Origin of the sequence: Enterocloster sp. 210928-DFI.2.20 (assembly GCF_020554465.1) — a bacterium.
Classification (GTDB): Bacteria; Bacillota; Clostridia; order Lachnospirales; family Lachnospiraceae; genus Enterocloster; species Enterocloster bolteae.
The window spans coordinates 115,344-170,838 of the sequence record NZ_JAJCHK010000011.1 but is presented as its reverse complement, the minus strand read 5'-3'; the positions used below and the strand labels follow the sequence as shown (position 1 = coordinate 170,838).

At 45.4% G+C, this 55,495-nt stretch carries 41 protein-coding genes and 1 pseudogene (1 of these 42 running past the window's edge); 32 read left to right on the top strand and 10 right to left on the bottom strand.

Features of this window, described 5'->3' with window-relative positions; all coding sequences use genetic code 11:
- The coding region (locus LI015_RS12435) for a transposase family protein (RefSeq protein ID WP_227125211.1) at positions 1-196 on the bottom strand (196 nt) is incomplete at its 3' end.
- 298 nt (positions 197-494) lie between these two features.
- On the opposite strand from LI015_RS12435, the gene LI015_RS12430 reads away from it, so the two are divergent.
- From LI015_RS12430 to LI015_RS12390, 9 genes are all read left to right on the top strand, one after another.
- The gene (locus LI015_RS12430; protein ID WP_002566012.1) at positions 495-1,202 is read left to right on the top strand and encodes a TVP38/TMEM64 family protein; all 708 of its coding nucleotides are present in this window, start codon (positions 495-497) and stop codon (positions 1,200-1,202) included.
- A gap of 47 nt (positions 1,203-1,249) precedes the next feature.
- On the top strand, positions 1,250-1,918 hold the full coding sequence (locus tag LI015_RS12425; protein ID WP_002571300.1) for a YdjY domain-containing protein: 669 nt from the start codon (positions 1,250-1,252) through the stop codon (positions 1,916-1,918).
- A 261-nt stretch (positions 1,919-2,179) separates the two neighbouring features.
- Positions 2,180-2,335 carry a hypothetical protein gene (locus LI015_RS12420; RefSeq protein WP_227125209.1) on the top strand — a complete coding sequence of 52 codons (156 nt, stop codon included), beginning with the start codon at positions 2,180-2,182 and terminating at the stop codon, positions 2,333-2,335.
- Between the two features lie 66 nt (positions 2,336-2,401).
- Entirely contained in the window at positions 2,402-3,118 is a 717-nt protein-coding gene (locus LI015_RS12415; protein WP_002566007.1) for a TVP38/TMEM64 family protein, read from the top strand.
- Positions 3,102-4,085 (top strand): (Fe-S)-binding protein, encoded by a 984-nt coding sequence (locus LI015_RS12410; RefSeq protein ID WP_227125207.1) that lies wholly within the window; start codon positions 3,102-3,104, stop codon positions 4,083-4,085. Before LI015_RS12415 ends, LI015_RS12410 begins: the two co-directional genes overlap by 17 nt.
- Positions 4,086-4,380: 295 nt before the next feature.
- Positions 4,381-6,933 carry a response regulator gene (locus tag LI015_RS12405; RefSeq protein ID WP_227125205.1) on the top strand — a complete coding sequence of 851 codons (2,553 nt, stop codon included), beginning with the start codon at positions 4,381-4,383 and terminating at the stop codon, positions 6,931-6,933.
- A 24-nt stretch (positions 6,934-6,957) separates the two neighbouring features.
- Positions 6,958-8,832: an ABC transporter substrate-binding protein gene (locus LI015_RS12400; RefSeq protein ID WP_227125218.1), complete on the top strand. Its 1,875-nt coding sequence runs from the start codon at positions 6,958-6,960 to the stop codon at positions 8,830-8,832.
- A 394-nt stretch (positions 8,833-9,226) separates the two neighbouring features.
- On the top strand, positions 9,227-9,715 hold the full coding sequence (locus LI015_RS12395) for a hypothetical protein (RefSeq protein ID WP_227125203.1): 489 nt from the start codon (positions 9,227-9,229) through the stop codon (positions 9,713-9,715).
- Positions 9,654-10,751, top strand: a complete 1,098-nt coding sequence (locus LI015_RS12390) for a DUF4352 domain-containing protein (RefSeq protein WP_227125201.1) — start codon at positions 9,654-9,656, stop codon at positions 10,749-10,751. The genes LI015_RS12395 and LI015_RS12390 overlap by 62 nt, the downstream gene beginning before the upstream one ends.
- 41 nt (positions 10,752-10,792) lie before the next feature.
- Here LI015_RS12390 and LI015_RS12385 read toward each other — a convergent pair whose 3' ends face one another.
- Positions 10,793-11,110 (bottom strand): helix-turn-helix transcriptional regulator, encoded by a 318-nt coding sequence (locus tag LI015_RS12385; protein ID WP_002571294.1) that lies wholly within the window; start codon positions 11,108-11,110, stop codon positions 10,793-10,795.
- A 526-nt stretch (positions 11,111-11,636) separates the two neighbouring features.
- Here LI015_RS12385 and LI015_RS12380 point away from each other — a divergent pair.
- The 8 genes from LI015_RS12380 (at position 11,637) to LI015_RS12345 (ending at position 29,293) form a co-directional block, all read left to right on the top strand.
- Positions 11,637-13,370 carry a 5'-nucleotidase C-terminal domain-containing protein gene (locus LI015_RS12380; RefSeq protein ID WP_326929633.1) on the top strand — a complete coding sequence of 578 codons (1,734 nt, stop codon included), beginning with the start codon at positions 11,637-11,639 and terminating at the stop codon, positions 13,368-13,370.
- A gap of 17 nt (positions 13,371-13,387) precedes the next feature.
- A complete protein-coding gene (locus LI015_RS12375; protein WP_227125199.1) occupies positions 13,388-15,943 on the top strand; it encodes an ATP-binding protein in 2,556 nt (851 codons plus the stop codon).
- A gap of 53 nt (positions 15,944-15,996) precedes the next feature.
- On the top strand, positions 15,997-18,117 hold the full coding sequence (locus LI015_RS28365) for a hybrid sensor histidine kinase/response regulator (protein WP_227125197.1): 2,121 nt from the start codon (positions 15,997-15,999) through the stop codon (positions 18,115-18,117).
- Complete coding sequence (locus LI015_RS12365; RefSeq protein ID WP_227125194.1) at positions 18,114-19,442, top strand: ABC transporter substrate-binding protein; 1,329 nt, start codon at positions 18,114-18,116, stop codon at positions 19,440-19,442. Before LI015_RS28365 ends, LI015_RS12365 begins: the two co-directional genes overlap by 4 nt.
- A 260-nt stretch (positions 19,443-19,702) precedes the next feature.
- Positions 19,703-21,403, top strand: a complete 1,701-nt coding sequence (locus LI015_RS12360) for a methyl-accepting chemotaxis protein (protein WP_118019100.1) — start codon at positions 19,703-19,705, stop codon at positions 21,401-21,403.
- 63 nt (positions 21,404-21,466) lie between these two features.
- Positions 21,467-25,432, top strand: a complete 3,966-nt coding sequence (locus LI015_RS12355) for an ATP-binding protein (protein WP_227125192.1) — start codon at positions 21,467-21,469, stop codon at positions 25,430-25,432.
- A 13-nt stretch (positions 25,433-25,445) separates the two neighbouring features.
- Positions 25,446-26,783: an ABC transporter substrate-binding protein gene (locus LI015_RS12350; protein WP_227125190.1), complete on the top strand. Its 1,338-nt coding sequence runs from the start codon at positions 25,446-25,448 to the stop codon at positions 26,781-26,783.
- A complete protein-coding gene (locus LI015_RS12345) occupies positions 26,780-29,293 on the top strand; it encodes a hybrid sensor histidine kinase/response regulator (protein ID WP_002565997.1) in 2,514 nt (837 codons plus the stop codon). The genes LI015_RS12350 and LI015_RS12345 overlap by 4 nt, the downstream gene beginning before the upstream one ends.
- 30 nt (positions 29,294-29,323) lie before the next feature.
- Here LI015_RS12345 and LI015_RS12340 read toward each other — a convergent pair whose 3' ends face one another.
- The gene (locus LI015_RS12340; RefSeq protein WP_002565996.1) at positions 29,324-30,769 is read right to left on the bottom strand and encodes a GntR family transcriptional regulator; all 1,446 of its coding nucleotides are present in this window, start codon (positions 30,767-30,769) and stop codon (positions 29,324-29,326) included.
- Positions 30,770-30,998: 229 nt separating this feature from the next.
- On the opposite strand from LI015_RS12340, the pseudogene LI015_RS29010 reads away from it, so the two are divergent.
- Together LI015_RS29010 and LI015_RS29005 are read left to right on the top strand one after the other, a co-directional pair.
- Positions 30,999-31,230: pseudogene (locus LI015_RS29010) on the top strand (IS5/IS1182 family transposase); the annotation flags it as partial.
- A 147-nt stretch (positions 31,231-31,377) separates the two neighbouring features.
- Positions 31,378-31,515, top strand: a complete 138-nt coding sequence (locus LI015_RS29005) for a hypothetical protein (protein WP_415824377.1) — start codon at positions 31,378-31,380, stop codon at positions 31,513-31,515.
- Positions 31,516-31,683: 168 nt separating this feature from the next.
- On the opposite strand, the gene LI015_RS12330 is transcribed toward LI015_RS29005, so the two are convergent.
- The 4 genes from LI015_RS12330 to LI015_RS12315 form a co-directional block, all read right to left on the bottom strand.
- Positions 31,684-33,042 carry a GntP family permease gene (locus LI015_RS12330; protein WP_119205030.1) on the bottom strand — a complete coding sequence of 453 codons (1,359 nt, stop codon included), beginning with the start codon at positions 33,040-33,042 and terminating at the stop codon, positions 31,684-31,686.
- Between the two features lie 81 nt (positions 33,043-33,123).
- Positions 33,124-34,422 (bottom strand): lactate racemase domain-containing protein, encoded by a 1,299-nt coding sequence (locus LI015_RS12325; protein ID WP_227125188.1) that lies wholly within the window; start codon positions 34,420-34,422, stop codon positions 33,124-33,126.
- Between the two features lie 18 nt (positions 34,423-34,440).
- On the bottom strand, positions 34,441-35,934 hold the full coding sequence (locus LI015_RS12320; protein WP_227125186.1) for a UxaA family hydrolase: 1,494 nt from the start codon (positions 35,932-35,934) through the stop codon (positions 34,441-34,443).
- A 129-nt stretch (positions 35,935-36,063) separates the two neighbouring features.
- On the bottom strand, positions 36,064-36,699 hold the full coding sequence (locus tag LI015_RS12315; RefSeq protein ID WP_054354058.1) for a GntR family transcriptional regulator: 636 nt from the start codon (positions 36,697-36,699) through the stop codon (positions 36,064-36,066).
- Between the two features lie 247 nt (positions 36,700-36,946).
- Here LI015_RS12315 and LI015_RS12310 point away from each other — a divergent pair, with 247 nt between their 5' ends.
- The 3 genes from LI015_RS12310 (at position 36,947) to LI015_RS12300 (ending at position 41,678) form a co-directional block, all read left to right on the top strand.
- A complete protein-coding gene (locus tag LI015_RS12310) occupies positions 36,947-37,945 on the top strand; it encodes a 2-dehydro-3-deoxygalactonokinase (RefSeq protein WP_002569568.1) in 999 nt (332 codons plus the stop codon).
- 13 nt (positions 37,946-37,958) lie between these two features.
- Positions 37,959-38,624, top strand: coding sequence for a bifunctional 4-hydroxy-2-oxoglutarate aldolase/2-dehydro-3-deoxy-phosphogluconate aldolase (locus LI015_RS12305; protein WP_002571280.1), 666 nt, complete (start codon positions 37,959-37,961; stop codon positions 38,622-38,624).
- Between the two features lie 327 nt (positions 38,625-38,951).
- On the top strand, positions 38,952-41,678 hold the full coding sequence (locus LI015_RS12300; protein ID WP_227125184.1) for a sensor domain-containing phosphodiesterase: 2,727 nt from the start codon (positions 38,952-38,954) through the stop codon (positions 41,676-41,678).
- Between the two features lie 138 nt (positions 41,679-41,816).
- Here the strand turns inward: LI015_RS12300 and LI015_RS12295 are convergent, their stop codons facing one another.
- A complete protein-coding gene (locus tag LI015_RS12295) occupies positions 41,817-44,375 on the bottom strand; it encodes a response regulator (RefSeq protein ID WP_227125182.1) in 2,559 nt (852 codons plus the stop codon).
- A gap of 176 nt (positions 44,376-44,551) precedes the next feature.
- Between LI015_RS12295 and LI015_RS12290 the strand changes: the two genes are divergently transcribed.
- The 8 genes from LI015_RS12290 (at position 44,552) to LI015_RS12255 (ending at position 52,807) form a co-directional block, all read left to right on the top strand.
- On the top strand, positions 44,552-46,015 hold the full coding sequence (locus tag LI015_RS12290; protein ID WP_227125180.1) for a GntR family transcriptional regulator: 1,464 nt from the start codon (positions 44,552-44,554) through the stop codon (positions 46,013-46,015).
- Positions 46,016-46,323: 308 nt separating this feature from the next.
- Entirely contained in the window at positions 46,324-46,968 is a 645-nt protein-coding gene (gene rpe, locus LI015_RS12285; protein ID WP_118019110.1) for a ribulose-phosphate 3-epimerase, read from the top strand.
- Between the two features lie 64 nt (positions 46,969-47,032).
- Complete coding sequence (locus tag LI015_RS12280; protein WP_002569562.1) at positions 47,033-47,785, top strand: SDR family NAD(P)-dependent oxidoreductase; 753 nt, start codon at positions 47,033-47,035, stop codon at positions 47,783-47,785.
- Positions 47,786-47,827: 42 nt separating this feature from the next.
- A complete protein-coding gene (locus LI015_RS12275) occupies positions 47,828-49,093 on the top strand; it encodes a PTS transporter subunit IIC (protein WP_002569561.1) in 1,266 nt (421 codons plus the stop codon).
- A 15-nt stretch (positions 49,094-49,108) separates the two neighbouring features.
- Positions 49,109-49,549 carry a PTS sugar transporter subunit IIA gene (locus LI015_RS12270; RefSeq protein ID WP_002569560.1) on the top strand — a complete coding sequence of 147 codons (441 nt, stop codon included), beginning with the start codon at positions 49,109-49,111 and terminating at the stop codon, positions 49,547-49,549.
- Positions 49,550-49,594: 45 nt separating this feature from the next.
- Positions 49,595-50,134 carry a 6-phospho-3-hexuloisomerase gene (gene hxlB, locus LI015_RS12265; RefSeq protein ID WP_002569559.1) on the top strand — a complete coding sequence of 180 codons (540 nt, stop codon included), beginning with the start codon at positions 49,595-49,597 and terminating at the stop codon, positions 50,132-50,134.
- Positions 50,135-50,217: 83 nt separating this feature from the next.
- Positions 50,218-50,517: a PTS sugar transporter subunit IIB gene (locus tag LI015_RS12260; protein WP_002569558.1), complete on the top strand. Its 300-nt coding sequence runs from the start codon at positions 50,218-50,220 to the stop codon at positions 50,515-50,517.
- 211 nt (positions 50,518-50,728) lie between these two features.
- Complete coding sequence (locus LI015_RS12255) at positions 50,729-52,807, top strand: BglG family transcription antiterminator (RefSeq protein WP_002569557.1); 2,079 nt, start codon at positions 50,729-50,731, stop codon at positions 52,805-52,807.
- Between the two features lie 23 nt (positions 52,808-52,830).
- Here the strand turns inward: LI015_RS12255 and LI015_RS12250 are convergent, their stop codons facing one another.
- Both LI015_RS12250 and LI015_RS12245 read right to left on the bottom strand, forming a co-directional pair.
- Positions 52,831-53,856 carry a HAMP domain-containing sensor histidine kinase gene (locus LI015_RS12250; RefSeq protein WP_002569556.1) on the bottom strand — a complete coding sequence of 342 codons (1,026 nt, stop codon included), beginning with the start codon at positions 53,854-53,856 and terminating at the stop codon, positions 52,831-52,833.
- A complete protein-coding gene (locus tag LI015_RS12245) occupies positions 53,853-54,524 on the bottom strand; it encodes a response regulator transcription factor (protein WP_227125215.1) in 672 nt (223 codons plus the stop codon). Before LI015_RS12245 ends, LI015_RS12250 begins: the two co-directional genes overlap by 4 nt.
- Positions 54,525-54,766: 242 nt before the next feature.
- Between LI015_RS12245 and LI015_RS12240 the strand changes: the two genes are divergently transcribed.
- Together LI015_RS12240 and LI015_RS12235 are read left to right on the top strand one after the other, a co-directional pair.
- The gene (locus LI015_RS12240) at positions 54,767-55,384 is read left to right on the top strand and encodes a TetR/AcrR family transcriptional regulator (RefSeq protein WP_002569554.1); all 618 of its coding nucleotides are present in this window, start codon (positions 54,767-54,769) and stop codon (positions 55,382-55,384) included.
- A 21-nt stretch (positions 55,385-55,405) separates the two neighbouring features.
- Positions 55,406-55,495, top strand: partial view of an efflux RND transporter periplasmic adaptor subunit gene (locus tag LI015_RS12235; protein ID WP_002569553.1) — the start only. 1,050 nt of this gene lie beyond the right edge of the window; 90 of the gene's 1,140 nt are visible here — the first part of the coding sequence; the start codon lies at positions 55,406-55,408; its stop codon lies off the right edge, out of view.

Below are 55,495 nucleotides of genomic sequence, written 5' to 3'. Positions count from 1 at the left end.
TTCCCAGTAAGGGAATGTCCTGGACTTCTTGTAAACGGTAATCATGAATCCGTTTAGTTTTAGCCCCACAGCAGGGACAAGTCTGTTCTACCGGTTGGGACTGGATGAAAATTTTAATGAAAGAGTCTGCCTGAACCACTTTTTTAATAAAAACACCTTCCAAGTTAAGGAAGGCCTTGGTATAATTAGGGTACATCTATAAGGGGTCACCTCCGTAACATTAAACTTTGGTCGGGATAATGTGTTTAGGAGGCTTCTTATAGATGTATTTTATTACAACGAAAAGAATGTTGGAAGTGTGCTTTTCAGCACACCCCAACATTCAGTATAGAACCTTTTTATGGTTCAATAAGAAAAGAGAAAGTCACCCCCAACGATAAACATGTATAGATTTATTCTATCCTGGCTATTAATGTATAGAAAAGAACCATTGGTCAATGGCATGGCAGATGATTAGAATGGATATGGTAAGTATTTGGGAAAGGGGGTCGAATATGGAAAATAAAAAATCAAAAAAGATAGGGAAATATGTTGTTATATCTCTGATTGTGTTGGGTATACTGGTATGTTTTTTTGTACCATCTGTTAATACCACAATGAATAGCATTCTAAAGATGTTTGCCAGCGGGGATTTTACCGTGGTACGGCAGTTTGTCGAATCGTATGGTGCTTACGCAGCGCTGGTGTCCTTCCTGCTGATGATACTGCAGTCTATAGCAGCGCCGTTACCTGCGTTTCTGCTTACATTTGCGAATGCAAATCTGTTTGGATGGTGGAAAGGAGCCATTTTATCATGGTCCAGCGCCATGGCAGGGGCGGCAGTATGCTTCTATATCGCAAGGCTGTTGGGGCGTGATGCAGTAGAGAAACTTACAAGCAGAACCGGTTTGAAGCAGATTGATGAGTTTTTTGAAAAACATGGACGTCTCAGCATACTCATTGCAAGACTGCTGCCGTTTATTTCCTTTGATATCGTAAGCTATGCGGCTGGCCTGACATCCATGTCATTTGGCAGCTTTTTCATTGCCACTGGTATTGGACAGCTTCCAGCCACTATAATTTATTCATATGTTGGCGGGATGCTGACTGGTGGCGCTAAGATGTTTGTCACTGCGCTTCTTCTGCTGTTTGCGCTGTCAGCGCTCATTGTTTTGTTCAGGCAGTTATATGTGGAAAAGCAAAAGAAAAAGAATTCGAATTAATATGCGGATATTGCAGACAATATCTAATCGACCATGGAGGTTTCGTGATGAAATTGAAGAAATTAGCAGCAATGATGGCAGCGGCAGCAATGGTATTTTCGCTTGCAGCCTGCGGAGGAAAGAGCAATACTGTGGAAAGTAAGTCTGTGGAGAATGCAGCAGAGGAAACCATGACAGTTGATAAAGATAAGAAAGAAATCCTCATGCTCTGTGAAGTAAATGGTACATATTTTACAGAACCGACCAGACATGGTATTGTATATAAGGGTGGTTCCAACGGGGAAAAGGCGGTTTTGCGGGGCCTGGCTGACGAGAAGGAGTTTTATCAGGCATTGCTTGACATCGGAGCCAAAGCCGGTGATAATTTAACCGCAGCAGACATGAAAGCAGGACCGGATAATGGGAAATCTGTGGATGGGGATAAGCTCGATGTCTTCGTAAAATGGGATGGACAGGATGAAATTCCATTCCGGGATATCATTCAATGCACAGAAGACTATACCATGGATCTGCGGTTTGGAGGAAATATTGAGAGCGCCAAAGAAAATAATACAGGCTGTGTGCTTTGTCTGGACAGTTGTGCAACAGGTATTGTGAGTGATGCAGCCTGGCCTACGGGAACTACCCAGAATGATATTGCCAAGTTCTACGGGGATAAGGATGTGCTGCCGGAGGATGGTACCCGGGTAACCGTTATTTTCCGTCTGGCAAAGTAACCGATTGATATGATGAAGCTATTTAAAATTGTTTATAATAGTTTTTTATGGGCTATGACCATGGCTATTCTGTGTTTTAAGAATGAATGGCTGCAGATGCGGGTGAATACAGGTTATATTTTTGGGGGATTGTTAATTCTTTCAACCGTGGCGGCGTGGTTTGTTTTCAGGAAAAGGGAAAACGTGTTTAATAGCCTCTTCACAGCCGGTAATTTGGTTGTTTGTTCAGCGATAGGGCTTGTCTTGTATGGGAGTGAACGGATGAAGGTGGTACCGGCCGCATTGGTGCGGGAGGGAATCCATCAGACAAGGATACCGTTCTCCAAAATCAATCTGATATTATGTATCATTACGGTAGCAGGCATGTTCATTATTGGCCTGAATGATATCTTAAAGTTAAAACAGGCGGACAGATAATAGGAAAACAGTAAGCGTTGTGCTTTGAAAAAGTTCAACGCTTATTTGTGTCAATGGGGGATGGAGATGAAGACAGTATTTCATACATATAAAAAACTAATTCTATTCATTGGAATGATAGCAGCCGTTTTAGCCTGCAACCATATATTTGGCTGGTCGGCCGTGTTGAGTGGAGCAGGAAGTTTGAATCTTCTCAGGCAGATGGCAGAAGAAAACCTGATGAATGCAATTTTCCTGTACATCGTGATTACAGTTGTGGGATGTGTGGCGTTAACTCTGCCAGGGGTCACCTTTGCCGTTCTGGCAGGACTGCTTTTCGGGCCGGTATTGGGAACAATCTGTTGTTCTATTGCTACTATGATAGGTGCCATGGCAGCGTTTCTGGCAGGCCGCTTTTTCCTGAAGGATAGTATTAAACCGGTCGTTATGAAAAACAGATACCTTAAAAAGTGGCTTTTCGATGAAGCAGGTAAGAATGAACTGTTTGTGCTGATGATTACCAGGCTGGTACCTCTGTTCCCCTATAATCTTCAGAATTTTGCATATGGCGTTACGGATATTCCGTTCACCACCTACTCTGTATTCTCATTGATTTTTATGCTGCCGGGTACAGCCATGTATACCATAGGAACATCAGGCTTAGCGGATAAGGAAAACAGGGTGCTTTATATCAGTATTGCGGTTATACTGGCAGTAATCGTCATGGGCATGGGAGTGTACTTCAAGAGAAAGTACGTGGTTCAGCCGGAGCGGGCGGAGGAGGCCAATGGACAGGAAAGTTAGGATAAAGGATGGAGACAAATGCATACACTGCCATCTCTGTCAGAAACGCTGTTCTTTTCTGACAAAGTACAAGGCGGATATCGGTGATACGGTTAAACTGAGGGAGCTTGCGTATCACTGTTTCTTATGTGGAATGTGTTCGCAGGTATGTCCCATAGGGATTGATGGCCGCGGTATTATATTGGACATGCGGCGGACTGAGGTAGAAGAGAACAACGGGAAGTGCCGGGAAAAAGGATATGCAATGCTGTTGGCGGAAAAGAAAAATTATATCTTTCGGAATGAGCGGCATATGTCAGGCAGAAGTGTACTGTTTCCAGGATGCAATTTCCCGTCCTTTTATCCGAAGACTACCAGGAAATTAATCAAAATACTGAAGGATGAGGCAGACATGGGGGTGCTGTTTGACTGTTGCGGCAAACCGGTGTCGGAACTTGGACTGGAAGAACAGGAAGGGAAGATTATCAGGCGGCTCAATGAGAGACTTCGTGCTGCAGATATACAGGAAATCGTTATGCTCTGTCCCAATTGTTATTATTTCCTGAAGGATAAGCTGGAAATACAGGTCCTTAGTATTTATGAAAAATTATCACAACTTGGAATAGGGCAGAAGGTAGAGGGGAAGGGAGGTCTGTTCCTGCCATGTCCGGACAGGAAAGAACAGCAGTGGGTATCATGGCTGGCACCATTCCTTCTGGAGAACCCCCAAATTATAGAGGGGACCCAGTGCTGTGGATTGGGAGGCTGTGCAGGAGGAAAGGAACCGGATCTGGCCAGAGGTATGGCATGCAGTGTGGCAGCGGAAGGATATGAGCATGTCTATACGTATTGTGCATCCTGTGCTGGGAACCTGACGCGTAATGGCGGTCAGGGTGTCTCGCACCTTCTGACAGAAATCCTGGATTGCCATGAACAGCCGGATGTGGCAAAGTCAATGTTAAACAGGATGATGACTAGATTCTGGTAAGGGTCTTGGGAGAGGGAAGGATAGATGACAAAAGAGGAAATCAAAGAACTTATAGGTGCTGCGGACAGATGAACCTTTTTCGGATGGAGCTGTATCAGAGGTATTTCCTATGAAGCAATTTTATGCTTTGATTGGCGGACCATCTTATAATCCTATGACAATGGACGGGACATTGTCAAGGAACTGTATAAAGCTCTCCCTTTGTTGCTATTTATATTCTTATTTGATATACTTAAGTGAATTACTATGTATGTGAACAAAGTAAAATAAGCTAATGAGGAACATTGGGGTAAACATGAGAAAAATAAGAGCGAGTGAACCCAGAGTGTGGAAAATAAGCAGGAATATATTGGGCGTGGTCCTTGCGATGATGGTTGCAGGACTGCTCTTTCTCTATGCAAGGATGGCGCAGCAGACCATGTATGCGGAAAGTTCTCAGTATTTGAATGAGGTATCTCTGCAGATGGCGGCGGCGATTGAGAAGCACTGCAGCAGCCAGTGGACGATGTTAGATATGTTTTATCGGTATTTGATGGATATGTCGGGAGGAGATCTTGAAAAGTTCCAGGATTATGCTGTGCGGGAACAGCCTGATTGGGGATTTGAGACCCTCTGTCTGATTGATGAAAATTCCCAGTACTATGACAGGACACACACATATTCACTTTTAACTTATAAAGACGTGACGGGCCGTCTTCTGACAGAACACAACAAAGCGATTGTTGATAATGTGATTTATGAAGATGAAAACCGGTTGATTTTTTTTATGCCAATCGAGGAGCTTAAAATCAATGGCAAGGAGATGAAAGCGATCGGTGTAAGCTATGACACAGATAAGCTGTTCCGTGTCCTGCAGATTGAGGCATTTCAGGGGCAGAGTAATCTGTATGTGATACACGAAGATGGGACGGAGGTGTTTTCTGCTGTCAATAGTGAAGGGGTAAAGGGATATAATCTGCTGAACAGCCTGGAAAAACTGACCTTTAAAAACGGTTCCCCAGAGGAATTCCGCAGGGGACTTGAGACCGGCAGCAGAGAGGATAATCTGATGACCGTGGAGTTTGAAGGGAAGGATTATTATATCAATCATACTCCGATTACAGGTGAAAACTGGATTCTTGTGAGTATGATTCCTGTTGAAGCGGTGAGCGGAAAGATGGAACAGTACTCTTATCATGCATTCTTTTTGATGGCTGGTGTATGCGCCCTGATTATTATAGGATTTGTTATCTTCTATTCTGATGCGGCGAAGCAGATACTGCGGGCGGAGGAGAAGGCGAGAAAGGCGGCTGAAAGCGCAAATGAAGCAAAAACAAATTTCTTTACAAGTATGTCCCACGACATTCGTACTCCAATGAATGCCATCATCGGCATGACGGAAATAGCGGTAAATCATCTGGATGATCCGAATAAAACCATGAACTGTCTAGGTCAGATCCGCAGATCCGGAAAACTGCTGGTTGGACTTGTCAATGATATTTTAGACATGGCAAAAATAGAAAGCGGAAAAATGGAAATCCATGCCGAAAGAACATCCTTAGCGGAGCTGATTGAAAATATTGTCGTGGTGATAACTCCGCTGGTGAAAGAGAAAAACCAGGATTTCCAGATTTGTATCCGGGAAGTCCGCCATGAACATCTGATGCTTGATTCTGTCCGGATGAACCAGGTTCTGATGAATCTGATTTCCAATGCGATAAAATTTACTCCGGAGGGCGGAAGCATCCGGGTTACGGTTGAGGAAAGCTTATCACCACATCCTGGGCAGGCGCATTTTACCTTTACCGTATCGGACACCGGCATGGGGATGAGTCGGGAATTCCAGAACAATATTTTTACAGCGTTTGTACGTGAGCGTGATTCACGGGTGGATCATATTGAGGGGAGCGGCCTGGGGATGGCGATTACAGGGATGATTGTCGCTAACATGGGCGGAAGTATCCGTGTGGAGAGCGAACCGGGGATGGGAAGTATCTTTACTGTGGATCTGGATTTCTGTCGGGCGGAGCCTGAAATGGATTCTGAATCGGAGGGAATAGCGATATCTTCGGTAAAGTGCCTTCTGGTAGAAGCAGACCCGGAGATATGTGAATGTGTATGTGAATTTATGAATGGACTGGGACTGGTACCCAGTACAGCCGGCAGTGGTTTGGAAGCAGTAGAACTGATGAGGACGGCCCGTGAGAAAGGGGAGGACTACCAGCTTGTCATTCTGGATAGGGGGCTTGCGGTTTATGATGCCTGTGAGGCTGTGCGCAGACTCAAAGAGCTTGCTGGGGAAAGACAGCTGACTATCCTTCTGGCCGCCTATGACTGGGCTGATATGGAAACGAAAGCCTCGGAAGCCGGAGTGGACGGTTTTGTGCGCAAACCAATCTTTAAGTCCACACTGGAGCAGATTGTCAGGCAGTATGTGCTTCATACGGAAGCTGTCCGGAGACCGGAGTGTGCAGAAACACCCATTCTGGCAGGAAAACGGATTCTTCTGGTGGAAGACAATCTGATTAATCAGGAGATTGTAAAAGAACTGCTGGAACAAACGGGGGCTGCGGTTGATGCGGCGTATAATGGAAGGGAAGGTGCAGACCGGTATGCCAGTATGGAAGATGGATATTATGACCTGATTCTGATGGACATTCAGATGCCGGTTATGAATGGATATGAAGCGACACGGCTGATTCGCGGCATGAATCGCCGGGATGCGGGAAGTATCCCGATTTTTGCCATGACGGCAGATGCATTCGCAGAGGACATTGCCATGGCCAGACAGGCCGGAATGGACAGACATCTTTCCAAGCCGATTGATGCTGTTTCGCTGATGCAGGAGATAACCCGCGTCTTAATATAAAATAAAGGAAGAGGGACCTTGAAGATGAAGCTTGGAAATTATCTTTGTATATCTGCGCTGGTTCTGACTGTACTGACATTATCATCGTGCGGGAAAAAGCACAATGAAGAAATTGACGGTTTTGCTGCTCCGGGGACAGAAAATGACAGAGTGACCGTTACCCTGTACGGTATCCAGCCGCTGCCTCACTTTGAGGAGGCAGTGGAGAATAAATTTCCGAATATTGACCTGGTGCAGTATCTGTATACAGGAGATTACGCTGAGTGTGAATTCACAGCCAGAATTAAGAGCGGGGATACCTGCGATATTATGATGGCCAAGGCCGGACGTATCGCTCTTCTGGACACCACGGAGAGCCTGATGGATTTGTCGACCATGTCTTTTCCTGCTAACTATACAAAAAATGCGCTGCCGCAGAATGAGAGGGGGGAGATTTATTTTGTTCCGGGGCCCCTGAGTTTTAATGCATATATTTATAACAAAACACTGTTTGAGGAGCATGGATGGGAGGTGCCGGAAAGTTTTGAAGAATATCTGGCGCTGTGCAGACAGATCGATGATTCCGGGATCCGGGGATGTGAGTTCCCGTTGGGTCATGCCAATATGCCCATGTATGTGTTCTGTGTAAGACTCGCAATGGACTATATGACTACGGTGGAGGGGCAGACATGGTATGAGGACTTTCTGGCAGGCAGGGCGTCTTCACAGGAACCCCTGGAAGACACTCTGGATGTATACAGCCGGATGATGGATGAGGGAATTATCCGCGTGGAGGATTTATCGCTGAGTTCTGAAGAAAGGCTTGAACTGCTCCGGAACCGGCAGCTGGCTATGACAACTGCTGAAATCAATACAATCAAAGCATTAAATGAAGAGGGAACGGATGAGTTTGCCTTTTATCCCCAGTATGGGGTGGCGGACAACCAGGGCTGGCTCCTGAGCCTTGGATATTATTTTGGCGCTGGAAAATATCTGGAGCAGCCTGAGAATATGGCTAAGCGGGAAGCGGTCATGGATATTCTGGAGTTTATCTCGACAGATGAAGGACAGAATTTATTGATTGAGGACAATATCGGAATGGTATCCACTGTGAAAGGCGCGGTTATCCCTGCCGACAAGGTGTTTGACGGAATCAGGAGGGCGGTAATGCAGGGAAACTATGTGATGCGCCCTGTCCTGGGCAGTCTGATTCCTGTCCTTCAGCCGGAGTTGACCTCTTATATCAGAGGTGATATTTCTAAGAAAGAAATCATGCAGCATTGCAGGGAAGTTATGGAAGGAAAAGTAAAAGAGGAAGTTTCTATTGGAATAGCTGCAGAGAATTTTGACATTCTGGAAACTGCGCAGCTGAAGGCTGATACCATGCGGGAAGTGCTTGGAACGGATGTGGCTCTTATGGGTGTGTCGGAAGCAGGAGGCTTTGATCCAGTGCAGGGTGTCCTGTCGAAGCTTTATGCAGGAACAATTGGAGAGCAGGATGTGAAGCGGATTGCACAAAGGAATGATACGGTACCGGTTTACTGCTGGACTGCACAGGTCAAAGGTGAGAAACTGCTGGAAATTCTTGATTACGGCGCTTATTCAGAAAAAGAGCGTGAGGCGGAAGAGACAGAGCATTTTCATCCATATGCCGTGGCAGGCATGAAGGTACGTTATGAGCGGAATGCCAGAATAGGAGCGCGGATTGCGGAAGCGGCCATGGTGGACGGAAGCGCGATAGAACCGGATAAAAGCTATTCAGTGGCCTATCTGGAAGGCGTGTTGGAACCGGAACAGGTATCGGAACCGAAAAGAACGGGCCGGCTTCTGACCGAGGTCCTGACTGAAAAAATAAAGGCGGAGGGATGCGTCAAACCGGGCAGTGTCAGCATTTACTACACGTTTGATATAAAAGAATAATTTTGTCCAGAGGTTCCGGGGAATCACTGCTGATCCATTTGGATGGCAACCTGCACGGAAACAATGGAGTGGGGGTTGGCTGCAACTATAAACTATAATTGAAGAGCATGGGAATATATCTGATATAAGCATTGGATATAAACAAAGAAAAGACCGGCTGATGCAGCTGGTCCTTTTTGCTATTCATATGATTTTTAATAAAGATAAAAAAGAAACCAAAATGTAACCTTTAAGATGTATAATCCCAGATATTTCAGTATTGCAGAAGGAGGATATCACCGGACGTAAACTCTGCCGTCAGGGAGGTGTGATTCAAGCGGGCCACACCTTCTCTTATGAGTATTCCGGGAGTTTACTACAGAAGAGAAAATGAATTCATCGAAGGAGAAACCATATGAAATACAAGAAAAGAAAATTGCTTTATGTATCTGTCATGCTCTGCCTCACGGCATTGTGCTCCTGTTCGCAAAAGGAGTATGGGACAGAGAAGAATCCGGCCGGTGTGGGGCAGGTGATGTACTATGACGGCACGGAAGCATTAAAAGAAAAGATTCGTTTTAAGGCGGAGATAGTACTGGAGGATGTTGTCCGCGGAGAGACGGCCCAGGATATATTTGCAGCTGCCGGCGGGTATGCGGACTACCATGAGGCGTTGGAACTCAGCGATGAGGAAGAACTTATGATGGCCAGATTTACATTTACCCTCTCGGATGTGCAGGAAAATACTACAGTAGACATAGGGGAGCGGGATGTGAATATATTTAAACTTGTTTCCGAAAGTGGAACAACCTATGATTACTTCCTGCAGCGAAGATACATAGATGATAACTTATTTGACAATGCTAAAGAGGGGACAACGCAGACAGGAGCTCGGACACTATGAGATTGAACTGAAAGTGAACAATGTGCTGAGGGGAGAAGCAGCAGAAGAACAGCTCTATGACTTATCTGCCTATGTTTTGGACGAACAGAAGATATTAGACAGCCAGGAGTATATGTTAATCAATCTGACTGTAAATATACCGTCCGCCCACTTGGACGATGATGCTTTACTGATTATAGATTCAATGGACTTTGGGGTTATTAACAGTAAAACCGGCAAGGAATACGGCTATGAAAACCTTTTGTATCTCAGACCCCATGACCTTTGCAGCATTGCGCCGGGAGGTACAGCCACCGGCTGGATTGGCGTGATAATTGATAAACCGGATGATTCTCCGACGATGTATTACCAGAGCCTTAATGATAAAATGCTTTATTTCAAGTTGGATAAGGCATATGATGTGCCAGACGGATTTGCCTCCTACAATCCCAGTCCGGTTTTTTTAGAAAATCCAATCAGGGATCTCAATCAAAAAAAGGGACATTGGAATAACCCATATGAAATGGGGGAAACAGTGGATTTGAATTATATGCCAATGCGCGATGAGAAACTGGGTTCCCCGTTTTCCGGGAATATCTGTGTGCAGGAAGCATATAGAGGTGAGCTGGCAGAAAAGTTCCTTCACCCCTCCTATTATTATCTCTCAGAGTCTGATAAAGAATTGATTGTATTGAAAATCGCAGTCAATGTAAAAGAGGTGGATGGGAACAATGCCCCCCAATTTGATGCGGACAGCTATACCATACTCACCGGGCAGGGCGGTGAAGTAGTCGCGTGGACACTCTATGGGGACACTCTAAAAACAGAAGAAATCCAACAGGTTTATCCTGGTGGTAAAGCAGAAGGATATGTGGCCTTTCAGGTTCCAAAGGGGATTGAACGCTTTGTGCTGACCTATGGCAACGCATTCACCGGCATTGTCGATAATGCGTGGATTTCTTTGGATTTTTCAGATCATATACCGGAGGATGTTGCAGGGGAGCTTGAAAAAAGCGGACGGATTTCGTATGGAATAATTCCAAAGATTTGTAAGTAATCAGATAAAAAATCTGAGGCAGACACCGCTTTCGTGTCTGCCTATTTTTCATCTGCCTGCAGTCTGTTAATAAAGCCAATCAGCATAATCATGTCATCAGCATTTAACTTTCTCATACCATCCATCGCTTTATGGATAAGCTGTGGGTTGACGATTTCAGAGTCAAAAAATTGCATCGGTGAGATCTCAAAATAATCACAGATTTTCAAAAAATGTCCCATTGAAGGGAGGGCCCGACCAGAAGAAATTGCTTGAATATAACTTCTATTCTGCCCCAAGTCCAGGCTCATTTGATATTCGGACACATTCCTTTTTAAGCGTAGCTCCGTAATCCGGTTGCGAATAAATTCTTCATCCATATAATAATACCTCTTTCTGAATAGAATAACAAAATCAAAGCCTGGACTATACATATTTAATGTGTTATAATTCTAATAAAAAATAAATATAGCATTATTATTTGCGTTGTTTCGTTTTTTAATGCGTTATTACTATACATGGCATGGGGCTATGAGGGCTGTAGACTTCTTCAAAAAGCAAAATGACGAATAAGGATACAGATTCGGGGATAACGTGCTTGCTGCGGTTGCTGATAATACCGTTGAAAAAGCGGGGAGAGATAAAATGAAAGAAAACTATTATCTAATGAAAGTCCAAAGCTATGTTAATTTCCCTGGGTTGTATTTCAAAAAAGCAACTTCTCACTGTCTTTGTTTTATAATACTGGCATGCATGTTGGCGGGATGTGCACAGGAGCCGGAAGATATAAAGACAGTCATTAGCATTCTGTATTTTAATGAGTGCGGTAATTTAGAGAAGCTGGTAGAAGATACATATTCTGACATTGATCTGCAATTTGAAAGGCTCTCCTATCCAAGCGAACAAATGCGAAGACTGGAAAAAGGCATGGGACCGGAACTGGTGGTTTTCACCCAGCCTTCTGATGAGATTTCGGAAAAATATTTGCTGGACATCAGTGATACACAAGCCAGCACAGCTTATGACGGCACTGTAATGCAGCAGCTGCAGGTCGACGGAATCACCTATTTCCTGCCGCTGCCCGGTCAGTACAGTGGATATATTGTCAACGAAACCTTTTTCCGGAAGGCCGGAATACCGCTTCCCATCAGTAATCAGGAATTGTTGGAAGCGGTGGGAAAAATGAAGGAACTGGGGATTGGTGTTGGAGAGGATGGAATCAATTTCTCCATTTCGAGTGCTACCAACGCGGAGCTTGGCACATATTATGCCGGCTATATGGTGCCGGACTTCTTAGGTACAGTGGATGGCGTTGACTGGCTGGCGGCCTTCCGGAGAAAGGAAGCAACGTTCACCGGAACATGGGAGAGCATGCTTACCCTGACCGATCAAATGGTTGAAGCCGGATTGCTGGATACAGCCGCTATGGGAAGAAAGCGGAACTTAATCAGGGATGCACAGCGTATGGCAGATGGAACGCTTGCAGTTTCATTTGGTAATTCATCGCTGTATCAGGAATGCAGGGAATTAAATCAAACCTATGTACAGGATGGAATCGCACCTGAGTATTCCTACCGGATGCTGCCTTTATTAAGCGATGAGGGAAATGAAAACTGGCTCCTCCTTGCACCGTCAGCATATGTTGCGGTCAACGCCGCTGTAAATGAGGAGAAGCAGGAGGCAGCAAAGCGGGTTCTGGAGCTGATTTCTACATCGGAGGGACAGGAAGCGGTTATGAAAGATCTTCAGATGGGTGTTTCCTACCTGCATAATTACCAGCCGGATACCGCATTTATCCCTGAGGGGCTGGAAGAATATATTCAGTCAGGCTATATCTATAACATTCAATTTCCTGACAGAGTCATAGAATACCTGGGCAGCCAGGTGCGGCAGACATTGGTTGGTAAAATGACTTTACAGGAGGCCTTGGAGGCCGTGGACCGATATTATTACGAAGGATCTGAAACTGTGGACTACGACCTGTCCGTGATAGGAACCGTAGGGCATGATATGCTTCTCCAAAACTATAATGTCCGCCTGGGTGAAACAGAGATTGGCAATCTCCTGGCCGACAGTGTTGCTGAAGCATCGGGAGCGCCAATTGCGGTCGTCAACGGCGGCGGGATTCGAAGCAGCCTGTACCAGGGCGAGGTGTATGGAGAGGAGCTGTCGGCGGTATGTCCCTATGATAACGTAGTTATTATTTTAGAAATGAAGGGAAAGACATTATGGGAGATGATGGAAAACAGTCTGACTACAATAACAGATGATTTACCCGGCGGCAGGTTTCTCCATGTGTCCGGGTTCAGCTATATCTTTGACAGCAGGAAGCCGGCGGGACAGAGAGTATCAGAGATTAGACTGGCAGATGGAACAGAGCTGGATCAAAACAGTACGTATCAGGTAGCGGTCAACGATTATATGGCAGGACGCCAGGGGTATGCAGAAGGTAATGGGGATGGATATAAGATGCTTAATTGCTACGACGGACAGACAACCAGGGGAAATGTCAATCTTATTCTGGAAACTAATATGACTTATCGGGATGCTTTGGCACAGTATTTTGAAAATCATCGAGATACAATGATTGATAAAAAAACGACTGGCCGGATTACTGATTTAGCGAAAAAAGGATATTAATGAGGAGGGAGGGTGCCATGCTGAAAGAGAGAGTAAGGCGGAGGATCATCTTCCTTCTGTTTGGGATAAGCATTGTATGTGTGCTTCTATTTGGCGGTATTACAGTTAAGAATATTTACAGCAGTAAATCTTCCGATACAGTAACTAAGATTAGCCAGATTTACCTGCAGGAAATGACGGAGCAGTTGAATAGCCACTTTTCTACTAATATGGACGGCCTGTTTGTACAAATCCAAACGATTGCGGACTATTTACATGAAATAGAGCTGAACAGTGAAAAGGAGTTGAATCAGATTCTTTTTTATAAAGTTCAACAGGAAAATGAATTTGACCAGCTGGCACTGATCAGCAGTACGGGAGTTGCCTATTCCTCCACAGGTACCTTTTCGGCAATTTCTAAAATTAAGGATCTTGATTTATTGTTGTCAGGAGAGAAGCGGGTAATTTCATTTAATGAGGGTATCTGGGATACTAATATGCTGTTGTTGGGTATACCTGTTGAAAAGATGGAGCTTGGAGGAGAACGCCTGGTGGCGATAGTGGCTGGAATTGATACCAGCGTCATAAATCAGAAGCTGGCACTGGGCAAGGAAGGGACAGATTCCTATTCCAATATTATTTTCCGCAACGGCAGTTTTGTAATCGCAAGCACCTATTCCGAGGCAGCCAAATATGGCGCAAATTTTTTTTCAACTCTGGAGAAGCAGGCAGAATTTGATGATGAATATAGCCTGGAAGAGATGAGGGAAAAGATTACAGGTGGAAAATCCGGAATGGTATCCTTAAAAATTGGCAAACGGCATGAATATATTTATTTTTCACCAATCCAGGATACCGACTGGTACCTGTGTACCAGCATGTCTTATGATACTGTTAATTCCCAGGTATCCAGTTTAAGTCACTTCCTGCTGACAATGGCTGTAGCAGTATTTGCACTCATCCTGCTGATTATTCTGGTCTTTTTTTTGTTATACCAAAGAAGTGAGAAAAGAAACCATGAGCTTCTATTGGCGGAGAAAGAAAGGGCGGAAGTTGCCAGCTATGCTAAAGGAAATTTTCTGTCCCAGATGTCCCATGAGATCCGTACACCACTCAATGGTATCATTGGAATGATTGCTTTGGGCCGGCAGCATGCGGGTGAGGTGGAGCGTGTGCTTAACTGTATGGATAAGATTGACCTGTCCGCAAAACATCTGCTGGCATTGGTTAATGATGTGCTGGATATGTCAAAAATTGAAAGCGGAAAGATTGAGCTGCATCATGAACCGTTTGACTTTAGTGTGCTTTTGAAAGCACTGATGATAACCTTTTATGATGAATCCAAACAAAAAGGGATTTCCTACAATATCCTCCTATCAGGCAATCTTGAGGAAAAATTAGAGGGGGATGCCCTGCGCCTGAATCAGATTCTCACTAATCTGCTTTCTAATGCCATGAAATTTAGTCCACAAGGCGGCAGCGTAACATTGGAGGTGCGGGAACAGAAACGGGAAGATAAAAAGCTGTGGATTGCTTTTTATGTCCGTGATACTGGATGCGGGATATCTTCGGAAAACATAGAACGCATTTTTCTGCCATTCGAGCAGGAGAATGCAGGTACAACGCGCCAATATGGCGGTACCGGCCTTGGCCTTCCTATCACTAAGCGTTTTGTAGAATTAATGGGCGGTACAATTTCAGCGGAGAGTACCGTTGGAGCCGGGAGCTGCTTTAAGGTGGAACTCCCGTTTGGCTGTTTAGGTGTAACAGGGCCAACGGAAAGTTCTGGTATGGGAAAATATGCGCTGGTGGTTCATCATCATCCTGATATCAGGTCATATTTAACAGGGCTTTTAGGACAGAATGGCTTTAACGTAAAAACAGCCTCCTCCAGGGAGACGGCGGTCTTGATGGCGGATGATATCTGTAAGAAAGGCTGCCCATTGGCGCTCTGCATTATCTGGTGGAACGTTTCATCGGAGATGATTCAGCTTGTGGAGGAAATCCGGCAGGCAGCAGTGGGAAGTGCGCCCCGGATTGTGATTAACGGTTATGACAAGGATGAATTGAATGAGGTGGTTCATCAGACAAATGCCGATGGAATGCTTGTCTGTCCAGCCTTTCAATCGGATGTTGAGCGGCTTCTGCACGAATTAGAGTCAGGGGCTATAGCTGAAAAAACAGGGGAACAGCTTGCCAGCTTTGACGGAATGAATATTCTGGTTGCGGAAGACAATGAAATTAACCTGGAAATTGCTGCGGGGCTGTTGGAAAATGCCGGAGCACATATATGCACGGCCTGCAATGGCAAGGAAGCTATAAAACAGTTTGATTCTTCCCAAGTGGGATTTTTTGACCTGATTCTCATGGATGTGCAGATGCCTGAAATGGACGGTTGTGATGCAACCAAGAAAATCCGGACGTTGTCCAGGGCAGATGCAAAGACAGTCCGGATTATAGCTATGACGGCTAATGTATTGGAGGAGGATAGGAAGCGGTGCCTGAACAGCGGAATGGATGCTCATATTGGAAAACCATTTTCTTTGGAGGATATTGCCCGGGAGTATAATCAAATAGGGGGAAAGAGCCAATAAAAAATAGATAGCTTATTATGTTTTGAAATTACTAAGGATAGGAGCATAAACCTGTGAATCAGAAAAAAGTGAAGATTCTCCCGCTGAGTATATTAATTATTTCTGTTCTCTGTTTTCTTTCTGTGGGTTATTGGATTTATCAGAAAAGCGTCCGTAATGTCATTTATGCAACAACGCTGTCTTTCATGAAGCAGATTGCCGACCATGACCGGCAGAATATGCTGAATCAAATGTCCAGTAAATGGCTTGCACTTACAACAATTACGAACCGTGTGGATGCAGCCAGGGAATACACGATGGACGAGGCGTTTGAAGACTTAAAGCTCAACGTGGTTTCCGGAACATTCCGGAGATTATATCTGGTTACGGAGCAGGGAGTCGTATACTCCCACACTGCACTGAAAACCAGCCTTGAAGATATGGCGTGGAAAGATGATTACTTAAATTCAGAAGCCCCCTTTGCGGGGATTTTCCGCGAAAGCTCCCGGGAACATTGGGGCGAATATGTTGTTTATGGCGTGCGCTTGTCTGAACCTGTCAGATGCGGTGAAGAGTCTGTGGCTGGAATGGTTGGCCTGGTTCCTATTTCTGCCATCTCTGAACAGATGCGGTTGGAAAGTTTTGATCAGATGGGCGTGACCGTAGTTATGCAGTCTAACGGTGAAATCATCACCTCCAGTACAGTCTATGACAGCAATATTTCCAACAATTATCTCAATTTTTTAGAAAGTACTCAACTTCAGGAAGGCTGTACAAGAGAGGGAATCCAATCCGGTATACAGAATGGGGAGCAGCAGCTGTTTCGGTTTTCCGTGGATGGTGAGAGCTTTTATACGCTGATTGAGCCTTTGAAGGACGACTATCATTCCGGATGGAATCTTGTGGTCCAGCTTTCAGACAAGGTTACGACCGATCAGGTACAGCGTCTGTTGATGCAGTCCCTTGTGTTTTTTGTGTTGATCGGGATTGTGTGTTTATTCGTTGTGATTTTTATCTATCGTAAAATAGATGAGGTTAAGACCCTTCGTATCGTAGAGCAGACAAAGACAAGCTTTCTGGCTAATATGAGTCATGAGATACGAACCCCCCTTAACGGTATTTCTGGCCTTTGTTATCTGATGCAGGAGAACATGGATGACAAAGAAAAATTGACAGAGTACCTGCAAAAAACAGTTGCTTCGACCGCTTTTTTAAAGGACATCATCAATGACGTCCTGGATATGTCCAAAATTGAAAGCGGGCAATTGGAGCTTATATGCCGTAATATAGATTTGAACGGGCTTTTATCTGAAGTTGAAACGCTTCTGGAGACCCAGGCACGTCATAAGCAAATTGATTTTACCGTGAATACACAAGGAATCAAACAAAAGTGGATTGCAGGCGATCCAATCCGCATCAAACAAATTTTGATGAATATTCTGGGAAATGCGATTAAGTTTACACCAGAGGGCGGAAAAGTCTCATTAAACGCAATACAGACTTTGAAAAATGGGACAGCAGTTACCACATTTGTGATTGCAGACAATGGCTGTGGTATGAGTCCGGAATTTTTGACGCGTATCTGGCTGCCATTTGAGCAGGAGAACCGGAAAATTTATAAAAATGGAACAGGGCTTGGAACTACCATCAGTAAAACTTTAGTGGAAAAGATGCAGGGAAGCATTTCCGTGGAAAGCAAGCCGGAACAGGGCACTGCCTTTACAATTACAATTCCCTTCCCTATTTCAAAAGAAAGGGATATTTTGAGGGAAAGAGGAGGCAGAGAGACTGCCGTTTCCATCAGGGATAAGCATATTTTAGTGGCAGAGGACAACGAACTGAACCGGATGATTGTCACAACCGTTTTGGAAAACGAGGGATGCATTCTGACGGAGGCTGTCAACGGAAAAGAGGCGGTGGATATTTTTGAAGCCGGCGAAGCAGGTTTTTTTGACTTGATCTTAATGGATATCCAGATGCCGGAGATGGACGGATATGAGGCTGCCCGGCGTATACGGCAAAGCAGCCACCCTGACGCTAAAACAATCACGATTATTGCAGTAACTGCAAATGCGTTCCAGGAGGATCTTGATAGAGCACTGGCGGCGGGCATGAACGATGCAGTCACAAAACCTCTGGATGTGGCTGCGTTGATTGACAAAATCAGCCGCATAGAAAAAGGAGAACAGATATGAAAAAGAGTTTGCTGTGTATGTTTTTAATCTTTGCCGCCTGCTTTTCCATGACGGGATGCAGTTCCGGGAAGCCTGCAGATGAACGCCCGGAATCGATCACCCTTAGAATTGCAACACCGCCTATCGGGCTGGGCAGCGTGCCGGGGGTGGGGGAAGCAGAGATAAGTGAGATGATGGAGGTGGCAGCAGAGCGGTTCAGCGCCCAATATACCGCTTTTGATGTGAACTTTGAGATAAACCGCTATAATTATACGGATGAAAAAGAGCAGCTGCTGGATAAAATTGGCACAGAGGACGCCGCAGATATCTTTTATGCCGGTTCCTGGAACACCTCTGCCTGGGCAGAACAAGGGTGGCTTGTTCCTCTGGATGATATCATTGATGACGGGCTGCGGTCCGATATCAGTGAGACGCTTTGGAGGCAGAACTCCTATAAAGGGCATGTTTATGTGCTGCCTTATCAGCAGCTGCACAATACGCTGGCTGTCAACAAGAAGATGATGGAGGAAGCGGGCCTGGAGGAATTTATTCCGGAACAGGATACCATTGCCCACTGGTCTACCGAGGACTTTAATACGGTGTTTGCAGAATTGAAGGAGTCTATTACAGACGAGACCACCTATGTTTTTATGATGTATGCCCTGAACGATCAGGGAGACAGCCATATTATGACCCTGCTCCAGGCGATGGGCGGAAGCCTGTATGATGAAAATGGAAATTTTGCCATAAATACGCCGGAGGGTATTGCGGCGCTTACCTGGCTAAAGTCCCTGGATGAACAGGGGTATGTGCCTGAGAATGCGGAAAATATCGAATTTGTAGATGTGATAAATCTGTTTTATAACGGACAGATGGCAATCTGTATGTCTAACCTGACCAATTTGTGGGATTACCGCGACCGAGGCATGGAGGTGTTCCCTGTCAATTTTCCCAGCCTGGACGGCAGAGGCTACGTTGTCGCTACTACTAATGGTTTCTGTGTGTTTGATAACGGAGATACAAAAAAAGTTCAGGCGGCAAAGGATTTTGTCCGCTATATCTATACAGATGAGGAATTGATGAAATATACGTTGGGGACCCTGCCGGTCAATCAATCGGTTATGGACAAATATGAGGATGAGATTTGGATGCTGAAGGCTTATAGCGAGAATTCCCCCAACCTGACTACCATTGTCCGCCTGGACAACCTGAACTGGCAGGGGGTCCGGGATGTTTTCTATCTCAATATCCAGGATCTGCTCAAAGGGACAAAAAGCCCGGAAGAGGTTGCGAAAGCAATTGATGAAACCTGTAATGCCGCCCTGGAACAGGGGCGTCCGAAGTAAACAGGAACAGAGAAAACGCAGGGTGTTATATGCAGCCTGAAATCCAAGGCCGGGATGCAGAAGCGCTGCCCCGGGATATGCTGGTCACATGCGGACTCAGCACACATAATTTCCGGCAAAATGAATTGTCTTAAAAGATTGATATATTTGTCAATCTTTGTTATACTTGATTCAATTAATTGGCATATGAACAAAGAATATACCTGGGTAATCGGTGAGAATGAAAGAGCCACGGCATGGTTCAGGGGAGGATGAAGTAAATGTTAAAGAATCTGGAGCTGTCGAAAAAATTAATCCTGGGGCTGGGAATTATGGTGGCAATATCCGCGGCTATGATGATTATTGCAATTGTAAGCCTGCATGACATTGGAGGACTTGTTAACAGGCTTTATCAAAGCCCTTTTACTGTATCCACCCAGAGTATTATGCTGCAGAAAGAAATACAAAATATGGGACGGGAAATACGTGGCATGGTGCTGTATGAGGACCCTTCTTATTTTGATTCCGTATTAGCCTCCAGCGGCAGGGCCAAAGCAAATCTTGCCCTTGTGGAGAAACGATTTCTTGGTGACCAGCAGTTGATTCTGGATATGTACCAAAGCCTGGACGAAATTGAGGCGGCGGGGAAGGAAATTAACCGGCTTGTTGCCGGTGGAAAAATAGAGGAAGCCAAGAACAGCGCAGATATTGATTTCAGAACGGCTATGAAATCAGGAATAGAAACATCTCAGGAAATTGTGGATTTTGCATTAGATAAAGCTTTGGAGTTTAATGAGGATGCAGGAATAGCGTTAGAAAATGCCACGGTGATGCTGATCGTTCTGCTGGTGGTTATGGTGGTCCTGTGTATGGGAGTTACCACCGTGCTGTCCAGAGCTGTCAGCCGGCCGATTTCGCAGCTCACAGATGCAGCAAAAAAACTTGCAGCGGGAGCTTTGAATATTGAGATTGACTATTATTCAAAAGATGAGGTGGGGACGTTGGCTGAGATGTTCCGGGAGATGAGCGGCAGTATGAAAGCGGTTATCAAGGATATTGGCCAACAGCTGGGAGCCATGAGTAATGGCGACTTTACGGTTGCCCCGCGGGCGGAATATACGGGCGATTATGTTTCTATAAAAAATGCGCTCATAAATATCAGAGAAAGTCTGTCAAATACACTTAATGAAATTAACCTGTCTGCCGATCAGGTATTCAGCGGGTCTGCCCAGGTGTCTGACAGCGCCCAGACCTTTTCAGAGGGAGCTGCGGATCAGGCCGGTTCTATTGAGGAACTTGCGGCTGCCATAAACGAGATATCATTCCAGGTGCGAGAGACAGCTGCCAATATGGAAGCCGCGCGCCGCCTGACTGCCAAAGCCGGGGAACAGGTGGCGGTCAGTAACCGGCAGATGGAAGAAATGCTCCTGGCAATGGGGGAAATCGGCGCCAAGACGGAACAGATCAGGGCCATTAATAATACGATTGAAGAGATTGCATTTCAGACCAATATACTGGCGCTCAATGCCGCTGTGGAAGCTGCGCACGCCGGGGAATCCGGAAAAGGCTTTGCCGTGGTTGCAGGTGAGGTCCGCAGGCTGGCCGGGAAATCAACGGACGCGGCCAAACGTACATCGGATCTCATTGACGGTACGGTTCAGGCTGTGGAAAAGGGGAGAAAAATCGCTAATATTACAGCAGAATCCCTGCATAATGTCGTGGAAAGCACAAATGAAGTTCTGAATACGGTAGATAAAATTGATGAGGCGGCTCAACATCAGGCGGGTTCTATTGTACAGGTCACACAGGAAATCGATCAGATTTCCTATGTGGTGCAGAATAACTCCGCGACTTCCGAAGAATCAGCAGCAGCAAGCGAAGAACTCAGCGGGCAGGCGCAAATGTTGAAAGAACTTGTAGGCCGGTTTAAGATTGACGGTTCGGAAAATGTGAATCAGGACCATGCTTACATCTATCATTAAAACTGTGGGGCCGGGTTAGGCAGGGAAATAAGCGGTGACTGAACCGGAGAGGAGGATAAGTGTATGTCTCAAAATCCATTTCATGGAAGTTCATCAGAACTAGTGGAATCCGTATTGAACAACGCTCCGGCATCTATCATCGTTTGTTCGGCGGAAAGCCGTGTTCTGCTCTATGCCAATGAGCGTGCCCGCAAACTCTTTTTGAAGAAGGATTACCGTCCGGGTATAACCTGCTATGAAGCGGCCGGGCGCTGTCGTCCATGCCCCTTCTGCCAGTATGAGGAACCGAATTCTTCAGAGTTTACTGTGTGCAATTATATGGATCCGGTTACCCGGAGGATTTACCAGGTGAGCAGCAAGATGATTGACTGGGAGGAAACACGGGCCCATATTGAGTATATTGTGGATGTGACCGGGGCTCAGACGAAGACGGAGCGGTACCGGAACCGTTCGGAAGGCCCGGACCGGACACTGTGCAGTGTTCCATGTGGTTTGTGTATTTACCCAAATGACTGTGTCCATCTGGAAACAGAGCTGAAAGACACCAGGATGAAAATGGAGCACTTGGTTAATTCCATTCCGGGGGGAATAGTCAGCTATGAGATTCAAGGAAAAAAGGCGGTGCCGGACTTTGTTTCCGATGGCCTGCTTGCCCTTTCCGGGCATACCAGAAGCGAGTATAATGAGCTGGTAAAAGGGAACACCATTGACATAATATATGAGGCAGATCGGGGAAGGGTGCTATCGGCAGCGCGCAGTGCGGTCGATAGCGGACGGGTCATGGATATTTCCTGCCGGATCCGGCATAAGGACGGGCATCTGGTGTGGATTCACATAAGCGGCCGCAGGATTGGACCGAAAGCAGACACGATGCGGTTTTATGCTGTTTTCACCGGAATGTCTGAAGACGCCATTCTGTTCCGCAGTATTGCCAATGACACTGCGGAGCGTGTTTATGTCATTGACAAGGAATCCTATGAATTGATCTACACCAGTGAATCCGCCGGGTTTCTCTGTCAGGGGGCGGATTGTATAGGGCAGAAATGCTATGCTGCCCTGTATGGAAAAAATCAGCCATGTGAATTCTGCACGCTGAAGAGTCATAAGCCGGATGGTGCTGCCCACGGCATGGATTACCATGAAAACGGCCGTTTTTACAGTACCCGTTTCCGGGAAACTCTTTGGAATGGTATTCCGGCTTATCTGAAATATGTGCGGGATGTCACCGAGGAAGTGAAAGCCCAAAAAGAGAAAGAACACATAGAGCAATACTTTCAGACACTGGTCAGAAAGCTGCCGGGAGGTGTGGCAGTAGTTCGGATTGAAAAAGATGGGCGTAAGACGCCGGAGTATTTTTCAGACGGTTATGCCATGCTGAGCGGTATGTCAATGGACCAGGTGTGGAAATCATACGGTGAGGACGGCATGGCAGCCGTACATCCGGACGATGTAGAACAGCTGAATGCGGAATTATCCGACTTTATGGCCAGCGGTGAGGAACAACGGGAATTTACATACCGGATAAAAAGGGGAGATGGGGAATATATCTGGATTAAGAATATGACTTCCATGCTCCGGCGCGGGGAGGGCGAGGTGATTCTCTATGCCAGCTACCGCGACTTGACCGTGGAGTTTAAGGAGCAGGAGCAGATTCGCCGTCAATACAGAGAATTGATTCTGCAGCATTACCGGACACCAGGACCAAATGCCTTGATTGTGGGGCACTGTAATATTACCAGAAGCCAGATTACGGAAATCAGCGATTATACGGACTCTGGCCTTCTGGAATGCTTTGGAACGGAGAGGGATGCATTTTTCACAGGCATATCTACTTTAATTCTGGATGAAAAAGAGCGGCGGGATTATATGAATCGTTTTCTCAACGAGCCTACCCGGGCTGCTTTTCAGGCTGGCAAACGGGAACTGGAGCTGGACTGTTTTATCAGGCTGCCAAAGGATGTGAGAGGCCGTTATGTGAAATTTAAGGTAAACCTGGTGGAAGAACCTGACACGGGAGATATCACTGGAATCCTGACCGTTTATGATATAACAGAGCAGACCATTGCGGAACGGAATTTGAAGAAGCTCTCTACTTCAGGATATGATTTAATCGCGGATGTGGACCTGTTTCATGACTTCTGTACGATTTTGAGCGGAAGATTTACAAAAGACGACCTCTGTGCAAAATCAGGGCGCCACTCAGAACGCCTGGCATACATGATGGAAAGACAGCTGGTTCCCAAGGACAGGCCGCGAATAATGAAAATGCTGGAGCCGGAATATATACTGGAGCGGCTTAAGCAGGAGGATCCCTATTCTCTATCCTATTCTATATTGGGTGAGGCGGGAGAAATCCAGACGAAGAAGCTGACTGTTTCCGCCACGGACCTGCGGCTGGGCCGGGTCTGCCTGGCCAGAGCTGATATTACGGATTCTGTAAGGGAACAGCAAGGGTTGCTGAATGTGGTGGCCTATACATTTGAGATGCTGGGAATCATTCACCTGGGAAGCCGGCACATTACCCTGTATACGCATCAGGCGGTGCTTCAGGTCCTGGAACCCAGGCGGGCCAGCATTGACAGCTGGCTTGCGGATATTAAGAAAAAATACGCTCCGAAAGGAGGGGAAGAGGAGGTTGAACGATGCTTTGGATTACAGAACATGCTTGCCCGCCTGGAGGAAAGACCAGGAGGATATGATTTTGTCCTTCCCTATCTGGAGGAGAATCAGATCCGGTATAAGCAGATTAATATACTCTGGGGGGACGGGGACCATAAGATGATCTGTATTGTGCGTCAGGATGTGACAGAGACGATGACTGCGGAGCGCCGGAGCAAGGAAACATTGGAGCAGGCGCTGGCGCTGGCAGAGGAGGCCAACCGGGCCAAAAGCGACTTCCTCTCCTCCATGAGCCATGATATCAGGACGCCGATGAATGCAATTATGGGTATGACGACACTGGCCAGGGCGCATCTGGACGAGCGGGAGAAGGTGGAAAATTGCCTTCGCAAAATCACTCTCTCTTCCCGACACCTGTTGAGCCTGATCAATGATATTCTGGATATGAGTAAAATCGAGCAGTCCAAGATTACGTTAAACAATGACAAGGTATTTCTTTCAGACTTGCTGGAACAGCTGTATTCTATCATAGGACAGCAGGCACAGGAAGCAGGGCTGCAATTTGATGTGAGGACTTCCAATATTATACATCCATACTTTTATGGGGATGCCCTTCGTATCAACCAGATATTAATTAACATATTGGGGAATGCGGTTAAATTTACGCCTGATGGCGGGAAGGTAACATTCCTGACCGAGGAACTCCCCACGATCAAGGGACCGGGATATGTCCGGTACTGCTTCACGATTCGTGATACAGGAATTGGTATGCCCGAGTCGTTTTTGTCCCATCTATTCGAGCCCTTTACGCGGAACCGGAATACGGAACATGTCGAGGGAAGCGGTCTTGGACTCAGCATAACAAAGGGACTGATAGAGCTTATGGGCGGCGAACTTCTTGTGGAGAGCCGGGAACGGGCAGGAACTACCTTCAGAGTGGAGATGGAGTACAGAATTGCCTCGGAAGACAATAGGGGGGAATCTGGGGATAAAACGGGAGTTTCAACACCGTCCGGGGCAGACAGGCTTACAGGCCGCTGCCTGCTGGTGGCAGAAGATAATGAGATTAATGCGGAAGTCCTTAGCGAGCTGTTATTGTTACAGGGTGTAAGAACTGTTGTGAAAACAAACGGCGTCCAGGTGCTGAACGAATTCCAGAGCGCGGCTTACGGCACCTATGACGCTGTACTGATGGATATTCAGATGCCGGAGATGAATGGTTATGAGGCAGCACGTGCCATTCGAAATCTGGAACAAAAAACAGGCCGCCATATGCCTATCATTGCGATGACAGCCAATGCTTTTGCGGAGGATATACAGGAGGCTATGAAGGCAGGTATGGATGCGCATGTGGCAAAGCCCATTGATATGCCCGCTCTCATGAAAACTTTGGATAAGCTGCTGGTATAAGGAGAACTGGTACATGATAAAACGCAGTTATAATCTCTTCTTTTCCGCACTGGTTCTCTGCATTGGGAGCTTGAGCGGCTGTCACCGTTTCCCTGGTTCCGGGAATGAGGTGAATATTGTGGAGCCGAAGGCGCAGAGGGATCTGCCTCAGGGAAAGACGCTGACCTTTTTTGCACCTGTGGAAGGAAAATCCAGCGGAGCCGTATCATACAGAAGGTTAATTGACAAATACAATAAAAGCCATGATGTTCATGTTGTATTTGAGGGCATCGCGACTGCGGACGGCTATAATGAGTATCTTGAGGAACGGTTAAGAACCGGAAAGGGCGATGATATTTTTATTGTCAATGAGGACAGTGTAAAGACCCTTGCACATAATGGGTATTTCCAGGATTTGTCTTCTCTGGAAGCGTTTCAGAAGTTAAACGACAGCGCCAGGGAGGAGGCGGTCATCGGGGATACGGTATATTGCATTCCAATGAATATGACGGCATATGCATTATTTGTCAATATGGATGTGTTAGAGCGGTATGGACTGGAAGCGCCGGACAATCTGGAAGAATTTAAAGTTTGCTGTACTGAGATAAAGGCGCTTGGAGGGACGCCGCTCAGCCTTAGCCGCTGGCATGCTACGGCTGTTCCCACTATCGCCAACGGATTATATAAACTCTATGACGGCCCGGATATCCAAAAACACCTTGAATTGCTGAATTCCGGGGAAGAGCAGATTGGGGATTATATGGTGGAGGGATTTGAGGCATTTCAAACCTCTGTGGAGAACGGTTGGTATGGGGATGGGGTGGATGGGGATGCCGCGGATGCACTGCGCGCGGGAGAGAAGGATATTTCTGATTTCACTTCCGGTATGACCGCATTTTATTTTGGGCCCCTGGAATATATCCCTTTGGTGGAAGAGGCAAATCCCCCGCCCGATTATCATGTACAGGGAATTCCCGTTCCGGGAGGAACGGCATTGCTGATTACTGTAGTTTCCCGCCTCTGCGTTAATCCGGACAGTGATAATCTGGACGAGGCCATGGAGTTTGTGTCATATCTGTCCAGCGAGTATTATAAAGAGAGTATGGAAAATGGAACGATTATTCTGCCCGTTTATAAAAGCTCGGATTTTACGCTGAGCAATGAGAAGATGCGGCCTGCATATGATACATATGTATCAGGAATCAGGATTCCGGCAGAGGATATGCACTTGAAGTTTGGCAGTTGGGATGTTGTGCGGGAATTATGTCTTGAAATGTTTAATGGAAGGACAGCTGTGGAGGCCACAGAGGAATACAATAAAATCCAGCTGGAACAGATTTCCGCATATGATAAACAGGAGAAACACCCTTGAAAATAAAAGAAGGAAGAAAAACGTATAAGTATTTAATTTATATTAGCTGCCTCTGTCTCTTACTGGCGATTGGAGCCATGACGGCTGTAAGCCTGATGAGCGTACAGTCTGTTCGAAAACTGGTGCGGAATACGACGACCAAGAGTATTACGGAGCTGACCGTCAGCAAAGCACAGTTTCTGGATGAAAAGATACATTCAGAGCTGCTGTCCCTTCAGTCCTTTGCCGCAAATCTTGGGGCCTTTGATGATTTGTTTGCCTACCCGGAATTACTGGAAGATTATAAAGAAAAGCACGGGGCGGCCCGCATGTGGATTATTGATACGAATGGAACCTATCAGGACACAGGGGGGATGAATAAGAACTTCGCGGATAAGAAGGAACTATTCACCGAAGCGCTGCAGGGGAACGAGGGAATTACGGATGTATTTCTGGGAGAATTAGGAAGACGTCAGATAATGTTTCAAATACCGATTTATAGAGACGGCAAAGTGGTGGGCGGTCTCTATGAAGCATATCCTGTGGAATTACTGCAGAATGCTTACCACGGTTCTACATACAATGATGCCGGTTACAGCTATGTATTGGATGATAACGGTTCGATTGTGCTGGCCCCGGTCCGTTTCAGCTATCTCCAGATATATAGTACGATTCAGGATGTCTTAAAGGATGGGGAAAATGATGAGGAATCCATCCGGAAATTTTCAGCGGCCCTGCGGTCCCAGGCCAGCGGTACGGCGGTATTTGACTTTGAGGGAGAGAAACAGTTTCTTACCTTTATGCCTCTTATGCAGAAGCATAACTGGTATTATGTATCGGTTATTCCCCTGAGCATGGTGGAAAAAGACGGTACGGCAATTATCATGCACACCATGAAAATGGCTTTTATCATAACCGCGGCAATCGTATTTTCAGTTGCTGTTATTGCTGCGTTTTTTCTGCTGCGCAATAAAAAAAGAAGGGACTACGAACGGTACGTTCAAAATATCAATGAGGCGATTGCGCAAAACATTGATACCGCTATTTTTATAGTGGACGGGCATACCGGCCATGTAGAGTATGCATTTGAAAATGCAGAGAAGATACTGGGCATCAAACCGCAGAATCTTGGAGAAGACTGTGGCCGGTGTTCCGGCAGCTTTTATGAGACGCTATGCAGTGTCTTAAAAGAGCGGATTGATGAGAAAACAGTAAAAACAATTCCGGTGTATAACGATCTGCTGTCCAGACAAATGTGGATTCAAATTGCTGCCCTGCCTGTAAAACTGCTGGGGGAACTAAAGTACATATTTGCCGTTACAGATGTAACCCACGACAGACAGATACGGGAAAATTTAAATGCCGCGGTTGCCGCAGCCGAACATGCCAATGCATCGAAAAGCGTGTTCCTGTCCAACATGTCCCATGATATACGGACACCTATGAATGCAATCGTTGGAATGACAAAGCTGGCGGAGATTCACATTGAGGACCGCGAAAAGGTAAAGGACTGTCTGTATAAGATAGGAATTTCTTCGAAACATTTGTTAGAGTTGATTAACGATGTACTGGATATGTCAAAAATCGAAAGCGGCAAGCTGGTCCTCACTTCGGAATCATTTTCCCTTACGGAGCTGATTCAAAGGAATATTGCGATTGTAAACCCGCAGTACCAGGCAAAAAACCAGGTCTTTGTGACAGAAACAAAGGATATCCGCCATGAATATCTGCTGGGTGATTCCCTGAGGTTTAACCAGGTCTTGTTAAACCTGCTTTCCAATGCCGGTAAGTTTACACCTGAAAATGGAACCATTACGTTAACGGTTAAAGAACTGCCGCAGAAGCATTCAGGCCATGCCGTTTACCGGATTGCAGTAGCTGATACAGGCATCGGCATCAGCCCTGAATTTCTGCCAAAACTCTTTCTGCCCTTTGAAAGGGAGAGAAGCCGGCATCAAAATCAGGCGGAGGGAACCGGACTGGGTCTTGTTATCTCTAAAAATATCATAGCGGCGATGGGGGGCCAGATTTATGTGGAAAGCCGTTTGGGGGAAGGTTCTGTATTTACCGTGGAGGTAGAGCTTCCGCTTTCCAAGGAAGCGGATGACGAGCTTTGCGGCCGGACTGGCCCACGGGACTCCCGAAATATTTTCACAGGCAGGCGTTTTCTTCTGGTGGAAGACAATGAGTTAAACTGTGAGATTGCCTCTCAGCTGCTGGAGGTATCCGGAGCGGCTGTGGAATGCGCTCCCGACGGAGCGGAGGGGGTAAAGGCGTTTGAAGAGAAGGACCCCGGTTATTTTGATGCGATTCTCATGGATATCCAGATGCCGGTCATGAATGGATATGAGGCTGCCAGGCGCATCCGTAAATCCACGCATCCGCAGGCAGGGAGTATTCGGATTATAGCAATGTCCGCCAACACATTTTCGGACGATGTGCATGCAGCGCTGGAATCCGGTATGAATGCACATGTCGGTAAGCCCATTGATATGGATGTGCTTGCAGACGTATTGTCTGCAGTTTTGTAGGTACAGAAGCATTTCGTTCTGACGTTTACATCATATACCAATAACCAAAAGCTTTTTTGCTTCATGAATTCCCTGTGAAATCATAATTTCTATTGTAAAATGAAACTCCCCGGCCATTAGCTCCTCTAATTTCATGGAAAAACCAGCGGCATCTTTTTCGGCCAGGAAAAGGTCAAATTCCTCAAAACAGGAAAGATAGTAGTGGATTCTGCCCTCATCCGTTTTCCATATGTCTTTCAGGGAATATCCCCAAAAGAGCAGCTGAAGCAGCTCTTTGTAGACAGTACGAATGGCCTTATAAGGGGCAAAGCATTTAAGAAGCTCCAGTGTAGCGTAGCCGATTAATTCATACTGCTGACTATTCTTTAAAGCAGCCAAACGTTTTCTGCATGTTTGCAGGCCGTCCTCTGTCAAGGCCTGTATGGTGCCTTCGGCCACGTCCCGGCAGGATAAGGTGAGAAACTGCAGGCTCTGCGCCATATCCAGGAGCCGTTTGCGGACGGCAGGGTTTTTAAAGTCGCAGTTTTTTACAATCTCATGTGAAGGGAGGACTCTTGTGCCAATCCGTTTGGCGGATTTTGTTGCCCCAACGCCGTTTAGCAGGGAAAGCGCCCTGCGGACTGTGCTCACTGAGACCTGTTTCTCTTGGGACAATTTGTTGAGAGAAGGAAGAAGGGTATCAGCAGGGTACACGCCATTGTTGATTGAAACAAGTAAATCCATAGCCAGCGAATAGCAGATCTGGGATGCCTTATTATAAGAATTCCACTGAAATGCGACTTCCTGTTCCGGCGGAGGCATCGTGATTTTTTCATCATAAAACCGGCACAGTGCCAGAGACAGGCTGTCCTGAGAAGCATAAACCAATTCCCGCAGGCAATCCCAGTCCTGTTTTATACAGCAATCCCAAGAACGCGGGAGAAAATCTTTGATTATAAAGGTACGCCATGGATTATCCCGCATATTAAAGAATGGGTTTTCACAGAACATGAAAATCTGCCAGACAAGCCGGAAAAGCAGATTGTTCCCTAGTGCAGTGTAAGCCCGGACAACATGTTCAAACGTGGTTGTCTGGGGCAGTGAATGGCTGTCTTCAAGCTGGCGGAGATTGCCGTAAATCTCAGCAGGAATGTTTTTAAAACCAATCCATTGGGCATGGCCCAGTAGCGGGCGCAGGGATTTACTTAAATCAATCAGGATGTTTTTCCTCTGCGCATAGAACATCTGAATATTCTGTTCAATTTCTTCTTTTCCGTAATTCCTGACTACCGTAGTCCCTATATTTGTGGAAATGGTGACCAAGCCATCCCGCTGCAGCTGCTGATAAGCCGCGCGCATCGTATCAACGGAGACAAAGAAATCAGCGGCGGCGTTTTCGATGGAAGGCAGAACATCACCAAACCCATAGATTCCAAACTGAATGTGTGTTTTTAAAACACTGTAGACAACCTGATACCGTTCCATATTGCCTTTCATGCAGGGCACCTCATTTCGCGTCAATCATTATATGTAAATTAGTATAGCATGAAAAGGAGTGGTTATCTACAGAATGTGAGAATTGTTTCTAAACCATATGTGCAAAGAATAGATGGGGGTGTCGCAAAAGTAGATAAATAATCTACTGGAGCAACAGCTCCTTTTCTGTATAAAAACAGAAAAGCAGGCTCCGAAGAGTCCGCCATCCGTGGTATAATTAAGTACGCGAATAAATAATTACACTACTAAAGATTATACCGAACTTGGCCGCACGTATCAACTGGTTTTGCCATTAAGTTTGGAAGGGCTGGTTCCGAACGATGATTTGGTCTGACTGCTGAGCCACGAATTGGAGGATTTAGACTATACAAAGCTTTATCAGGCCTACCAACTTCATGTGGTTGTTAGCCGGACAAAAAGCGCCGGATCACAGTACCATTGCCCGGTTCCGTTCCGGTTTCTGGGTTTTAACTATCCGAGTGTTACCGCTGATTCAGGATATGAAAGTGAAGAAGGGTACAGCTATCTGCGGGAGGAGGGGCAGCAGCCATACATCAAACCTCAAACCTATGAAAAATGGAAAAAAGGAGTTTTAAAAGGAACTGCGGGTGATCTGCCTGAAAAAGCAGCGCAGCAAAAGTGGGTATGAGTCTGAGGTGACAGTATACGAATGTGAGGACTGCACCGGCTGCCCCTACATAGAAAAATCCAGAATGAGCGGACTGGAAGCTATTTGTTTGATCTAAAAGCGAGTGCATAAATACAAGAAAAGCCGTATGCTTATTAAAGTATACCCAAAATCAGGAGAAAGTCGATCGAAAATGATTTTCTCCTGATTTTTTTCTATATACAGAGTGAGGGTGCCGCTCAATCATCTATTTTGATGATTTTGCGACACCCCCACTTACATAATATTACCCAATTGCACCTGGAAGTACCAGTGCAAATAAAAGGGTTAATATCATAATGGAGATAGACATGATGATTTGTGCTACAGTGTAAGTTTTCAAACCGCCGGTTACGGTAAATCCCGATAAATTACTTACGACCCAGAAACCGCTGTCATTGACATGTCCCACACTGATTCCTCCCGCCAGTGCGGCCAGTGCGATATAGACAGGGTGGATGGACACGCTGGGAGCAATGGTCGCCATGATTGTCATGGCGGTAATACCGGCTACTGTACCGGAACCTTGGGCAATACGGAATATGCAGCCGATAAAATAAGCCAGGAACAATACCTTTATTACGGAACCGCTATTGATGCTCAATGTTGTGACCAGGGCATTTCCGATGTCAGTGGCTGAGATGATGGAACCAAATGAACCTCCGGCTCCAGTTATGAGCAGAACAATACCGGCTTGCTTTAATGCCTCTCCTGCGGATGCCTCAACCTTGTCCCGTCCCAGATACTTGTAACCAATCAGATAGGAACAGAGTGTTCCCAACAGGATAGCAATGATCTTATTGCCGAGGAATTGGGCTACCATAGGTGTCTCGTCATAGATGGCGTCAGCCCCTGTGCCTGTCAGGATACATACAACAGGAATCAGTATGGGAAGAAAGGATACCAGAAAAGAGGGCTGCTTATCTGATTCCAATTCTTTTTCTTCGCTGAACAGTTCCGCGTTGGGGTTCATATCCTTTTCAGGTTTAAAAAAGCCGGTATCATGTATTTTTGTATAGATAAATACGGAAACAACCGTTGCGATAGCTCCGATAATCAGGCCCATGATTACCATGGTTCCCAGATTGAAATGCAGCAGATCCGCTGCAGCCAGAGGGTTGGGGGTAGGAGGCACCAGAGTCTGCGCAATGCCGTCTCCGATGGTGAGAGCTCCTACTACATAGGCCAGAGGTTTGTTCACCTCTTTGGCAACTGCAATGCCAATGGGGATCAGTATGATAAAGGTTACATCGAAGAATACGGGAATAGCCAGTATGAATCCGGCTATTGCCACGGCATACAGTACAAATTTATTGGGAACAGAATGTACAATGGTTTTTGCAATTACCTTAGCAGCTCCGGTATCGCTCATGAGCTGTCCCAGAATCACTCCAAAGCCGATAGGCAGTCCTATGCTGGCCATCATATTGCCAAAACCAGAGGCAATCGTGTCAATGGATGTGACAAAACCCAATCCGCAGGATACGCCCATATAGATACTGGCAATGACTAAGCTGATAGCGGGATTTAGTTTGGGTATAAGTATAAGCGCAATCATCAGAGCGATTGCAACGATTAAGTTAACGACAAGTAATGTACCTGACATAATATCCTCCTCCAATAGATGTTGATTTTATATGTGGACCGTACCTATCCACGGTACGGTTCATTATCTGAATAAAAACAATTACCAAAGATTTCCATCTTCGTTAAAAACCCAGTCTTTCGGCGGGCCGGATACGATTACATGGTTTGATTCTTCCGCTTCCTTTAACATGGACTCAGATATGTAAATCTCCTCTAAGTTCATCGTATCTTTTATTCTCACCACTCTCGGATGTTCGCGGTCAATATAATTGCAGGTGCGCAGGGCAATCTGTATACATGTTTTGTCAGAATGGGTAAACAGCGGTATTTTAGGTGTGCAGAGCACTGTGGATGTCACCACATTTGGATATGTACAGTCCACATCAATTTTATCCACCAGCCGTTTGGTTGTTACGTCTGCAAGCCCCAGTCCGTTGCAGTTTCCATGTGTCTCATCTGTCAGATCCAGAACCGCAATGTGCTGGATTTTAATGCCCTCGTTAATGTAAGGAACAGCAAACCGTCCTGTTATGTTGGGGTCCATGCCATCTCCGCTGATATCTTTGCCAATCCGGTCCACCACCAGAACGTCGATGTTGTCAAAATAAATCTTTCCCAGCCTCTGTTTGGAGGCAATTAGCAGTTTGGGCTCCTCTTCATATATCTCTTCCTTCAGCATACCTTTGATGATACAGGTCTGGTCAAAGGCATTCTCCACCAAAGCCAGAGCTCCGATTACAGGCGCATGTTCCAAAACGACCCTTCCAATGACAGGAAGCATGGTCCCAAGTTCGCAGAAGCCGTTGCGATGGACTGTCTCAGCTCCTTTTTGTTTCCCAAGACCAATAACAGCCATCTTCATGATGCCGCTCTCGTAGGGACCCCTGAAGGCCGTATGGGCTTTTACACGTCCGCATAGTATGATGGCGTCAGCCTCATATGCGTATCGGTCTACATAGACCGGCATACCGTCAGGTGTCTCGCCAACCTGAACCACTTCCATGGTAGCCTTGATAGGGCATCCCATAGTGTCCTCTGTAACATGGTAACTGGCCAGTATTTCACGCTGCCCCTGGGCAGTGGCTCCTCCATGACTTCCCATAGCCGGGAATATGAAGGGACTTCCGCCGCATTCCTTGACAAAATCCACAATGGCCCGGATGATTACTGCTATATTGGCAACTCCGCGGCTTCCGCAGGTTATGGCAACACTTGCGCCTGGTTTGATTCGGGCCCTCAGTTCCTCACGATCAAGTTCACTGCGTACAATTCCCGGAATCTCATTAATATCAATATGGCTATGGTCCAGAAGCTGTTTGACTTTTACCATTTTTGGAAGTCTTACACTGGAAGCCAGTTCTGTTATTATATTTCCTTCTTTCTTAGTCTCTAATGCCATAAGTGCCTCCTCCTGGTGTTAAAGCAGTACACCGTTTTTGAAAATCATGATTTCTCTGTATCCGTAGATTTCATTTTTTGTATGTTGGCCGGATGCCGTTTGTATCATCAGGTCCCAAAGCTCATGGGCTGCATCATCAAACGTTTTTCCGTCCAGTATGGCTCCGGCGTTGTAATCTATCCACCTCTCCTTGCGCTCATAAAGAACATTGTTGGAGGCTATTTTTATGGTAGGAATAGCTGCGCCCAAGGGATTGCCCCTGCCGGTGGTGAAGAACAGGATTTGGGCTCCGCAGGAGAGCAGGTCCGTTATGGATACACTGTCATTTCCGGGACCGGTCATAAGGTTCAGACCTGGTTTTATACAACGCTCCCCATATTGCAGAGTGCCTGTCACCATGGCCTTGCCGCCTTTTTGTATACATCCCAGGGATTTTTCTTCCAGCGTGGTAATACCGCCCCTTTTATTCCCGGGAGAAGGATTCTCATAAACAGGCTGGCCGTAATCCAGATAATATTGTTTGAATCCATTGATTAGTTCCACTACCTGATGAAATGTTTTGTCTGAGTCGGAGCGGTTCATCAGAATGGTCTCAGCGCCAAACATCTCAGGAACCTCGGTCAGGACAGCGCTTCCGTCCAATGCGGTAATGCAGTCGGCAATGCGTCCGCAGAGGGGATTGGCTGTCACTCCTGAGAACGCGTCGGAACCGCCGCATTTAAAAGCGATTTTTAGTTTGCTCACAGGTACATCCTCGCGTTGGTCCTGGCTTAGTTCCTGGGCAAGCTCACGAATCAGCTCCATACCATACTCAAGTTCGTCCCCTTCCACATCCTGAGTCACCATCATTTTAACACGGCTCTCATCAATTTCTCCTAAAACAGGAAGAAAATGTTCTAAATCATTATTTTCGCATCCCAAGCTTACCAACAGTACGCCTCCTGCATTGGGATGATGGACAATGCTGGCCAGGATTTTTTGTGTTGTTTCAAAATCATCACCGAGCTGGGAACACCCTGCGTTGTGGGGATAGGCATAAATGCCGTCACAGAGTTCCCCGCATTCCCTGGCCGCCATGTCGGCCAGCATCCGTACCGTTGTATTGACGCATGATACAGTGGGGATGATCCAAATCTCGTTTCGTATACCCACGTTTCCATCCTTGCGGACGTATCCGCGAAATGTACGTGAAATACCGGAAACATTGGCCGGGCGGGGGATATCAGGCTCATAAGTGTAGGTGAGCATGCCTTTCAGGTTAGTTGCAAGGTTATGACTGTGTACCCATGAGCCCTTTTTGATGGGACAGGAGGCATGTCCGATGGCATATCCGTATTTAATAACCGCTTCCTCTGCTTCTATATCTCTGAGAGCGATTTTGTGTCCGAAGGGGATGTCCTCCTGGGCGGTAACCTCAGTCTGGCCGGCTATAACGGTCTGTCCCCTTTTTATGGACTCTACCGCCACAGCAACATTGTCATGTTCCTCGATTTTTATGAGTTTTCTCTCCATTTGGGAATTCTCCTTTCAATAATATATATTACAAATATATTTGTAATATATCAGACTCTGCAAAAGTATAGGAGAAACCATCTCTGTGGAATTCTCCTATTCAAAATTCTGAATTCTGGCAGGCCGCTGTTAATAGTAGTATTCAAAGGCTTCCTGCTTGGCAGTGAGAATATGTTCTCTTACTGCGTTCTCCAGCTGGCTCTCGTCTCTGAGTCGGAGAGCCTCCAGGATGGCAAGATGCTCATTGATGGACCTCTGGTAATTCATGTTGCGTTGGGATGTAAGGATACGGATTCTGTGGTTATGGTCATTTACCACCCGGAACATGTCCTTCAGCATAAAGTTATTGGTATGGCTAGTCAGGGTATCATGAAGTTCCCGGTCCAACTCAATGTAATAATCCCGCTGCTGTTCGCCCTCCTTTTCATGAAATGTTGTGGAGAAGGAGGTGTACATATGATCAATCCATTCATTGACAATGTAGCGGCAGGCTGAACGGGCAATAAACGGTTCGTTCAGCAGTCTGACTTCATAGATGGAGTAGATCAAATCCAGTGTAATGTCACTGACAAGCGTGCCACGCCTTGGATAAATCATCACAAAGTGTTCTTTCTCCAGCTTTTGTATGGCCTCGCGGATAGGGGTTCTGCTGACTCCCAGTTCCTTTTGGAGCTGTTCTTCCGAAACATCACTAAGAGGAGGCATCTGTCCGGATATAATTCTATTTTTTAGTTCCTGATATGCATAGTCTGATTTGTTTTCCAACGTCCTCTCCTTTCTGCTGGTATATGGGAAATATATCACAAATATTTAAAAAACACAATATTTCTTTGCGGTTTCTTTGAAAATTGTAAAGTATGCACATTTTTTCAATGGTTTTTTTGTGAGTTTTTAAATATGGAAGAATTGTTCGGAGAATGGTATCATAGAATTAATATATCACAAATATATCACTAATATTTTATCGACCTATTCAGTATTTTAATTTATGCACGAGGAGGCAGCAGTACATATGGAACACTATCTGATTACCATTGACAGCGGAACAACGAACACCCGAGTTGCTCTGTGGAACCAAAAGAAGGCATGCGTGGATATTTATAAGAGCGAAATTGGAGTCAGAGTCACAGCTGTAGAGGGTAACAATAAAAGGCTGGCCGGAGCCATACGTGAAGGCATCCAGACATTATTAAATAGAAATAATCTGACAATCCATCAGATTGCATCTGTTTATGCATCCGGTATGATTACTTCCAATGTAGGACTTACAGAGGTTCCGCATATAGAGGCTCCTGCAGGATTAGAGGATTTTGCGGCAGCGGTGAGAGCTGTGCTCATTCCGGAGGTGTTTGAACTCCCCATTCATTTCATCCCGGGCCTGAAAAATTCCAATGCTGTGGATATGGATACCCTGGAATCCATGGATATTATGAGAGGGGAGGAGACAGAGGCACTGGCTTTGCTATCTCTTATCACGGTAAAAGGGGCTGTCCTTCTCGCGCTGCCCGGTTCGCACAATAAGTTCGTGACTACGGATCGATCGGGGAGACTGACGGGGTGTCTGACCACCTTGTCCGGAGAGCTGCTGTCAGCCATCACCAATCATACCATTATAGCGGATGCGGTTAACCATTCCTTTGCTTCTGCTCATTATAACTGGGAAATGGTGCTGAAGGGCTTTAAGACAGCACGGGATACCAGTCTGACCAGGGCGGTATTTACAACCCGTATTCTGAACCAATGTCTGTCCGCATCTCCAAAAGATTGCGCCGGTTACCTGCTGGGAGCAGTGCTTTCTTCTGATATAAGTGCTGTTAAAAAGAGCAGCGCGCTCATGCTGAGCCCGGACATGCAGGTGGTAGTGGCCGGGAAGGAACCTCTTAGGAGCGCCTTGACCAGGCTGTTTGAGGAAGATGGTTCATTCTCTGATGTGTCAGGGTATGATTCGGGAGAATTGCTGCTCTCCGGATACGGGGCGCTGCTTATAGCTGTTTATAATGGAGATTTTTAGGGAGGATAGGATAATGGATGAGAGAAATAGGCAGCAGATGATTCTGCAGATGATTAGGAAGGAAAAAATAGTTGCAATTGTAAGAGGTATCCCATCCGGGCTGATCCTGGATACGGGACGGGCTCTGGCAGACGGCGGAATTTGCATGATGGAAGTCACCTTTGATCACAGCGGACCTGAGGGAATAAGGGAGACGCTCCATTCAATCGCATTGCTGAAGGAACACCTGTCCGAACGTATGCATATTGGCGCCGGTACGGTTCTCACAGCAGAGGAAGCAGAAGAGGCTTATAGAAGCGGTGCAGAGTATATCATATCTCCTAATGTTGACAGAAGTGTGATTGAGAAGACAAAGGAACTGGGACTTATATCCATGCCTGGTGCATTTACGCCTTCTGAGATTGTGGATGCGTATAATTATGGGGGCGATATCATCAAATTGTTTCCAGCAGGACTTTTAGGAGTATCCTACATAAAGGCGGTCCGTGGTCCACTATCCCACATTCCGATGGCAGCAGTGGGAGGCGTGACCCCGGAAAATATATGCCAGTTTACTGCCGCCGGTGTTGCCTGCTTTGGGATAGGGAGCAATCTTGTAAACCAATCACTGACAGTCAGCCATGATTTTGAAAATCTGACTGAAAGGGCACTGGCTTTCCGGAACGCTTTGGGAGAATAGAAGTAAAGAAAGAATTGTCTTATGTATGCCTTCGGTTATTAACCGGAGGCTTTTTCTATGATTATTAAACGCCCTGAAAAATACTGGTTAATCAGAAAAACTAATTGATGTATTGGTATAGTTAATTATTGTTAATGTTTGACAGTTTTATACGAAGGGGTTAAAATCATAGTTAGTGTTTATCTAAGCAGACATTAAACGGATGTTATCTCTGAATGACTTTTACACCATAAGGCTTATTTTAATCCCGCTGCTTTCTGATATCCGCTTTGGAATGTGGCATATACGGAACACGATAAATTTTAAAGTACAAAGGAGGGGGATTAAATGGGGAGGATAATCAGGAAATTAGGCGGGGTTTTTGTTCCAATCATTTTTTGCACAGCTCTTATATTTACAGCGCATATGTCACTTGATTTAACGGATGATTTACAGGGGAATGCCAGGGTCATAAATTATATTGGTATCGTTCGGGGAGCAACACAGAGACTGATTAAAAAGGAATTGAATCATGTACCGGATGACGAGTTGATTTATTTTCTGGATAACATATTGTCAGGACTTTCAAGCGGGAGTGATGAATTAAATCTGATAAAACTGGATAGCGAAGAATTCCAAACCATGTTAATAGAAATGCAAAATGACTGGGAAGATATTAAAGCGCAGATATACAATTATCGGAAAGATCCTTCCAATCAGATGCTTTATGAATTGAGTGAAGATTATTTTAGATTAGCCAATGATACAGTGTTTACGGCTGAAGAATATACGGAACATACGGTACAGAATGCAAGAAAGTCACTGGTGATCACCAATATTATATTTGGATTAATGGCTTTTGGCTGTTCTGTTTTTACCATTTGCCAGGAAAAGCGCCGGAAAAAATTAATTGAGGCTGAAAAGGAAAATATAAAAAAGAGCGAGCAGTTGTCAAGAAGAGCCCAGGAGTTAATGGCGCCTATGAATGAGATATCAGAATTAATGTATGTCTCAGACATAAATACGTATGAACTGCTGTTTGTCAATGAAGCGGGAAAGAGAATGTTTCAGATTGACGACAGCCAGCCGAATATAAAATGCTATAAAGTTTTACAGGGATTTGAAGAACCCTGTCCTTTTTGTACCAATAAGCTGCTTAAAGCGGATGAAACATATTCCTGGGAGTATACAAACCCTATAATAAAAAAACATTATCTTTTGAAAGACCGCCTGATTGAATGGGATGGACGCACAGTCCGGATGGAAATTGCTTTTGATATTACAGAAGCTAATAATGAAAAAAATGAATTAAAAAGAAGACTGAAAAGAGATGATATACGCCTTGCATGTGTAAGGGAACTTTATAATAATCGCAACATACAAAGCGCAATCACAAAGGTTCTGCAATATATAGGAACACTGTTTTCGGCAGAACGTTCCTATGTTTTCCGGTTTCATGACCAGTATTATTCTAACATCGCAGAATGGTGTAAAGAAGGTGTTTTGCCACAAATAGACAATTTACAGAATATCCCAATCGGTGATTATCAAGTATGGCTGGATGAGTTGGACAAGCACAAAAAGCTGGTTATTAATGATATTGAAGAAATAAAGGATACATTCCCGAAGGGCTATGAACTGCTTGTCCAACAGGGAATACGAAATATTATATGGGTACCCATGATGAAGAATGGAAAAGTAAATGGGTCAATAGGCCTGGATAATCAGGATTTGGGCCTGGCTGAAGTAGCGGTTCCATTTTTGCAGACTATCCAGTATTTTCTTTCTCTGACCATGCAGCGAAATGAAAATGAAACAATGTTATTTGAGATGAGCCAAATAGACCGGTTAACTTCTTTTTACAATAGAAACCGTTTTATACAGGATGTATCTGAATTAAAAGAGTGCAAAGAATCTGTAGGAGTGGTCTATTTAGATATTAATGGGCTTAAAGAGATTAATGATTCCTTTGGCCATGACACGGGGGATAAGATGATTAAGGAATGCGCTGATATTGTGAAAAACAGCGTTGATTCAAAGTACCTTTACCGTATTGGCGGCGATGAGTTTGTAATAATTTATGTGGATATTACCGAGGAATCCTTTTGCGATAATGTTCAGCTGTTAAAAAATGCTTTTGAGAAGAGCAAATGTCAGGCAGCCATAGGATGCAGATGGAATGAAGAATGCACTCATATTCAGGATATTATCAAAGAAGCGGATGAATTAATGTATGATGATAAAAAGCGGTTCTATCAGGGACACCATGCAACTGGCCGCTACAGGCATAATAATGACATACTGCGCTCCTTGGCTGAGCCTGATGTGCTAAACGAAAAAATAGAGAATCATAATTTCAAAGTGTATTTGCAGCCTAAAATAAATGTGGAAGATTGCAGGATGGTGGGTGCAGAAGCATTGATACGTTACCGGGATGAAAATGGAGCGATCATAGCACCAGATAAATTCATTCCAGTTTTAGAAGACACATACCTGATCAGTAAGATTGACTATTATGTATTTGAGGAGGTATGCAAAACCCTGAGTATCTGGGCCAGGCAGGGGAAGTCTGCCGTTACAATCTCCAGTAATTTTTCAAAGCTCACTTTTATGGACGATCGTTTTATAAAAAGATTGGAAGAGATCAGCGACAAATATCATGTTCAAAGAAATTATTTGGAAATAGAGATTACTGAGAGCGCCAATTTTACAAATTTGGACACATTGGTAACAAGAATCAATCAAATAAGAGATTCTGGATTCAGAGTTGCAATGGATGACTTTGGGGTGGAAAGTTCAAATTTAGCGCTGCTGTCATTAGTGAAATTCGATATATTAAAAATAGATAAAGGGTTTGTAAAAGATATTATTTCAAATAAAAGAGCACAGATAATAATTGGGATGATGACAAGAATGTGCAGTGAAATGGGAATTCAGTTAGTTGCTGAAGGGATAGAGGACGGGCAGCAATTTGAGGTTCTAAGAGAATATGGTGTCAAAACTGTGCAGGGCTATTTGTTTAGCAGGCCTGTATCAATTTCAGAGTATGAAGAAAAGTATATGCAGGGGCTCTGATGCCCAGGAGGATATTCCAGCGGATGAATTCAGGCTGCAGCAATGCGTTAATAAAGCAGGGATTGAAACTTTATTTCTTCCTGCAGCCTGAGGGCCTGCAATGTTTTTGTGGACGGAACATAAATGCAGTAAACGGGGCTATATTAAATATCTTTTTAACATGCGGGTCAATTCCATAACGTCAATAGGCTTTGCAATATGAGCGTTCATACCGCATTCCAGGCAATGCTGTATATCATCCGAAAAAGCATCCGCACTCATAGCAATAATTGGAACAGATAAGGCATCCGGATGCTCCAGTCCCCTGATTGCTTTCGTGGCCTCATATCCTGTCATATGCGGCATCCTTATATCCATGAGAATAGCATCGTAATATCCCTCGGGTGACTTTTGGAATTTATCCAGACAAATCTGGCCATCCTCGGCCCAATCCAATACCACTCCCAAATCAGATAACAGCTCATTTGCAATCTCCCAGTTAAGTTCATTATCCTCGGCGAGAAGGATGCGGCGCCCGGACAGCTCCATACCCTGGTTCAATGTCCGGCTATTTGGTGTATCAACTCCCATATATTGGCGCAGCGCATAGAACAATGTGGATTTAAACAGAGGCTTGGAAATGAAGCCGCTGATACCCGCCTCCCGTGCTTCCGCTTCAAATTCGCTCCAGTCGTATGCAGAAATAAGCAGTATAGGTACTTCATCTCCTAAATTGCGCCGTAGTTCTCTGGCAACCTGAATCCCATTCATGCCAGGCAGTTTCCAATCTAACAGGATTATTTGATAATCGTCCCTTCTGCTGTGGTGTTGGATTACCAAATCTATGGCCTTTTCCCCGCTTAATGTCCATTCAGCTTTTATACCAATAGATTTCAGCGCATTCATAGCTGTTCTGCACAATAGCTCGTCATCGTCAACCACCAGCATATTCCAGGAAGGGAGCACCATATCCACCTCCATTGCGGCAGCTTTTTCAAAATCAAATGTAATACGGAATTCAGTACCTTTGCCAATTTCACTTTGAACCTCAATGCCTCCTTCCATCGCGTCTACAATGTACTTTGTAATCGCCATTCCCAAACCTGCACCCTCTGTTTTATGTACCCTGGCACCATCTGCCCGGCTATAGGATTCATATATTTTTTTCAGAAAATCCTGTGACATGCCGATTCCATTATCCTTGACATTGATATGAATTCGAACATAGTTTTCTCCTTTTGGAGATTTTTCTTCAGAAAGGGATAATCGTATGGCTCCTCCCTCCGGTGTATACTTGGTTGCATTCGACAAGAGGTTCAATAATACCTGGTTCAGGCGTACACCGTCGCACCATACATTTTCTGTTAATATATTATCAACATGAATATCAAAGGTTTGTTTTTTTGCCTTCACTTGTGGCTGCATAATGTTAACAATGCCTTCAGTAACTTCTTGCAAAGAAATCTGCTCGGTTGTTAACGTCAATTTACCACTTTCAATTTTAGACATATCTAAAACATCATTAATCAGCCCTAATAGATGTTTGCTGGACAATGTGATTTTTCTCAGACAACTCTGTACCTGTTCCCGGTCATCCATGTGGGCTGTTGCAATGGCGGTCATGCCTACTATTGCATTCATGGGGGTACGGATATCATGGCTCATATTGGCTAAAAATTCACTTTTGGCCTTGCTGGACTCAAGTGCTGTCTGACGGGCCTTTTCCAGTTCATGCAGCTGAGAACGGGTCATGGAGTAATACCGAAGAAAAATCAATGTCAAAATAAATAGAACAGAAGCGCAGGACAGCAACGTCATGACCATACGCTGACTGCTCAGACTGTTTATGGTATCGTCCAATATACCATAAGGCATTACCGCTACCAAATACCATTCAGAATAAGGCAATGGTATGCCATAAATTTGCCGTTCTTCCCCATTCACTTCAAATGTGGCAGCATACTTTTTATGATCTTTCAGAGCAATACCAAATTCATCAATAGAATTTTCTTCAGATGAATCGTTTTCTGCAAGAGCAAGATGCTTTTGCAGCTCTTCAAAAAAAGGCCACAGTTCGGTGTTGGGATTTTGTATTACAAAACTGCCGTCCGGCCTGATAATATGGTAATACATCAGCTGCCCTTTATCCTCCAGGGAAAGAAAATCAGTGATGTATTCCAGCGGCACCGCTGCTATCAGGCCAGTGCTCATATCGCCATTCTGCATAGGATAAGCAGCATCAACACCAAATAATACCACTTCATTTTCATCTGAATCAACACCTACGGCAACTCGCTGTTCACTCTGTAATAATGCTTCTACAAAAGGTTCTGGGTTGAGCGGCTGTATTGGGTGTCCGTAAAGAGTTTCGAAATTTCCCTCAGCAGAACAAAGCGCTAAATAGTCAAAATCCCTGACCTGTGCCCTGTAAATGAGTTCCTCATATAGTGCCTCTTTGTCGTTGTTATCTGTTGAAACCACAGAGACAATGCCGCTGACCTGATCAAAACGCAATTTAATTACTGTTTCAAAGTGTCGGGACATTTGTTCATTCATTCCGGACATATAGATCTCTCCAACTTTGTAAACGGCCTTTCTGCTCTTTTGACTCATATAAATTCCCAGAATGCTGAAAATAACAATACTAAAGATAAGGAGCCCAATGAAGCTGTATATCAGAAATTGTATCGTAGTATCATTTTTTTGTCTGCCTGCCATTGACGTTATTCCTCCCTAATGTGTAATCTCTTTCATGCCAATTTTACGGTTTTATTATAAAGGTTATCTTTATCAACGTGCAATACCCATATTGGTAAGGAGTGCAAATAGGTTACAGCTTTTCATGCTGACAAGTGTGGAACTTCATGATATAATCCAGACAGAGGAGATACGATATGAAACCACAGGAAACAAAATTTACATTTGTATATAACGAAATTAAACAGCGCATTTTGGAGGGCCAGATACTTCCTGGAAATTCTTTATTATCTTCAAGGATGTATTGCGAGCAGTTTCATGTAAGCAGATACACGATTAACCATGTTTTTGAAGCATTGCGGGAAGAAGGGCTGATTGAGATTCAGCCCCGCCTTGCTCCAATCGTTGTTTCAGGAAAAGATACGCCTGATTCATTGAATACTGTTTTTGAAATTTTGAAGCAAAAGCAGACTATATTGCAGGTATATCAGACCTTTACGCTAATACTGCCACCCCTTTTTGTTTTTGCCCTGCAGGGCTGCGATGTGGAGATTATGCCGCACTATAAACAGGCTATGAAGGTACTGCGTTTGGGGCGCCTTACCGGCGGATGGCGTATTCCTTCTAATTTGGGATATGATATATTAAGGATAGGAGGAAATCCCTTATTCGGCGAACTTTATTCTGCATTTGGCCTTTACAATAAGTTCTCGTTTTTCATAGAGGAATGCCCCTGTTTCAGGAAACACTTTTTACAGAAGCCTGCACCTGCGAACAGCGTTATTATAGACATATTAAAGGGCAAAGATCCGTCTGCAAAGCACCGCCAGTTATTAAATATGTATCAGGCTCTTACAGACTCCATTGAAAGCACACTAAAAAATTTAAGGGACACGACGCCTGAATGTCCTGTGCAAACGGGGGTGCCCTTTGCGTGGAATCCCATGCGCGGCCAGGATTATTATTACTCGAAGATTGTTGACGACCTGAATCTGAAAATCGGCCTTGGAGAATATTCGATTGGCATGTATCTTCCATATGAAAAGCAGCTGGCCGGACAGTATAATGTCTCTTTATCCACTGTCAGAAAGGCATTGTCAGAACTGGAACAGAGAGGGTTCGTAAAAACATTAAATGGCAAAGGCACTATTGTTATAGAACCGGATGATACTAAAATTCACCGGCTGGCTCTTAATTCCGGATATGTAGAAAAGGCATTGCGCTACCTTCATGCCCTGCAGCTCATGGCCCTGCTGATTCGCCCGGCGGCTTTGGAGGCAGCTTTGCGGTTCACCAGAGATGAGCTGGACGAGTTGGCGGACAGATTTACATCTCCCGGTTCCGCTTATCTGGCAGATATGTTGGAAGCCATACTAAAACATACCACACTGGAACCTTTATATGTTATATTATCTGAAACCAATCATCTTCTTGAATGGGGGCATCATTTTGCTTATTATCCGTCCAAGAGGCGTACACTTTCGCATCTCAATAAACAAGTTATCGCTGCGTTCCGGCAATTAAACCAGGGTAACGCGGATTCCTTTGCAGATGGTATAGCGGATTGCTACTGTTATATCTTGGTTTGTATGAAGAAGCATATGACAGAAAAATATAAGTTTTCTAACGCGTCTAATATTCGGATTCCTGAAAAATACTAACATTTTATATCCACATATGAAAAGCAGCTGATTCATTATGAACCAGCCTCTTTTTTTATTAAAAAGGCGGGAAGGTATATTTGAGCGGAAATCAAATAGTAAATTCCCTTCCGGCACATTGGCGGTAAATTGGTCTTTAAGCAAAAGAAAGTTGATGATATAGTAAAACCATAAAGTTGATTCGCGGTAAGGCTTAGTAAGAAACACACAATGGACAGCGGATAATTCATGAATTATAAAACAAAAAAACAAGGCGCCATCATATGAATCTGATCACTTCTTATGAATGGTAATTAGGAGGTTTATCAATGGCTCAAATACTACCGTCAATTTTTGGAGCAGATATTCTGCGGTTAAAGGATGAGATTGAATTTCTGGAACGTGAAAACACGGCTATCCTGCATGTGGATATGATGGACGGCAACTTCGTCTCTAACATTGCCTTCGGGCCAAACCAGATAGGGGCTATGAAAAAGGCATCTAAAATGATGTTTGATGTGCACATGATGATTGACCATCCAAAGGACCATCTGGATGATGTGATTGCCACGGGAGCCGAGATGATATCGGTCCACTATGAGTCCACGCCTCACATCCATAACATGATCCAGCGCATCAAAAAAGCAGGAAGAAAGGCCGGAGTCGTACTCAACCCGGGCACACCGGAGTCAGTGCTTGAATACTTGCTGGATGATATTGACTATGTTCTTATCATGACCATCAATCCGGGGACACCTGGCCAGACATTCATAGAAAAGAGCCTTGAAAAGATTGCCAACCTGAAAAAAATGATTGGCAGCCGTCCCATCCAGATTGAGGTGGACGGAGGCGTCAATGATGTTATAGCAAAGCAGGTGGCCGGTGCAGGAGCCGAGCTGATTGTAGTCGGCGGATATCTCTTTGGAGGCAATCCCGGCGAGCGCTACAGCATACTGCGGGAAGCAGTGAAATAGAAGCTGCGGCAGGGCTATGGAACGATAAGCATGACACCACAAGAATAGAGAGGATGGTATAAAGATGAAAAAATTTGAGGGAAAAGTGGTATTGGTGACAGGAGCAGGACATGGAATCGGAAAGCAGATCGCAGTACAGTTTGCAGAGCAGGGAGCTAATACCGTAATCGTTGATTATAATGTGGAATTCGGTACAGAGACAGCAGAAGAAATCACACGTGATTATGTGAAGTCCCTGTTTGTCCAGGCGGATGTGTCAAAGCCGGAAGACATGGACCATGTGCGGGAGAAAGTATTTGAGGAGTTCGGACGGATTGACACCCTTGTCCTCAACGCCGGGGTGGCCTTCAAAAAGAAGGTAAATGAATTTACATTTGAGGAGTGGAACAGGACCATCAGCATAAACTTAAACGGTCTGTTCAATACCGTAAAGGCGTTTTACAATGATTTCCTCACAAACCACGGTTCCATCGTATACATCAGTTCCGGTTCAGCCTTAAGCGGTACAGGCGGAGCCGTGGCCTATCCGGCCTCCAAGGCAGGCGGCGAAGGGCTGATGCGCGGACTGGCAAAGGAGCTTGGACCAAAAGGCGTAAATGTCAATATCATCGCGCCGCGCCTGATTGACACAGGGGATATGATGCGTGTAAATTATCCCACCCAGGCAGAGCTGGACGCTGTTCTGGAAAAGATTCCTGTGCGCCGCTACGGCACGGTCCGGGATGTTGCAAACCTGGCGGTGTTCCTGGCTGACAAGGACAATTCATACATCCAGGGGCAGACGATCCTTCTTGACGGCGGCCGTACCATAGCCTGATTTTAATAAAGAAGGTTTACAGATAAAAAGAGGGGGTATAAAATGGAGGCAATATTAGGATTTTTTCAGGAATTTATCAATTTAGGCGCAGCCATACTTCTGCCGGTTGTCATAGCCATATTAGGAAAATTCTTTGGGATGAAGCTGGGCCATGCCATCAAGTCCGGATTACTGGTGGGAATCGGTTTCCAGGGACTGGTTCTGGCGGTCAACCTGCTGATTACAACAATACAGCCGGTCATGGACTACTATAAGGCGCTGGGGTCGGGATATGACGCTCTGGAGGTTGGGTTTGCAGCGCTGGGGGCTGCATCCTGGACCGTTCCCTTTGCCGTGTTTGTCATCCCGGCCATCATAATTGTGAATCTGATTCTGGTGCGCCTGAAGATTACAAAGGTACTGAATGTGGATATCTGGAATTTCATGCATTTTCTTGTACCCGGCGCATTGGCATATGCCCTGTCAGGAAACGCAGTTATCGGTTTCCTGGTAGCCGTGGGGTGCGGCATCGTTGCATTGTTCTTTTCCCAGTGGCTGGCCCCGAAGTGGGGGGAATTCTTCGGACTGGAAGGAACCACCTGTACCACGCTGGCGTTCTGCGCCTGGGTATATCCTGTTACATATGGACTCAATAAAATCATTGACCTGATTCCCGGCCTGAGGGACGTGGATGTCAATGTGGATAAGCTGGGAAAGAAACTGGGAATCTTTGGAGACCCCGCGGTCATCGGACTGCTGGTGGGCGTATTCCTGGCCTTGCTGACCAGACAGGACCTGGGGGCGTTACTGACCATCGGCATGGGTGTCGCGGCATCCATGGTGCTGATTCCCAGAATGGTAAGCGTTATGATGGAAGGTCTGACTCCCATGGGCAATGCTGCCAATGATTACATGCACAGGAAGATTGGCGATGACGCGGATATTTACATCGGTATGGACATCGCCCTTGGATTGGGAGACCCGGCCTGTATCACATGCTCGGCCATTATGATACCAGTCACCATCCTCCTGGCATTCCTGATTCCCGATATGAGGTTTTTCCCTCTGGGAATCCTGGCAGAGGTTTGCTATCTGGCTCCTATGTGTGTGCTGACCAGTAAGGGAAATATATTCAGGACTCTGATCTGCATGACAGTCATGATGTTCATTACATTGTTCTTTGCGAACATGTTCATACCCGAAGCAACGCAGATGCTGTCTGTCACCGGCGTTAAATTTGAAGGACTGGTAACCGCATCCCACTTTGGCTGGAACCCGGGCAACCTGTTGGTATCCCTGCTGCACAGACTGTTTGGAATGCTTGGTTAAGAATAGGAGATTAGTATGAAAAATAGATATTTAGTGATTCACGGTTTTGCCAGGGACAGATATGAGGCAATCACCATGTGCGGTGAGGCTCTGTATAAGGAAGGACTTGTCAGCGAACAGTTTGGGACTCTGTGCGTGGAACGGGAGAAGAATTACCCTACAGGACTGCCCACGGAGATTCCTACAGCCATCCCGCATGCCAAGGATGAGAGCATCACACAAAACAGTGTTTGTTTCCTCAAACTGGACCGGCCTGTTTCTTTTAAGCGGATGGATGACGATACCCAGGATGTCAGTACAGATATGATTTTCAACCTGGCAATCAAGGATCCCAATGAACATCTTCAGGCGCTGCAGAACATGATGGGTTTTTTAAATGATTCGGAAGCTCTGTTAAAATGCAAGAGCCTTTCAGACGAGGAACTGATTGAATACTTACAGGAAAAGATAGGATAGTCAGGGAAATCCCTTTCACGTAAGAGATGAAAAAGGAGATTGGTTATGGAATTAATGGATATTGTCGCTGAATTAAAGAATGCTTCCGTGCAGATGCCGGAAGAAAAAATCGACCAGTTCATAGAGGCGGTTGACACTCATGAGCGAATCTTTGTATACGGGACCGGAAGGTCCGGCCTGATGTTAAAAGCGCTGGCCATGAGACTGATGCAGATGGGATATCAGTCCTATGTGGTGGGGGAGACCACAACTCCTTCCGTGGGAAAAGGGGACCTGTTGATTGTGGCTTCGGCTTCCGGAGAGACACAGAGCGTGTGCAGCGCGGCAGACGACGGGGCTAAGCAGGGAACCGACGTGCTGGTGATCACCGGCAGCAAGGAATCCACACTGAGCAGGAACCATGAGCCGCTTATCCGGATTGAGGCCGCCACCAAGTTTTCTGAGTCAAAGGCAAGCATCCAGCCTCTGGGCAGTTTGTTTGAGCAGATGCTGCTGCTGATTTTTGACGCGGTCATCCTTAAGATGAGTTCAAAAAATGCGGATACGAACAAGAAGATGGCAAAGCGCCATGCAAGCATCGAATAGTAAACCTTAAAGAATCCATGTATGGGGCGGGATATGAGTCATATAACATTAAACAATAACACTGTAGAAAAGGAGAAGGTATCATGACAAAAGAAATCAAAATTTTAGTAGCATGCGGCAGCGGAGTTGCGACTTCAACCATCGCACAGGAGGCAGTAAAGGAAATAGCGCAGAGGGCAGGGGTCAATGCAAGGGTATTTAAGGCCACCATTGCGGAAGTGCCGGAGAGGCAGCACCATGTGGATATTGTGCTGACCACGGCCAATTACCGCCAGCCTCTGGAGAAGCCGTACATGAGCGTGTTCGGACTCATTTCCGGGGTCAATAAGGCCAATACGGAAAAGAAGCTGGAGGAGCTGATGAAGAAGGTTGCGGCGGAGTAAAGCGCAGCCGTTCAGACATAAGGTTGATGAAGTGCAAAAGGGAGAGTATATAAAATATAAAATGGTCCGGTTTCCAGGTGCTTGAAGGGAATAGCCGGATTTAAGGGAAAAGACTTTGCGGCGCCTCCGGATCAGGGGACGCTGCAGATGTCGTGTAGAGACGCAGCAGTCCATCTGGCCGGTTGGACTAATTTGAAAGTGGTGGGTGTAAATGAAAAAGAGAAGTACCGAGATATTACAGCGGCTTCTGAAGAATCCAAACGAGGAGCTGAGCCTGAAAAAACTGACAGATGACTATAACATAACTGAAAAGACCTTAAAAGGCGACGTGCAGGAGCTTGTGGAATTTGCCAGGGAATCCGGTTTCGGACACTCTGTATACTGGGACAACCACATACTGCGTCTGGATGACCGAAAGCATATCAGTGAGTTCATGGACGCAGTGTATTCCATGGATCCATACCAGTATAAAATGTCGCTGGAGGAGCGGAAGGTTTATATTATCATTGAATTACTCTGCCATGATGGTTATTATTCCATGCAGCAGCTGGCAGACGAACTGTATGTCACCAGGAATACCATCATAAATGACTGCAGGCTGGTGGATGAATATGTAAAAAAATATGGGATTATCTTTGTGGCCAAAAGTAAGAAGGGAATCCTGCTCCAGACAGAGGAGGATAAGACCCGCGGGCTGCTGATTGACATATTTAAGGGTCTGATTCCATCCATAAAATGCGAGAAGGATTTTTTTGTACGTTTTATTATAAGGCGGGCGGGGTTTATCTGCCCTCTTACAGATGTCATCTATTATATGAACTGTTTCACCAAGGACAACAATATCATATTTGCAAAGGATGTATTTTTTGAAATTGCCATCTGCATCTTTGTCCTGCTCAACCGGTTAGAGCAGACCGGATTTGCAGAGAATTCCACAGAACCCGGCCTGCCCCAGCTGCAGCTGGACACCATTGGCAATATGATACATTATGTGGCGGAGGAGCTGGGATACTCAGCCATAGGGCATAACGGGATTCTGGTTATGGAGAGGCAGATTCTTCTGAGAAATCTGCATCCCCAGGTACAGAGCATCAATGATTTTGAGCTCTATGGTGTGATCTGCCATTTCCTGCTGGAAATCAGCCGGGAAATAGATGTGGATATCCAGTCAGACAATCTGCTGGTGGAATCGCTGATTTCCCATGTAAAGGGCATGAATAACTGGAATGACGCGGATTATGACTGGGACATAGGGTATGAGACCTCCGGGGAGTTCCCGCGTATCAGGGAGCTTGCGGAGGATAAGTTCTGCATATTGGAGAAGTACCTCCAATACAGCCTTACACCCAAGATGAAAGACAGCATTATTATCCATATATGCGCGGCCCTGCTGAGAGGGAGGAAGAACAGCAGCCCCCTGGGAGTTATTATATCCTGCCCAGGAAGCATGGCTACCAGCAAGTATCTGGAAGCCCAGATTAAGAATTACTTCAATTTTTATGTGGTGGACACCATGACCACCAGACAGGTGGAGGCGTCAAAGGGCTGTTTCGACCAGGTGGACTTTGTCATATCCACGGTACCGATTCAGGACTGCGTGCTGCCTGTGGCTGTGGTCAGCCCTTTGATCACGGTGGAGGATATCAACAAGATACAAAACCTTGCATTTAAACAGAAAAAGACTGTTCTGCCGGATGCCAGGGAGCGATTTCCGGTGCTCTCAAAAATCTATGCGATCTATGATTCAGGGGACCGGCGGAAAATCGAATATCTGGACCGTGAACTCAAGCAGATTCTGGAGGATGCCTTCTATGTAGAGTCCAAGATTGGAAAAGAGTTTGCGCTGCTCAACATGCTTAAAATAAAGTATATCAAGGCAAGGGACGGGAAAATGGCCTGGCGGGAGGCTATGAAGGCTGCCTCCGAGGACCTGATCAGAGACGGATACTTTGATGAACGTTATGTGCGGGAAGCCATTGGAAATGTGGAGGAGTACGGCAGTTACATCATTGTAAATAAAGGAATCGCGCTGGCCCACGCCAGGAAGGAGAGCGGGGTATACGAGGACGGGCTCAGCCTCCTGGTATCAAAGGACGGTATCCTGTTTGATGAGGGCGAGACGGTTCACCTCTTGTTCTTCTTTTCGCAGAAAGGTGAAACGGACTATCTGGACCTGTTCAAGGAAATTATAAAATTAGGTAAAGACCAAAATGATGTTGACAGAATCAGAAATTTAACGGACAGCATGGAGATTTACCGCACCATGTGGGAGATATTATCCAGAAATTGATGCGGCGAAGTCTCTGTTTTTCATTACTTGTCCATTGGAAGCCGGACTGTGAACACGGATCCCTCATCTGGCCGGCTCTCCACAGCAACTGTTCCATTGCACAGTGTGACAATTTTTTTGACCAGGGCCAGCCCAAGGCCATTGCCCTCAATGTTGCGGTTCTGCTCACCCTGATAGAATTTGTCAAATATGTGGGACTGTACCTCCGGTGTCATGCCGACGCCAGTGTCTTTGATACACACCTGAATGACTTCCGGTGTCTGACAGCAGCGGACGCTGATGGAACCTCCGGGTGGAGTGAATTTGACTGCATTTGAAAAAAGGTTTGTCCATACCTGGAACATCAGGTTCTCATTGCCATAGTAAAGCGTTTCAGGCAGATCCATATCAATGTCCAGGTTTTTAGGTTCCCACATAGGCGCCAGGCTGAGAAGAGCCTGGCGTATTTGTTCGTCCAGGAAAAAGGATTCCTTTTGGGAGACGATACCTTGATTCTCCAGTTTGGATATTTTCAGGATATTACCGGTCAGTACAGAGAGCTGCCGGGCGCTTTCAAGGATATGCCCGGAGTAGACATGGAGCTCGTCCGGGAGGGAGACTCCGTTTAACAAGGTGGCATAGCCCTCAATAGAGGTAAGGGGCGTCTTGAATTCATGCGACACATTTTGTATGAAGTCGGACTGGAGCATTTCCATGGAATTAAGTTCCTTTACCATCTTGTTGAAGTTGGCGTTCATATTATACGCATAGGCATCCTCATGGTTTTCAGGAAGCCGGACGGTGAAATCCCCTTCAGCAACCCTTTGAAGAGCTTCGATCAGGTTTTGGATGGGAACCAGAAGACGCTTTGACACGATGAGAATCAGGGAAACAGATACCAGTATAGCTGCTATCAGCAGGGATATAAGCGGAAACAGGCGGGCAGTGACGCTGTGTATATCCGATGAAAAAAATCGGAAGGAAAGCGTACCTGTTATAAAAACCATAACAAACATGATTATGATGACATGGATTGAAAGACTAAGCCACAGTCTGATACCGTTCTTCATTGCACCACCGCCTTATACCCAAGTCCCCGAACCGTCATTATTTTAAAATCATGGTTATGTTCAAAATGCCTGCGCAGCCTGTTGATGTGTACATCAATGGTTTGTACGTCAGAGGCAGTGCCGGGTCCCCATATCTCATCCATAAGCTGGATGCGTGTGAAAATCTTGTTGGGATAGGAAACCAGTTTATACAAAAGCAAAAATTCCTTCTGAGGAAGCATGATGGAATCCTCCCCGCAGGAGACTGTCAGGGAGTCATAATCCAGACAGGTAGCACCTACCATCAGCTTGCGTTCCTGGTTGATATTGGCTCTGCGCATCAGTGCTTTTACCCTGAGAACCATTTCGTTCACATCAATGGGTTTGGTCATATAGTCGTCAATACCTAAAGTAAAACCTTTGCTTTTGGAGGGGTAGTCATCTTTGGCTGTTATCATGAGCACTGGAATCAGCGGATTTTCATTGCGCAGTATTTTCACCAGGTCATAACCATTGAGTACGGGCATCATAACATCGGTTATGACCAGGTCGATATGTTCCTGATCAAAGATGTCCCATGCCTCCTGTCCGTTGGAAGCCAGAACTGTCTCATATCCGGCTTTGTTTAATACGATTTTATAAAGCTGGCTTAATTTTTCATCGTCTTCTACAATCAATATCTTCAGCATCAGCATATGTTTTTCATCCTTTCCCCAATCATTCAATATCAGATTAAAATTATATGGACATTATACACAATGAATATGAACCGAACATGAATCGGACAGATAAACAAAATGTGAACATTTTGTGACTTCATGTTGACTTCATCTTGGGTTTAATGATGGTTCATTTAAGTTTAGTAACATAAGGTCTGTATATAAAACGTGCCGTTTTACTGGGACCGTGAAAGAATGAGGAGGAAAACAATATGCCCACAGAACGTTTTGATAAACTTCCGGAACTGAAAAAAAACAGGATAAGCGATGCCATCAGTGAGGCGTTTATGCACAGAGGAACAGGAGATATCCATATTACCCAGATAGCCAGAAGCGCCCGGGTTTCCAGGGGGAGTCTGTATGCATATTTTCTCAGCAAAGAAGATATGCTGTTTTTTTCACTGTGCCAGACGCAGCGGTTTATCTGGGAAAATAACAAGAAGATTCTTTTGGAATACGGGGGAGATTATTGGAAAATGCTGGAGACCAGTCTGAGATATCATTTCAGCATATGCAGGACCAACCGCCTGTACCGCCTGCTTTATCTGCCGATAGAGGGAAATGAGAGTTTCAGCCTTTTGTCCCGTTCGCTTCTCCATGGGAAAGAGTACATGGAATATAAAGCCTGGATTTATAGACATTTAATGCCTGCATACAGGGAGCGGTTTTCCGAAGATGAATTCGGAGTGTATCAGGATACCTGCAATGACATTTTGACGGTTTCCATCCAGGAATACATATCAGGCGCCGGCAAAAAGGAAGATATTATGGCCTGCTTCCATAACAAAATAATTTATATCAGGCCGGAAGTAAAACAACAGACAGTGTAGCCCAGAGAGAGGAGAAGTATGATGAAAAAAGGTGTTATTGTGGGCGTGGCTGCAGCGGTGGTTATCTGCGCGGCAGTTATTCCCAGATTCATGAATAATAAACAGTTTGCG

Bases quoted from the DNA above. Each gene is read 5' to 3' on its own strand.
- LI015_RS12430 (WP_002566012.1), top strand. From the start codon at position 495: ATGGAAAATAAAAAATCAAAAAAGATAGGGAAATATGTTGTTATATCT.
- LI015_RS12425 (WP_002571300.1), top strand. From the start codon at position 1,250: ATGAAATTGAAGAAATTAGCAGCAATGATGGCAGCGGCAGCAATGGTA.
- LI015_RS12420 (WP_227125209.1), top strand. From the start codon at position 2,180: ATGAAGGTGGTACCGGCCGCATTGGTGCGGGAGGGAATCCATCAGACA.
- LI015_RS12415 (WP_002566007.1), top strand. From the start codon at position 2,402: ATGAAGACAGTATTTCATACATATAAAAAACTAATTCTATTCATTGGA.
- LI015_RS12410 (WP_227125207.1), top strand. From the start codon at position 3,102: ATGGACAGGAAAGTTAGGATAAAGGATGGAGACAAATGCATACACTGC.
- LI015_RS12405 (WP_227125205.1), top strand. From the start codon at position 4,381: ATGAGAAAAATAAGAGCGAGTGAACCCAGAGTGTGGAAAATAAGCAGG.
- LI015_RS12400 (WP_227125218.1), top strand. From the start codon at position 6,958: ATGAAGCTTGGAAATTATCTTTGTATATCTGCGCTGGTTCTGACTGTA.
- LI015_RS12395 (WP_227125203.1), top strand. From the start codon at position 9,227: ATGAAATACAAGAAAAGAAAATTGCTTTATGTATCTGTCATGCTCTGC.
- LI015_RS12390 (WP_227125201.1), top strand. From the start codon at position 9,654: ATGATAACTTATTTGACAATGCTAAAGAGGGGACAACGCAGACAGGAG.
- LI015_RS12385 (WP_002571294.1), bottom strand. From the start codon at position 11,110: ATGGATGAAGAATTTATTCGCAACCGGATTACGGAGCTACGCTTAAAA.
- LI015_RS12380 (WP_326929633.1), top strand. From the start codon at position 11,637: ATGCGAAGACTGGAAAAAGGCATGGGACCGGAACTGGTGGTTTTCACC.
- LI015_RS12375 (WP_227125199.1), top strand. From the start codon at position 13,388: ATGCTGAAAGAGAGAGTAAGGCGGAGGATCATCTTCCTTCTGTTTGGG.
- LI015_RS12365 (WP_227125194.1), top strand. From the start codon at position 18,114: ATGAAAAAGAGTTTGCTGTGTATGTTTTTAATCTTTGCCGCCTGCTTT.
- LI015_RS12360 (WP_118019100.1), top strand. From the start codon at position 19,703: ATGTTAAAGAATCTGGAGCTGTCGAAAAAATTAATCCTGGGGCTGGGA.
- LI015_RS12355 (WP_227125192.1), top strand. From the start codon at position 21,467: ATGTCTCAAAATCCATTTCATGGAAGTTCATCAGAACTAGTGGAATCC.
- LI015_RS12350 (WP_227125190.1), top strand. From the start codon at position 25,446: ATGATAAAACGCAGTTATAATCTCTTCTTTTCCGCACTGGTTCTCTGC.
- LI015_RS12340 (WP_002565996.1), bottom strand. From the start codon at position 30,769: ATGAAAGGCAATATGGAACGGTATCAGGTTGTCTACAGTGTTTTAAAA.
- LI015_RS12330 (WP_119205030.1), bottom strand. From the start codon at position 33,042: ATGTCAGGTACATTACTTGTCGTTAACTTAATCGTTGCAATCGCTCTG.
- LI015_RS12325 (WP_227125188.1), bottom strand. From the start codon at position 34,422: ATGGCATTAGAGACTAAGAAAGAAGGAAATATAATAACAGAACTGGCT.
- LI015_RS12320 (WP_227125186.1), bottom strand. From the start codon at position 35,934: ATGGAGAGAAAACTCATAAAAATCGAGGAACATGACAATGTTGCTGTG.
- LI015_RS12310 (WP_002569568.1), top strand. From the start codon at position 36,947: ATGGAACACTATCTGATTACCATTGACAGCGGAACAACGAACACCCGA.
- LI015_RS12305 (WP_002571280.1), top strand. From the start codon at position 37,959: ATGGATGAGAGAAATAGGCAGCAGATGATTCTGCAGATGATTAGGAAG.
- LI015_RS12300 (WP_227125184.1), top strand. From the start codon at position 38,952: ATGGGGAGGATAATCAGGAAATTAGGCGGGGTTTTTGTTCCAATCATT.
- LI015_RS12295 (WP_227125182.1), bottom strand. From the start codon at position 44,375: ATGGCAGGCAGACAAAAAAATGATACTACGATACAATTTCTGATATAC.
- LI015_RS12290 (WP_227125180.1), top strand. From the start codon at position 44,552: ATGAAACCACAGGAAACAAAATTTACATTTGTATATAACGAAATTAAA.
- rpe (WP_118019110.1), top strand. From the start codon at position 46,324: ATGGCTCAAATACTACCGTCAATTTTTGGAGCAGATATTCTGCGGTTA.
- LI015_RS12280 (WP_002569562.1), top strand. From the start codon at position 47,033: ATGAAAAAATTTGAGGGAAAAGTGGTATTGGTGACAGGAGCAGGACAT.
- LI015_RS12275 (WP_002569561.1), top strand. From the start codon at position 47,828: ATGGAGGCAATATTAGGATTTTTTCAGGAATTTATCAATTTAGGCGCA.
- LI015_RS12270 (WP_002569560.1), top strand. From the start codon at position 49,109: ATGAAAAATAGATATTTAGTGATTCACGGTTTTGCCAGGGACAGATAT.
- hxlB (WP_002569559.1), top strand. From the start codon at position 49,595: ATGGAATTAATGGATATTGTCGCTGAATTAAAGAATGCTTCCGTGCAG.
- LI015_RS12260 (WP_002569558.1), top strand. From the start codon at position 50,218: ATGACAAAAGAAATCAAAATTTTAGTAGCATGCGGCAGCGGAGTTGCG.
- LI015_RS12255 (WP_002569557.1), top strand. From the start codon at position 50,729: ATGAAAAAGAGAAGTACCGAGATATTACAGCGGCTTCTGAAGAATCCA.
- LI015_RS12250 (WP_002569556.1), bottom strand. From the start codon at position 53,856: ATGAAGAACGGTATCAGACTGTGGCTTAGTCTTTCAATCCATGTCATC.
- LI015_RS12245 (WP_227125215.1), bottom strand. From the start codon at position 54,524: ATGCTGAAGATATTGATTGTAGAAGACGATGAAAAATTAAGCCAGCTT.
- LI015_RS12240 (WP_002569554.1), top strand. From the start codon at position 54,767: ATGCCCACAGAACGTTTTGATAAACTTCCGGAACTGAAAAAAAACAGG.